Below are 57671 nucleotides of genomic sequence, written 5' to 3'. Positions count from 1 at the left end.
CGAGTGCTGATCACCGGGCGTACCAAGGAAACGCTGGACTCGGCCGCTGAACAGCTCGGCGAGAACGCAGTGGCAGTCCGCAGTGACGCCACCTCGCTCTCCGACATCGAAGCGCTGGCCGACCGGGTGAAGATCGAGTTCGGCACGGTCGACGCCCTGATCGGCAACGCAGGCAGCAACAACGGCTACGGCCCCTTCGAGACGATCACCGAAGAGATGTTCGACCAGGACCTGATGGTCAACACCAAAGGCCCCTACTTCACGATCCAGAAACTCGCCCCGCTCATGGCCGAGGGCAGCGGCATCGTGCTCACCACGACGATCGCCAACGCGCTGGGCCTGCCGATGTTCAGCACGTACGCGGCCGGCAAGGCGGCCCTGCGGTCGATGACCCGCAGCCTGGCCCGGGAACTGCTCCCGCGGAAGATCCGCGTCAACGCGGTCAGTCCGGGCGCCATCGACTCCGGCGCCCTGGAAAGGGCGCTGCCCCCGGAGATGGTCGATCAGGCGGTGGCGCAGTTCATCGCCACCACTCCCATGCAGCGCATGGGAACCCCGGCCGAGGTCGTCAAGGCCGTGCTGTTCCTCGCGTTCGACGCCACCTACACCACCGGCGCCGAGCTCGTCGTGGACGGTGGCACCACTCAGCTCTGAAGAAACCTTTGCGGTGCAACAGCGTCACTGCTCGCGGCCCAGCTGGCGAGGATGTCGATGGCTCGTCGTGAGGGTGATCCGGGTTCGGTGGTGTAGATGAACAGGGTGGTCTCGGGGTCGCCGGGCAGGGCGAGGGTTTCGTAGTCGACGGTGAGGTCTCCGACGAGGTTGTGGCGGAGGCGCTTGGAACCGTGGGTGCGTTGATGGACGCGGTGTTGCGCCCACCACTGGTCGAATTCGCGGCTGCGTTCGCGCAGTTCGGTGACGAGGTCGGTGGTGGCGCGGTCGTCGGGGTTGCGGCCGACTTCGAACCGGAGGCTCTCGACGGCGGCACGGGCTTGGTCGGGCCAGTCGACGAAGAGGGCCCGGGCGTGGTCGTCGAGGAACATCCAGCGGGCGTAGTTGCGGTGGGTGGCGGGGAACTGGTCGAAGTCGGTGAAGAGGGCTTTGGCCATGCGGTTGGCGGCGAGGATGTCGGTGCGGCGGCCGAGGACGAGGGCGGGTTCGCCGTCGAGGGCGTCGAGGAGCTGGTACAGGCCGGGGCGGACGCGTTGGACGTCGTGGCTTTGGCGGGCAGGTGTCGAGGTCAGGCCGATGAGGTCGTTGAGATGGGCGCGTCCGGCGGCGTCGAGGCCGAGGGCGCGGCCGATGGCTTCGACGACGGCGGCGGAGGGCGTGATGCGGCGGCCTTGTTCCAGGCGGGCGTAGTAGTCGGTGGACACGCCGGCGAGGCGAGCGACTTCTTCACGGCGGAGGCCGGGTACGCGGCGGACGCGTCCGTCCGGGGGCAGGCCGGCGCGGGCGGGGTCGACCTGGTTGCGGGCTCGCCGCAGGAAATCGGCGAGTTCCTGGTTGGTTCTGCTCACGGGTTCGAGTGTCCCTGAACCTGCGCGGTCCTGGGTGGACCGGAGAGTCCTAGGTTCCCCGGACCGCGCCTCCACAGGGCGTGATATGGGCCCGTCGAGGGGCTTGTGGCGGGTCACTCTTGAAGCACGCCACCACGGGAACAGCCCGGCGGCGCATTACCGAAAATCATGAGCGAAGGACGACCATGAGTTTCCCTGCGGATCGACCCGCGACCTGGTTCGTGACCGGTACTTCCCGCGGCCTGGGCCTGGAGCTGGTCACGCAGCTGCTCCAGCGCGGCGACCAGGTCGCCGCGACGACCCGTTCCACGGAGCGGCTGCTGGCAGCCCTCGGTGACACCGTCGACACTTCACGGCTGCTGCCGCTGACCGTCGACCTGCGTGATGACGAGCAGGTCCGGCTGGCCGTCCGCCAGGCCGCGGAGCGATTCGGCGGCCTCGACGTGGTCGTCAACAACGCCGGCTACGGCTACCTGGCCGCGGTGGAGGAGACGAGTGCCCGCGAGGTCCGCGGCATGCTCGACGTCCAGGTTTCCGGGGTGTGGAACGTGTTGCGTGCCACGCTGCCGCTCCTTCGTGAGCAGAAGAGCGGCCATGTGGTCAACGTGTCGTCGGTTCTCGGACTGACCGCGGTGGCGGGCTGGGGCCTCTACTGCGCGGGCAAGTTCGCGCTCGAGGGTCTCACCGAAGCGCTGGCCCAGGAGATGGCCGACTTCGGCGTCAGGGTCACCCTCGTCGAGCCCGGCTACTTCCGCACCGACTTCCTCACCACCGACTCGCTCGCGCTGCCCTCCTCGACGACGGAGGCGTACCCCGGTCTGCGTGAGATGACCGAGAACCACCTGAAGCTCCAGGGCAGCCAGCTGGGCGACCCGGTCAAGGGCGCGGAGGCGATCATCCGCCAGGTCGTCAGCGGCGAGGGCCCGCTGCGCCAGCTGCTCGGTTCGGACGCCCACGCCTACGCCACCGCCAAGGTCGATGCCCTGCGCGCGAACCTCGAGGCCACCGCGCAGACCGCCGGCGCCACTGACTTCGCCGACGCCTGAGAGTTCGCCGTCTGTCCAGAAAGGACGAAATCGTGCGCAAGATCCTGATCGTCATGTCCGCCGCCGACATCTGGGAACGCACCGACGGCTCGGAATACCCGACCGGGTACTGGGCCGAAGAGCTCGCCGCGCCCCACGAGAAGTTCGTGCAGGCCGGCTTCACGGTCGACTTCGCTTCCCCCGGCGGCGTTCTGCAGCCGCTCGACGCCCACAGCGCCGACCCGGACATCGCCGGTCCGGACTGTGCGCGCTACGTGGAGCACGCCGCGCAGGCCCTGAGCGAGTTCGGTCCACTGCTCAAGCTCAGCGAGATCGACATGAACGACTACGTCGCCGTGGTCATCCCCGGCGGGCACGGGCCTGTGGTCGACCTCTACCAGGACCGCGACCTCGGCCGCCTGCTCACCGAGGCGGACGCGGCCGGGAAGATCATCGGGGCCGTCTGCCACGGCCCGGCCGGCCTTCTGTCCGCTGTGGACGAGAACGGCAAGTGGCTGTTCGCAGGCCGGGAGATGACGGCCTTCACCGACGAGGAGGAGGAGAGCTTCGGCACTGCGCAAGGCGCTCCGTGGCTGCTGGCCAGCACGCTGCGTCAGAAGGGTGCGAAGCATTCCGGGGGACCGGCGTACCAGGCGCACAACGTGCAGGACCGGAACCTCTTCACCGGCCAGAACCCGGCCTCCAGCGCCCCCATGGCCGAAGCCATGATCGGCGCCCTCAAGTAGCAGTGCTCCCACCGAGTTCGTGCCGCCGCTTCCACGGGGAGCGGCGGCACCGGCCGACCCGTCGTGATCGCTCAGGAAGAAGCGTGGAATCCGTGCTCACACGTATGTCTCAACTCGATGCCGTTGAACGTGTCGAGAAGGGTTTGTTCATCGGCGGTCGATGGCGATCGGCATCCGGCGGCGGCAGCTTCTCGGTAGAGGATCCCGCCACCGGCCGCACGCTGTGCGAGGTGTCGGACGCGACTCCGGCGGATGCGCTGGCCGCCCTGGACGCTGCGAGTACCGCACAGGCGAAGTGGGCCGCGGTACCCCCGCGCCGGCGGGGCGAGATTCTTCGGCGCGCCCACGATCTGCTGATCGAGCGCAGGGACGAGTTCGCGTTGCTGATCACCCTGGAGATGGGCAAGGCACTGGCGGAGTCCAGGGCGGAGGTCGAGTACGGCGCGAACTACCTGCGCTGGTTCGGTGAGGAAGCCGTCCGGATCGACGGAAGCTGGAAGGTCAGCGAGGACGGCACCGCCCGAGTGCTGGTCACCCGTCAGCCGGTCGGGCCCTGCCTGCTGATCACGCCGTGGAACGCGCCGCTGGCCATGCCGGCCCGCAAGATCGGCCCGGCCGTGGCCGCCGGCTGCACCACGGTGGTCAAACCCGCGCAACAGACACCCCTGACGATGGCTGCGCTGGCAGCGCTGCTGACCGAAGCCGGCCTCCCCGACGGCGTGCTCAACATCGTTCCCACCACACGAGCCGCCGCGATCACCGAGGCCCTCCTGGGGGACGGCCGGCTGCGCAAGTTGTCGTTCACCGGCTCCACGCCCGTCGGCCGCACGTTGCTGTCCCAGGCGGCCGACACCGTCCTGCGGACCTCGATGGAGCTGGGGGGCAACGCTCCGTTCATCGTCTGCCGCGACGCCGACATCGACGCCGCGGTCGAGGGTGCGATGACCGCCAAGCTCCGCAACGTCGGTGAGGCCTGCATCGCCGCCAATCGCTTCCACGTCCACGCCGACGTCGTCGACGAGTTCAGCGAGAAGCTCGTCGCGCGCATGAGCACCATCACCGTCGGGCCCGGCACGGACCCCGCCTCCGACCTCGGGCCGATGATCGACGCGCGCCAGCGGCGCAGGGTCGCGGACCTGGTCGACGAAACAGTCGGCGCGGGCGCCCGAGTGCGCGCCGGCGCTCGGATCGCAGAGGGGCCGGGCTACTTCTACCCGCCCACCGTGCTCACCGACGTCCCCGCCGGAGCTCGCATCACCCGCGAGGAGATCTTCGGCCCGGTCGCGGCCATCCAGACTTTCAGCACCGAAGCCGAAGTCCTTCGCGACGCCAACGACACCGAGTTCGGTCTCGTGAGCTACCTCTACACCCGGGACCTGGGCCAGGCGCTCCGGATGAGCGAACAGCTCGAAACGGGCATGGTGGGCCTCAACCGCGGCTACGTCTCCGACCCGAGCGCTCCCTTCGGCGGCATGAAGCAGTCCGGCATCGGCAGGGAAGGTGGCAACACCGGGATCGACGAATACCTGGAGCAGAAGTACGTCGCCATCCACGTGGGTACTCCTCAGTCCGGGGACGACGGGCGATGACCGGCAGCACCGTTTTCGACTCGTTCCTGTACCGGGACTTGTTCGGGACAGCCGAGATGCGGGCTGTCTTCAGCGACCAGGCCTACGTGGATCAGGTTGTTCGCGTCGAGGTCGCCCTGGCACAGGCAGAGGCACGAGTCGGCGTCATACCGCGCCGCAGTGCGGACCTGATCGCGGCATCGTGCGACCCGGCGCGGCTCGACCGTGATCGGCTTCGCCGCGACACGGACACGGTCGGATACCCGATCCTGCCCATCGTCGAGCAACTCGCCGAGCAATGTGGTGACGCAGGCGGACATGTGCATTGGGGAGCCACCACCCAGGACATCATGGACACGGCGACGGTTCTCCAGTGCGCCAAGGGTTTGACCCTGATCTCGGAGGCGCTCGACCGCCTGCGCTCGCACTTGCGCCATCTGGCCGCGGAGCACATCGACACGGTCACCGCCGGCCGGACTCATCTCCAACACGCTCTGCCCGTCACCTTCGGCTACCGGGTGGCCGTCTGGTTGTCCGCGCTGGACCGCCATGCCGATCGGCTGGCGGCTGTGCGGGAGCGGGACCTGATGGTGCAGTTCGGAGGAGCAGCAGGAACCCTGGCTTCTCTCGGCCCTGGCCCGGCCGGCCTTCGAGTACGGGCCGAACTGGCCGCGGAACTCAATCTGCGCGATCCCGAGATCACGTGGCACGTCGCGCGGGACGGCCTTGCCGAGATCGTCGGCCTGCTGGCGGCGATCGGTGCTTCGGTCGGCAAGATCGGCACCGATGTCGCGTTGATGTGCTCGACGGAGTTCGGCGAACTCGCCGAACCGTTCGTGCCGGGCCGGGGGGCCAGTTCCACGATGCCCCAGAAACGCAACCCCGTCTCCAGCGAGCTCATGGTGGCGGCGGCGAAGCTGCTCCGTGACAAGTCCTCCGCCATGCTCGACGCGATGGTGCAGGACTTCGAGCGCGCCACCGGGCCCTGGCACGTCGAATGGGCCGTGGTCTCCGAGGCGTTCCTGCTGCTCGCCTCCTCGCTTTCCCAGGCTGAGCAGGCGATGGCCGGTCTGCACGTCGACGCGGAGCGAATGCGAGCCAACCTGGGCTTGACGGGCGGGCTCATCGCCGCGGAAGCGGTGATGATGGCTCTCGCACCCGAGATCGGCCGTCAGCGTGCCCACAAACTCGTCTACGCCGCCTGCAGTCGAGTACGAGACGCCGGCACCGAGCTGGCCGTCGAACTGCGACACGACCCGGAGGTCGCGGCGATCCTCGGCGACGACCGGATCGACGCGCTCTGCGACCCCGCCGGTTACCTGGGAAGCGCCCAGGCCATGGTCCGCAGCGCAGTGGGGATCGCCGCGGAGCGAACCGGTGCGTAGGACCGAGACAGCCCTGTCCTCCATTCTCCGATCGGAGGATGGAGGGGTCTACCGCCTCCGCGGTGATCCCCGCCCGTCAGGTCGATCCGGCGTACTCCCGCGGGCGGCAGGTTTGTGCGCATGGCCATCATCGAGGTACGCCGCCGCGTCAAGCGCCACGGCGATCACACGCTCACCTCTCGGTGGAGCAGATCGCGTGCCGGCCAGGCGTGCTGAACATGTTGTGCACCGAAGAGAAAGGCCAGTCAGTGTCCGAGCTGCTCGAGGCCCAGCTCGCCTTGGTGGCCTCACAGCTGCTGCAGCAGGCCGACGAACTGGTGGCCGCGCAGTTGCGGTTGACCGGCGCGATCGGCTCGTATCAGGTGGTTCCGCCGTTGGAGGTCCGGCCGTCCGCGCACCGCAACGTCGTCCGCGTGGTCGCCGCGCTCGGCGGCGGGGAGAACCTGACGGCCGGGCCGGCGGAGGATGAGCGGGAGACGGGGCGGCGGCGGGCGTTGCAGGGCATCCCCGTCGCCGACGTGCTGGCCGCCTATCGGGGTGGTGTCGCGTTGCTGCGCGACGAGTTTCTCCGGATCGCGCGGGAGGAGGGAATCCCGGCCGATGCCGTGCTGCTGGGCACGCAGCGGATCTGGCAGCTCGGCGATCACTACAGCAACGAGTTCCTCGCCGGTCACCGGGAAGCCGAGCTGGACCTCACGCGTCGCGAGGAGCAGCAACGGAAGACCCTGCTCGCCCGCCTGCTGGACGGCACGCTGACGACCGACCAGATGGTCGCCGCGGGGGTCGGGTTCGGGCTCGCCGGCGACGGGCACTACTGGGTCCTGCGGGCACGATCCGCGAGCACCGACCCGTTCGCGCTCGCCCGCGTGCTGGAACGCGCGGCCGGGCCGCAGGACACGGTCCTGGTCGGCACCTACGGCGGCGATGCGGCGGCCGTGCTCTCCCACCCCGTCACCGGCGGGCTGGCCGACGACGTCACGGTCGGCCTGGCCGGCCCGGCCGGACTGTCGGGGTTGCGCGCCGGATTCGTGGAAGCCACGCAACTGCTCGCGGCAGCCATCAGACTCGGCCACCGCGGAATCGTCGACCGCAGACGCATGGCGCTGCGGCTGGCGGTGGCGAACGAGCCGGAGCTGGGAAAGTACCTCCACACCCGTTACGTCGAACCGATTCAGGCGGAGAGTGCCATCGGCGAGGCCTTGCTCGCCACCGTCGAAACCTACTTGTCCCGGCGGCGGTCGATCCCCGAAGCCGCCGCCGCCTTGTCCATCCACGTCAACACATTGCGCTACCGGCTGGAACGGTACGCCGCGCTGACCGAAGCGGACCTCCAGGACACGGAAACCATGTTCGAGGTGTGGTGGGCCCTTCAGTACCGCAATTTGTACGGATCTCCAATTGGCGTCGGCTGACGTTGTAGTGCCGCACCTGGTTTCCCGACTGGATCGGTTGATACGTTTTTGTCGTTGACGCACGCAGTCATCGCCGGTTTCCGGCGTATCGTCATTCATTCTACGGAGAACTCAGTTGGCTCGAAAATTGAAGAAGTTGGCCGCGACCGCATTGGCCACTATCGCGATGACGGCCGCAATTCCCGTCAGTTCGGCGTTTGCAATCGACGAAGTCGGCTGCAACACCAGTGAATACATGCGGGTCTCGTATCACTCCACGACCGGCACCAGTTATACGCGATGCTTCGCGAACGCTGGATCCAGGCGTATTTACGACCAGTTCAGCCGGAGCGTCTGGGTCACCGAGATCTGGACGGGCAACAACCGCGTCCAGTGGAACGGCGACGGGCGGTGGCAGCCGGACAATCCGATCGACAGGTGGACCAGTTTCACCTGGCCGAACAACCCCGGCGGGGTCAGGATGGACGAGATCCGGATCCTCTGAGTGGTTTCGGGGCCAAGCCGGTCTTTCCGGCACGGCGCGGTTTTCTGCAGCTCAGCTTCCGGCGGTACTGAGTCAACGAATTGGGGTTATGGTGAAGAAGGGGATCCTGGCCGGCGCAGGCGCCGTCGTCGCAATGCTGGCGGCACTCCTGCAGCCGCCCGCGACCGCCTCCGCGGTGGAGGTCGACTGTGTTGATTCGAACTTCGTCCACGTCTGGTGGCACCCCAGCGGCGGGCCCATGTACGAGACGTGTTTCGCGGGCGCCGGCAGGAACTGGTTCAGGGGTGCAATCGGCTACTCCAGCTGGATGCAACATCTCCGCACCGGCAACAACGACATCACGTTCGTGGACTGCAACGGGACAACGCAGGATTTCCCGCGAGGCAGCGACATCTCGTTCAGCACCGACCGGTGTGTTGCCTGGATCAACATCAAGCCCTACTGATCGCTGAGAGGGCGGCGCTGGTTCGGGCCGCGGCAGACCCGCGGCCCGAACGTCCACAGTGGACTTTGCAAACAAGTGTGCCGGGAACGTCCTTGTTGGACAGACGGCTCGCGGCCGAGCGCTCCGGTTCGCAGGGGTGTCCATGAAATGCGCGCGCAACCCGGCAATGCACTCGGATAGCCTTCTGCGATGACCACGTCCGGCTCTGAGCCACACACCCGACTGCGGGTTCCTGCCAAGGCGGCACTGGACGCCGAAGTGGAGCGCCACTGGGGCCGGGTATGGGACGAGCGTGGCGTCTACGCGTTCGACCGCTCGCGCAGCCGCGGCGAGGTGTACTCGATCGACACCCCGCCGCCGACTGTCAGTGGTTCGCTGCACGTCGGGCACGTCTTTTCCTACACGCACATCGACTTGATCGCCCGGTACCAGAGGATGTCCGGACGGATGGTCTTCTTCCCGATGGGCTGGGACGACAACGGCCTGCCGACCGAGCGGCGCGTGCAGAACTACTACGGCGTCCGGTGCGACCCCACCCTGCCCTACGACCCGAACCTCGAGCCACCGGCAAAGCCAGGCAAGCAACAGGTGCCGGTGTCGCGTGCCAACTTCATCGAACTGTGCGAGCAGCTGACTCGGCAAGACGAACAAGTGTTTGAAGAGTTGTGGCGGCGGCTGGGGTTGTCGGTCGACTGGTCGATGAGCTATCGCACGATCGACGCCCGGTGCCGTGCTGCCGCGCAGCGGGCGTTCCTGCGCCGCCTGGATCAGGGCGACGCCTACCAGGCGTTGGCGCCCTCGTTGTGGGACACCACCTTTCAGACCGCGGTGGCACAGGCCGAGCTCGAGGATCGCACCATCGCCGGTGCTTTTCACCGACTTCGCTTTGCCGGCCCCGGTGGTGACGTGGTGATCGACACCACGCGGCCCGAACTGCTTCCCGCTTGCGTCGCGTTGGTGTGCCATCCAGACGACAACCGCTACCAGGCGCTGGTCGGTAAGACGGTTCGTACGCCGCTCTTTGACGTCGAGGTGCCGGTCGTGGCTCATCACCTGGCCGATCCCGAGAAGGGGACAGGCATCGCGATGGTGTGCACGTTCGGCGACGTGACTGACACCATCTGGTGGCGTGAACTGGGACTCACCACCCGGACGATCATCACCCCGTCCGGACGCATCGCCGCCGAGCCGCCGTTCGGCGTCGACTCTGTTGGTGCACGAGCGGTCTACGACCAGCTCGCCGGTTTGTCGGTGGAGAAGGCCAAGACCGAGATCGTCCGGTTGCTGGCCGACGCCGGCGCCTTGGACGGCGAGCCGCGCAAGCTCCACCACGCGGTCAAGTTCTACGAACGTGGTGACCGGCCGTTGCAGGTGATCACCACGAGGCAGTGGTACGTCCGCAACGGTGCCAAGGATGACGACCTCCGGGACCAGTTGAAGGTCCGCGGTGCGGAGCTGTCCTGGCACCCGCCGTTCATGGAGTCCCGCTACCAGCACTGGGTCGACGGGCTCAACAGCGACTGGCTCATCAGCCGGCAGCGCTTCTTCGGGGTGCCGATCCCCGTGTGGTACCCGCTGGACAGCAACGGTGATCCGCGCTACGACACTCCGATCGCAGCCTCGGAAGAACGGCTGCCCATCGACCCTGCCGCCGAGCCGCCGCCCGGTTACACCGCCGAACAGCGGGGAAAGCCTGGCGGGTTCATCGGGGACCCGGACGTCATGGACACCTGGGCCACCTCCGCGTTGACGCCGCTCATCGCAAGTGGGTGGGAGGAGGAGCCGGACCTGTTGGCTCGGGTCTATCCGATGGACCTCCGCCCGCAGGCCCACGAGATCATCCGCACCTGGTTGTTCGCCACGATTCTGCGCAACCAGCAGGAGACGGGGCAGTTGCCGTGGCGACATGCCCTGATTTCCGGCTGGATCCTGGATCCGGACCGCAAGAAGATGTCGAAGTCCAAGGGCAACGTCGTCACTCCGATGAGCCTGCTGGAGAAGTACGGATCCGACGGCGCTCGCTACTGGGCGGCCAACGGCCGGCCCGGTACGGACACCGCCTTCGACGAGGACCAGATGAAGGTCGGTCGCAGGCTGGCGCTCAAGCTGTTGAACGTGACCAAGTTCGTGTTGGGCATCCTCGGGCAGGAGGTCGCCGAGGTCGAACGCATGACTGCGGAGCAGGTGACCGAGCCGCTCGACCGGGCCCTGCTCGCACGCTTGGCGGACGTTGTCGGCGAGGTCGAACGCATGACTGCGGAGCAGGTGACCGAGCCGCTCGACCGGGCCCTGCTCGCACGCTTGGCGGACGTTGTCGGCGAGGCGACTGCCGCGTTCGAGAGCTATGACTACTCGCGTGCGCTGGCAGCGGCGGAGACCGTGTTCTGGCCGTTCTGCGACGACTACGTCGAACTCGTCAAGAACCGTGCCTACGGCGCCTCTGACACGGCCGACGTTCGTGCCACTCGGTCGGCCCGGATCGCGCTGGTCATCGCTTTGAGGACGTTCACCAAGCTTTTCGCTCCAGTGCTCGTGTACGCGACGGAGGAGGCGTGGTCGTGGTGGCACGGCGCCGAGGTGGGCGACGAGTCCGTTCACTTGTCGGCCTGGCCCGACGCCGCCTCTTTGACGCCGGTCGACGCCGATCCGGGTGTCTGGGACGCCGCGGGTGAGGTCTTGCGACGTGCGCGGAAAGCCAAGACCGACGCTCAGGTGTCGATGCGTGCTGAACTGGCATGTCTGCGGGTGGCCGGGCCAGCGCCGTGGCTTGACCGCGTACGGGCTGTCGCGGACGATGTGGCCGACGCCAGCCGGGCCGCTGATCTCCGGTTCGACGAAGCTGTTGAGGTTGTTGTAGAGGCCGAGTTCGCGTCCACCACGACCGCTTGAGGCTCGACAGCGCGCGCCTGACCGTTTCCGTCAGGCGCGTTGTCAGCCCAACGCCGTGTCGTACCGGCTACCGGGTCTGGCTCTCGGCGTACCGGATCGTCCAGGAAGCGTTGAGCAACAGCGGGAGGCACGCGCCCGGCAGCCACAGCTCGTACTCCGGCACCGCGTTCAGACGGTTGCCGGGGGATGCAGCGGCTCCACGGCACACATGGCGTCGGCGATCCAGACATGGGGGATGCTGTCGAGGTCCTCGTCGATCGCGGTCCCGTTGATCAACGCCACCAGGGACAGGTACCGGCCGTGGGTGTCGTCGTAGCCGGGGCTTTCGGAGCTGGCTTCCTCTTCGGCGATCTGGCGCAGGATGTCGGGCATCTGCCGGTATCCGTCGGCTGTCCGGTTTCGGACTTCGGGGGTGAGAGGTGTGCCGGACAGCGCGGCGGCCGCGCCCATGAAGCGTGTGACGGCCTGTTGGGCCCGAGGCGACCGCGGGGACTCGCCGGCCCGGTAGGCGGCAAGGAGTTCCTGCATCAGCGGGGCACCGGTCACGTGGATGAATTCCTGGAACGGCTCGGTCGCCACGGCCCTGGCCTCGGGTGCGGAGTACGTGTCGTGCAGGTAGGTGCGGACCGCGTGGCGGAACGCCGGGTCCGTCACCAGGTCGGCCAGCTCGATCCAGGCCTCGAGCTGGGCGGCGGTGGGGTCCGCGGGCAGGACGGGGCGCATCGTCCGCAACCGGTCGACGAAACCGTCGGGGACGTCCAGGCCCTCGCCGATGTCGTTCCAGAAGTCGTCGATGGTCTGTTCGCGTTGCTCGTCGGTCATCGAGACGAGCTTGTGCATCAGGTCGGCCTGGACGGTCGTGCCGCCCTGTTTGACGAGGGTCCTGAGCACCGCCCGCCTGGCCCGCAGGGTGCGCTCCTGGCGCTCGACGATCTCCAGGTGGGTGGTGAGCAGGTCGTGCAGGGTCGTGCCGCCGTCGAGCAGGCGGCGGATCTCGTTCAGGTCGGTGTCCAGCTCGCGCAGGGTGCGGACGAGTTCCAGCCGGGCGATGGCGTGGATGTCGTACATCCGATGGCCCGCCTCGTTCAGGCCTGTGGGCGCGATGAGCCCGGTGTCGGCGTAGAACCGGACGGCGCTCACGCTCAGGCCGCTGCGGCGCGCGGCGTCTCCGATGGGGTACAGCTCGTGATCGTCGTTCATGGAGGCCACTGTGATGCCTCAAGCCGCTTGAGGCGCAAGTCGATTACCGCTGTGACGGCCAACCGCATCCGCCGTCAGCGACTCCGCCGGCGTCGGCGCCTCGGTGCACCGGTGAAGGTCCTGACCAGGGCGTTGGCGTCGGCCTGGAGACCGCGATATCCGTTTTCCTGGATGAGAGTGAGAGCCCTCCCCGCCGTGGCCGTCGTTTCGTCGGCTCGGTCGAGTGCCCGCAGCGCCGCTGCCATGCCGACGAGTACCGCTGCCTGCACGTAACGGCTGTCAGTCGCGACTGCCAGCCGGTAGGCGTGCTGGTGTTGCTCGAGCGCGCGCTGCGGGTGCCCGCGCTGGAGGTAGACGCTGCCGAGGGTGTTGGCTGCGATCGCTTCGGTCCGTCGGTCGGCGATGTCCACGGCGACCGTGAGGGCGGTGCGGGCGAAGTCCAACGCCTCGTCGCACCGGCCGGCGACGCGGTGCACGTTCGCCAGGCCGTACAGGCAGATCGCTTGGCGGTCTCGGTTACCGGACTGGCGGTGCAACGTCAGGGCATCGGTGTACAGCGTCATGGCGTCGTCGAGTCGCCCCAGGTCGTGGTAGGCGTCGGCGAGGTTGGTCAGTGCCGTCGCGTGACCAAGTCGGGCGCCACTCGCCTGGTGCAGCTCGACTGCTCGCTTGTGGAGGGTGACGGCGGACTCGGGGTCTCCCAGTTCGCGGCGCACTCTGCCCAGGTTGTCGAGGCTGACCGCCTGGCCTGCCAGACAACCGGCCCGTTCGTGGGAAGCGGCCGCGCGGACGTAACGTTCGGCGGCGTGGCGGTGCCGACCGGCCTGCGAGTGCACGGTGCCGAGGTTGTTGAGCGCTGCGGCTTGTCCTTCATGCCATCCGGCCCGCTCGGCAAGGCGCAACGCCGTTGTGAAGTGGGTGATGGCAGCTTCGCCGTCGTTTCGGGCGTTGTGGGCAGTGCCCAGGTTGAGGTGCGCGGCTGCTTGCGGGCCCGGTTCATCGCCCGCGGCGCGTAGCGCGTCCGTGGCAACGGCCAACCAGTCGCCGATGTGGCGGCGCAGGTAGAAGTAACCCCGCAAGGCGTCCGCCAGCCGGCACGCAGCCCAGTGCGGACCGCGTCCCGCCGCCTCGTGCACCAGCGCGAGCAAGTTGACGCGTTCACGGTCCAGCCAGTCGGAGGCCGACGCCGGGTCGGTGAACGGCACGTCGCCTGGGCCTCTCGATGGCGAGAACGTCGTCGTCAACCGCGTCGTCTCGGGGTAGAGCAGCTTCGCGGCGGCGTCCGTCGCGGTCACGTAGAACGCGCACAGCCGGTCCATGGCGGACGTGATCTGACCTTGGCCGTCCTCAGCGTCGGCGAGCGTACGCGCGTACAGCCGCAGGAGGTCGTGCAACAGGAAACGGCCGGAGGTCGTCTCGGTCACGAGGTGGGCGTCGACGATCCGTCCGAGCATCCGTCGGGCGTGTGCCGGCTCGGAGTCGGTGAGGGCCGCGGTGGCCGACAGGTCGATGTCGGTGCCGGGCACCAGCCCCAGCATCCGGAACATGCGGCGTTCGTCCGGCTTCAGCGCTGCGTAGGACAGGTCGAACGCCGCTCGGACCGCCGACTGTTCGTCGCCGTCGACCTGCAACGAGTCCAGCCGGTTGCCGTCGCGCAGATCGGCGACGTACCGCGCGATGCTGTCGTGCGGCCGCATGACCAGATTCGCGGCGGCGATGCGCAGCGCGAGCGGCAGGTAGCCGCAGACCTCGGCCAACTCGGCCGTCGCCTGCCGTTCGGCGTCAACCCGCCGCCGGCCGAGCATCCCGGTCAGCAGGGCCTCCGCCTCGTCCGCCTCGAGGATGTCGAGCGTCAACAGACGGGCACCATCGCTCACGAGCAGACCGCCGAGACGGACTCGGCTGGTGACCACCACCAGACACCGCGGACCGCCCGGCAGGAGGGGACGCACCTGCTCGGGGCTGCAGGCGTTGTCCAGCAGGATCAGCACCTGCCGGTCGGCCAGCAGACTCCGGTACGTCCCGGCGGCCTCGTCCACGTCGACCGGGATGCGTTCAGGTGGCACGCCGAGCCCGCGCAGCAGCTGCCCGAGCGCGTGCGCGGGCTGCATCGGCGGGCTGTTCGCGTAGCCGCGGAGGTTCACGTACAGCTGGCCGTCCGGGAACCGTGCCCGGACGCGGTGGCCCCAGTGCAACGCCAGCGCGGTCTTGCCGATGCCGCCGACGCCGCCGATCGCGGCGATGAGCAGTGTCGACCCTCCGCCGTTCTCCGTCGCGGCGAGGAACGAGTCCATCTGCGCAAGCTGCGCGGACCGTCCGACGAACCCGTCCACCGGCGCCGGGAACAGCGCGGGTCCCGGCGCCTCGTAGGGCCTCGCCGCCACCTGCGGCCGGTGCAGCTCGGGGTCCTGCCGCAAGATGGCCCCCTCCAGATCGCGCAGGTGCGGGCCCGGATCGATGCCGAGGTCGTCGTGGAGTACCCGTCGCAGACGCTGGTAGGCGCCGAGAGCGTCGGTCTGCCGGCCTGATCGGTACAACGCGAGCATGAGCTGTTCGTGGAAGCGTTCGTGGAACGGGTGTTGTCGGGTCAACTCCTCCAACTCGGGCACGAGCTCTCGGTGCTCGCCCACGGCCAGTCTGGCCTCGACCAGGGTTTGCACGGTCTCAAGGCGTAGAGCCTCCAGGCGCTCGGCTTGGCCGCGCAGCCATTCGAGCTCAGCGACGTCCATCAGCGGCTGTCCCCGCCAGAGGACGAGCGCCTCCCGCAGGAGCGCGATGCTCTGCGACGGGTTGCCGGCCTGCTTGCTCTGGCGGACAAGGCGTTGTGCGACCTGCAGATCTGTGCTCTCCGCGCCGAGGTCGAGCACGTACCCCGGCGACCGCGCCACGATCGCACGCCTGCTGCCCAACACCCGCCGCACCTGGGAAACATGGCTCTGCAACGTGTTCGCGGCCGTCGCCGGCGCCTGGTCACCCCAGACGACGTCGATGAGGCGGTCGACGCTCACGATCTCGCCGGCCGCCAACCCGAGCACCGCCAGCACGCTCTTGCGCCGCAGGCCCGAAAGCGACCGGACCACGCCGCCGACAACCACGTCGACCGAGCCGAGAAGCCGCACCTGCACGAGTCCGCCCGTTGTCCCACGAGATTCGATCAAGGCCACCGCCAATCCGAAGCCCTCGTCCGGCAGTAGAGATGAGCGAAAGTGCCGGTCCTGGATACGTCTTCGGCCAGCTGCCGCCCAGCGGCCGCCCAGCTGCCGCAGCAGCGTTCGGAGTTCGGCGGAGGCCTCGATGGTCTTGGCCGTCGTGGCGCGGGCATGTCCCGTTTCAGCGCGCTTTCAGCACGGGATCAGGCGGTGGCGCCACCGTTGACGAGCCGGGGAGATCGGGGCACTCGAGCAACGATCCTGTGTGAGGTCTGCAGGTGAAGGCCGCCGCAACCCGGGTAAGCGAGGCGCCGATTTGGGTACGCGGCTGCCCGCATCGCGGTCCCGTCAGCGGATACACCAGCTGAAGCAGGGACAACGGGGGGAAGGAAGTCAGGTGGATGACGGCGCGCTGTCACGTGGGCTGACCGTGTTCGTGTTGGGCGAGCTGGAGGTGCATCAGGCGGACCGGGTGCTCAAGAACGCCGCCGTGGGGAGCAGGAAGGCGCGCCTCGTGCTGGCGATGCTCGCGGTGCACAAGGGATACTTGCCGGTTGATCGCATTGCGTTCGAAGTGTGGGGTGGCCGCGCGCCGCGCGACTCCGGTGCCGGCGTGGCCACGCTGGTGAGCAGGCTGCGTTCCGTGCTCGGACCACGCACGATCACCGGTGGCCGCGGTGGTGGCTACCGGTTGGCGGAAGCGGTGCGCGTCGACCTCACCACGGCCGCGAACCTGGTGGGCGAGGCGGAGTCGCACCACAGCCAAGAGCGGCCGGCGACCGCGCTGGCGGCGGCTCGCCGGGCGATGACGCTGCTGGACGCCGGTGCCGTGCTCGCCGGGGAGCCGGAGGCAGGCTGGCTGGAACCGGCTCGCGCCTGGCAGGCACGGCTGCTGCGCCGGGTGCGGCAGGTGAGCGTCGAGGCTGCCCTGGCGACCGGGGACGTCCGTGCGGCGGTGCACGCGGCCGAGGAGGCGGCGGCAGCGGATTCGTTCGACGAGGCGGCTTGCCGGCTGTTGATGCGTTCCTACCGCGCCGCGGGTGAGCCGGTGCGCGCGCTGCTCGCCGCGGACCGGCTGCGCGGCGTCCTCGCCTCCGAGCTCGGGGTCGATCCGGCGCCGGCGACCCAGCAGCTGTACCTCGCGATATTGCGTGACACCGCAAGAGCCGCCGGTTAGCCGATATCTGGCGCCCGTCGACGCCCACCTTCGGGTGTGATGCTGGAGCGAGAGCACGAGATCGCCGAGCTGGCCGCCGCCGCCACTGCGGCCGCCAGCGGCTCCGGATCGGTGGTGCTGATTTTCGGAGAGGCGGGCATTGGCAAGTCCAGGCTGGTAGCGGCCGTGCGCGGCGTGCTCCCGCCACGTGGCCGGCTGCTCGTCGGCTACTGCGACGACCTGGTCACGGCGCGAACACTCGGCCCGTTCCGGGACTTGGCGGACGATGTCGGCCCCGAACTGGCCGGCGTCCTGCGTGACGGCGGTGACCGGGACGAGCTGCTCGACGCGCTGCGCCGGGAGCTGACCCGGCCGCGGCGGCCGACGGTGCTCGCCGTCGAGGATCTGCACTGGGCCGACGACGCGACTGTGGACGTGCTGTCCTACCTCGTGCGGCGGGCGGCGGAGCTGCCGGTCGTGTTGCTGCTGACCTACCGCGACGGCGAGTCGACCGCTGGTCGTCCGCTGGAGCGGTTGCTCGGGCAGGCGGCCAGGGCACCTCGGCTGCGGCGGCTCGAGCTGGCGCCGCTGTCCGAGGCGGCGGTCCGGCGACTGGCAACGCCCAGCCGCCTCGACCCGGACGAGGTGTACGCGGTGACCCGCGGAAACCCGTTCTTCGTCACGGAGGTCCTCGCCGCAGCGGACGTCGACGCGGTCCCGCCGACGGTCGTCGACGCCGTGCTGGCCACGGTCAGCCGGCTGGACCCGCAGACCCAGGAGGTGCTGGCCCAGGTCGCGGTCGTGCCATCTGCTGTGCACTCACACCTGCTGGACAGGTTGTTACCGAAGGGCATCGCTGCGGTCGCGATCGCGGAGCGGCATCGGCTGCTCGACGTGTCGCCGGACCGGGTCGTCTTCCGGCACGAGCTGATCCGCCGCGCGATCGCCGACGCGTTGCCGGTGGCGCGAAGGGTCTTGCTGCACCGTCGGGTGCTGGCCGCGCTGACCGCACGGGAGGGATCCGACCCGTCGGCGATCATGCACCACGCCGTGCAGGCGGGCGACGTCGCCGCGATCGTGAGGTTCGGCCCACGCGCCGCCCGTGACGCGGCGGATGCCGGCGCCCACCGCGAGGCCGCGAGCCACCTGCGTCAGGTACTGGAGCACCGGGACCGGTTCGAAGCCGGCGAGCTGGCCGATCTGCTCGGCCGGTACGCGGTCGAGTGCACCACGATCGGTGAGATCTCCGCGGCGCTGACCGCTCAGCGCGACGTGGTGGCGGTGTGCAGAGCCCTCGGCGACCCGCGGCAGCTCGGTGCCGCGTTGCGGTGGCTGTCCCGGATCTGCTGGATGGCGGGGGAGCACGAGCTCATGGAACGCACCGCGGACGAGGCGGTCACCGTGCTGGAGAAGGCGGGCGACGACAAGCTGCTGGCCCAGGCGCTGAGCAACAGGAGCTGGCAGCACCTGCTGGCCGGCCGGTGCGTCGACAGCGTCCGCACCGGCATGCCCGCGATCGAGCTCGCCGCCGAAGATCCGGTGACCCTCTCGCACGTGTTGAACACAGTCGGCACGGCGCAAAGTCAGCTGGGACTGCCGGGCGGCAGGCGGCTGCTGGAGCACAGCCTGCGGGTGGCGTTGTCGGCCGGGTCGGCCGACGCGGCCTGTCGTGCCTACAGCAACACCGTGTGGCTGGACATGCAAGAGCTGCGTTTCGCGCAGGCCGGGGCCGTGCTCACCGATGCGATCAAGCTCGCGGAGGGCACCGAGCACCTCACGTTCCTGCACCACTTCTGCACGTTGCGGGCAGAGGTTGCCCTGGCCACCGGCGCGTGGAACCAGGCCGTGGCGGATGCGGAGCTGGTCATCACCGTGCAACCGCATGTCCAGCCGCTGATCAGGCGCCCGGCGCTCACGGTGCTCGGCCTGGCCGTGATCCGCCGAGGCCGGCTGGGAGGCGACGCGTTGCTGACGGAGGCCTGGGAACTGGCGCAGCGGATGGCCGAGCCGCAGCACACCGCGCCCGTCGCCGCCGCCCGAGCCGAAGCGGCCTGGTTGCACGGCGACGTCGCCGAGGCGGTCGAATGGCTGGTGCCCGCCTACGCGGAGGCCCGTCGGCCGGGATACCCGGCGTTTCGCGCCGAACTGTCCTACTGGCTCGGGAAAGCCGGGGATCCTGTCCCGCCGGACGACTCGGACCACCCGTACGCGCTGCAGGCCGCCGGTCGGTGGCGGGACGCGGCGGCAGCCTGGCAGCGCGCGGGCTGCCCCTACCACCACGCCGCGGCCCTGGCCGAGAGCACCGAACCCGACGACCTGCTGGCCGCACTGTCCATTTTGGATGACCTGGACGCCCGGCCGTTGGCTCGGCGGGTCCGCCTCCGGCTGCGAGAGCTCGGTGTGCCGCGCATCCCACGTGGTCCTGCCACCGCCAGCCGGACCAACCCGGCGGGACTGACCGGCCGCCAGCTGGAGATCGCGCGCCTGCTCGCCGCCGGCCTCACCAACGCCGAGATCGCCGACCAGCTCGTGCTTTCCGTGCGCACCGTCGACAACCACGTCGCGACCGTCCTCGGCAAACTCGGTGTCAGCACACGACGTCAGATCGCCGCCCGTGCCGAGGCGCTGGGAATCTCGTTGCAGACCAACGCGCGTTGACCGCTTCCGCTGCAACGGCACTGCAATCCGGCTCGCCATCCTTGAACACGTCACGAACATGACGTCGTCGAGGAGGTGAATCGCATGAGCGTGCTCAAGCTCCAGACCATGGCCGCACAGGTGAAGTCGGGCCCGCAGGCCACCAGCTGCACCAGCAGCGGCGGCAACTGCTGCAACGGCCAGAAGACGAAGGCCGCCGGCCTCTGACAGTTCCGCCAGTTCTGACAGCGAGGTGGATCGGATGAGTGTGCTCAAACTTCAGCGCATGACGCCTCAGGTCAGATCGGGGGCCGCGGTCGCCACCATCGGCAGCAGCCACATGAACTGCTGCAACGAGCTGACCAGAGCTGTTCGGTTCTGAGGACGACCCGTGCGGGGGCGAGGCCCGCCCCCGCACGGCTTCCAACGCCAGGAGGAAGAAAGACATGCGTGACGAGAGATGGGTGGACCGGTTCTTCTTCGCCTGGCGGGACACGCTGTTCTTCGATCCGCTGGAGGTCTACTACGTGCCGAGGGAGGACCACTTCCTCGCTTCGCTCGACGAGCTGGCACGCGAGCGGTTCGTCCGCCACGGCATCTGGTGGATGCACCGGCACAACGAGCACCTGCCCGTGCAGGGCTGGAAGATTCACGTGTCGGCGAGCGGTCGCAACGTGTACGACGTCGCCGCCACCGCGATCGGGTACCTGACCGCCCACGAGATCGACTTCAAGATCGCGCTCGACCGCAACATCTTCGAGATGCTGAACACCAAGACGATGTCCCGCGGCAGCAGCGGGAAACTGGTGACCATCTACCCGCGCGACGACGACGAGTTCCGGTCGTGCCTCGCCGATCTCGCCGAGCTCCTGGCCGGTGAGGAAGGCGCGTACGTGCTCTCCGATCGGCGTTATCGGGATTGCAAGTCGCTCTACTTCCGGTACGGCCAGTTCCTCGACAACCACACTGTCGACGCGCTCGGCAGGCAGGTGCAGCACATCACCGGACCGGACGGGCTGATCGACGACGACCGGCGCCCGGAGTTCGTCCAGCCGTGGTGGCTGCCGTGGCCGTTCAACGACTGGAAGCCCGACGACGAGGACGAGGACGAGCTGCTCGGCGGCCGCTTCCGGGTGACCGAGGCCATCCAGTTCTCCAACAGCGGCGGGGTGTACAAGGCGGAGGACACCGCCGACGGCGATCGCATCGTGGTGATCAAGGAGGCGCGCCCGCACTCGAACATCAATCCCCGCGCGGGCTACGACGCCGTGGACGTCCTCGCTCGCGAGTGGACGTTCCTCAACCGGCTGGCCGACGTCGGCGCGTTCCCCGCGCCCGTTGCCGAGTTCCGCCACTGGGAACACCACTTCATCGCCGAGGAGTTCGTCGACCGGCAGGACATCCGTTCGGTGCTGCTCGAACGCAACCCGCTCGCCCGGCCGGGGTTCGACATCGAGCGGTCGCGGGAGTTCCTGCGGCTCTTCCTCGCCATCTTCCGCGGGCTGGCGCACGCCGTGCGGGCCGTCCACGACCGCGGCGTGATCCTCGGTGACCTGAGCGCGCCGAACGTGCTGATCGACCCGGAGACCTTCGAGGTCACCATCGTCGACCTGGAGGCGTGCCGGCTGGACAGGGCCGACGACGCCGAGGCGCACCTGGAGAGCGCGATCGAACTGTTCACGCCGGGATTCAGCCACTCACGGCGCGAGTTCGTCGCGCAGGGCACCGCGGACGACGTCTTCGGCCTGGCGAACATCATGGCGTACTTCATCTTCCCGATCGCGGCGATGTCGTACCTGCGCGAGGACGTGCTCGACCTCTACCGGATCTTCGTCGACGCCCTCGGCTGGCCGGCCGGGATCCACGACCTGATCAAGGACCTCGCTCAGGGGCGGATCACCCTCACGGACGTCCTGGCAGCGCTGGAAGACGAGGCGGATCTCGTTGGCCAGGTAGAGGCGCCACCACCGCGACCTGCCGACGAGGAACGGCTCAGGTCGGCGGAAGCGGGCGTGGCCGCCTTCGTCGAGGCAGCCGCCGATCCGGACCGGAGCACGCTGTTCCCCACGGATCCGTTCGCGCACCTCACCAATCCGCTGAGCCTGGGCTTCGGGGCAAGCGGCGTGCTGTGGGCGCTCCGCGCGTCCGGGGCGTCCTGCCGGCCGGAGTGGATCGCGTGGCTGCGGGAGCGGCTGCACGACATGGACGTGGGGGAGTACCCGGACGGTCTGATGAACGGCCTCGCCGGCATCGCGTGGGCGGCGGACTCGCTCGGGCTCGTGGCACCGGCCAGGCAACTCCTGCGGCAGGCCAACGAGCGGGCGGCGGAGGCCGGCGACTACACGTTCTACTACGGCCTCGCCGGTCTGGGCATGACGAACCTGCACTTCTACCTTCGCGACCACGCCGAACGCGACCTGGCCGCGGCCAGAGAGTGCGCGGAAGCGTTGCGCGCCAACGCACACCACGATGGTGACCACATCTATTGGATGAACGAGTTCGCCCAGGACGGGCCGCTGACCGGTCTCGGCTTCGGTCAGGCCGGCGCCGCGATGTTCCTGTTGCGGATGTACCAGGTCACTGGTGACGAGGACTACCTGCGGCTTGGGCGAGGTGCGTTGTCCTGGGAGATGGCGAACGTCGAGCCGTTCGACGACATCGTCATGTTCAAGCACCAGGGCACTTTCGAACCGTATGTCGAGGTGGGGAACGCGGGTGTCGTGCAGGTGCTGCTGCGCTACGGCGACCTGGAATCCGCCCGAAAACTCCTGCCCGGGCTGGACATCGGTTGTTCGGTGATGCCGGGATACGCGTTCGGCATCACCGGGGTTGCCGACGCGCTGCTCGACGCGGCCGCGTTCACCGGCGACACCTCCTACCGGCGCACCGCGCTGCGGCAGCTCGACTTCGTCAGGAACGTGTTCCTGTTCGAGCCCGCCGAGCGGTTCGAGGTGCTCAGCCGGGACGGGACGGTGCCGCTCGGTCTGCCGGGTGAAGGGCTGTTGCGCTGCGCCTGCGACTACCTGACCGGCTCGGCCGGGGTGCTGCGGGTGCTGCACCGCCTGAACCACGGTGGTACGGCCGATTTCCTGCTCGACGAGGTGTCGCGATGACCGAGCTGTGGCATGCCCTGAGAGGACACCGGACCCCGTTCGTGCTGATCGCCGCGAGCGTCGCGATCATCGGCGGTGTCGAGGCCGTGGTGCACCCGTTGCTGATCCAGGCGTTGTTCGACCAGGCGATCATCGCGGGCGACTACCGCACGTTCCTCGCGCTCGGCGTCTTCTACCTGCTGCTCGGTTTCACCGTCAACATCGCGAGCTACTGGATCCTCTGCTGGCGCAAGCGGTTCGAGAACTCGTTCACGTTGTCGGTGGAGATGGAACTGCTGGACCGGACGCTCGCCCTCGACCTGCGACCGGTGTCGGCGGCGGGCAACGCGTCCTACGTGAGCCGGGTCCACAACGACGTCCACGAGGGTGTCCTGCCGGCCATCGACGTCTGGATCCGCATCGCGAGGACGACGGTCGCGTCCACGGCGTTCGTCGGAGTGCTGTTGTACCTGTCCTGGCAGGCCAGTCTCATACTGCTGGTGATCGTGCCGCCGCTGGTGTTCGTCAGCAACCGCCTGGCCAGGCGGATCGCGGACAACACCGAACCCGAACGCGAGGCGGAGGCCAGGTACATCAACGTGCTGGCCAGGACACTCGAAGCGTTCCGGGCACTGCGTGGTCTCCGGTTGCTGCTGCCCGGCACCCGTGAGGCGAACAGAAAGGCGCTGAGCGGGTTTCTCGACATCACGTTCGTCAACTACCGGCTCGCCCTGAAGCAGAGCACGCTGAGCGACCTGGTGATGAACCTGTCGGACACGGCCTCCATGATCGTCGGCGCGTACTTCGTGTTCGTCGGCAGGATGACCTTCGGCAGCTTCCTCGCGTTCGTGAACTCGCTGTGGCGAGCCGTGACCGGGATCTTCGACCTCATCAACATGATCCCGGAGACGCGCCGCAACACCGCGGTGCTCAAACGCATCGACCGCCTGCGCGGCTCCCAGCTCGCGCGGAACCACGACGAAGGACCCGTGGTGCTGGTCGACGGTGCCGAAGTCACCTACGACGACGGCTCGACGGTCCGGCTCGACGACTTCGAACTGCGCGCGGGTGAGCGCGTCCTGCTCCGAGGCCCGAACGGTTGCGGGAAAACGACACTGCTGCACGTCATCTCCGGCACGCTCGCCCCCGAGACCGGCTTGGTGGCCGCGCCCGCGCGAGTGGCGAGCCTGACCGCACCGGTGAACCTGCCGCCTTTGCCCGTCCGCTCACTGGTCCCCGACGCCGAACTTCGCGCGTCGCTGGACCTGGACGGGCTCACCGACCAACTGCCGACGGACCTGTCGTCCGGCCAGCGCCAACGGGTCGGGATCGCCGCGCTCGTCGGTGAGGACGCAGACGTGTACCTGGTCGACGAACCGTTCGCGAACCTCGACGAAGACGCGAGGCAACTCGTTCTCCTCGCACTGATGCGGCGGACCAGCGGTCGCGGCTTGCTCGTCGTCCACCACGGCGACGAGAACCTCGACTGCCACTTCGACCGCGTGGTGACGTGGTCGGGCGCGCTCACATCCGGGTGAAGGACCGATCGGCGTCACCGTGGGCCCCGGCGAGGATGCGCCGGATCCAGTGGCGCTCGCGACTGGGCTGCTATCTGATCCCGGCCGAGTACGAAGTCGCGTATTGCTCTCAACACCCACCACGCCGACCGGCGCTGGTCTGAAACCGAAGCCGGTCTCGAACTCGTGACGGTTCACCTGCACGGTCGTAGGAGAGGCGGCACAAGGCATGTGCGACCAGGAACGCCTCGAGCGCGTTCGGTAGGGACAACGCTCGACAGCTCGCGTCGTTGAAGACGCGAATCAAGCAGACAGCACCGCAGGCGCCCATCGCGTCGAGAGGCTGACACCCGTGCGTTGAACGCGATCACAACTCACGCATCATCCCGGGCCACGTTCCTCGACGCATCGCGCCATCCCGTGTGCCCGTATCAGGCAGTGGCGCGACAAATGGGAGCTACTTGAACCGAACTGACCGGCGTGATCCGTGGCGGGGAAAGGGTCGCGGCAGCATCAGTGGCCGTCCTCAGCTGTCGTTCGCGCGTAACTGTCCTGTGTGGAGCGTTGATCCTCGGCAGTGGGAGCCATCTGGGAGGACTCAATGTGCAGCAACGGTTCCGGACTGCGTCGAACAGCAGTCAACGGTACCGGCGCGACCTGCGGTTTCAGTGTTTCCGCTGCTGGCGCACGTGTTCGGGCGGCCCTGAGGGCAAGGGGCCGCAGGTTCTAATCCTGTTGTCCCGACGGCGAATGAACAGCGGGTTCACCTTTCGAGCTAGATCTGCTGGCGTCGTCTTTGCCGGATTGTGGTCGCAAAGTGGTCGCGCCACGCCGCTTCGGCTTCTTTCAATGCCGTCTCGATCGCTTTCACCGCGTCGAATGCGGCGTGGCGGAGCAGGCGGCCGTTGATCTCGGTCGCGGTCGACAAGGTCGAAAGGCGCGGCGTCTTGGACGTCATGGCCAGCGGAACCTGCGAGCGGCGGACCGGTCGGAGGCGGACTTGACGTGAGTGACGGGCGATGCGTCCGGCCGCGGAGGGCATGCGTAGCCGCAGGCGTTCGGATTTCCGGCGGCGGGCTTCGTGGTCGGTGAGGTCGAGCATCTGGGTCCAGGCGGTCAGGTCCTTGCGAGGACGGAACCGATCGAGTCGCAGAAGGACGTCGACCGCGCCCGCCTGCGTTGTCCCGGCGAAGGCATCACCGCTGGGTTATGTTCCATTTTGTTTGAAGTTGGCGTCTCGGGTTCGGTGTCGGTGGTGACCGCCGCGTGATCCGCTGCCCAGGCATGTGCCGGGTTCGGTCTGGATTTTGCCTGGTGGTAATGCGGATGCTGGCGGCTTTGTCGTGATGCCTGATTGCCACCGCTTGCGCGTCAGGGTTGTCGAACACTGTCGACGCGGATCGTCGAATGTGTCGAATGCGAGGCTGTTTCGCGAAATTTCCCGGCAGGTGAGTTTCTTTGTGCATGTGGTGCGAGGTGGTATAAGGGTTTCCCCGGGATCTTTGCAGTGTGGCGTGATTGTTCCTTTTTCGATGGATCACCTCCGGTGATGCTCTTGGCTGTACTTGCTCTTTGGTGGGAATCCGCCAATTGAGATGCTCGCCGAGTGGGACGAAGGTGCGTGATTGTGACCGCAGAGGCGTTGATCGGCAGAGATCGGGAATTGGTTCTCTTCGCTGACGTGGTGGTTGCGGCGCGCGCCGGCACCCCACGGGTCGTACTCGTGCGCGGTCCGCGGGGGATCGGCAAGTCGGCCTTGGTCGACGCAGCGCTGGCCGATCCGTCGGCCGGGCCGGGCACGGTGCTGCGGACGACCTGTCTCCCCGGCACGGCCGCCTTCGGCACGGCGTGTGCGCTGCTCGCCTCCGTGTCCGGCGGAGACCTGTTCCGTCGGGAGTTGCTGGCATTGCGGTCGCTCGGCGACCACTGCGCCGGAGAGGATCGGTCTCTCGTCCGTTCGATCATGCACCGGCTGCACCAGGTCGTGGTGAACACCACCGGTCGTGCTGGTGGGCTCGTGCTGGTGCTCGACGACGTGCAGCACTGCGACGCCTCGTCGCTGCGCTGGCTGGACTTCACCTTGCGCAGGGCGGCGGAACTGCCGTTGCTCGTCGTGCTCGCGCTGCGCACGGAGGCCTTGACGTCGGTGCGCTCGCTGCCGGCCGGTCTGCTGGAACTGCACAGCGGACTGGTCCTCGATCTCGGGCCGCTCGCTCACGACGACGCGGTGGTGCTGGCGGCCGATGCGCTGGGATCGGGGACCGAGACCGGTTTCGCCGAGCAGTGCGTTCGCGTTGCCGACGGAAACCCCGGCGTGTTGTTGCGCCTGATCGAAGTGCTGAACGGCCGGCGCGTGCGGCCGGTGAACGGTGAGGCGTCGCGGGTGGCCGCGTTCGGCAGGCTGGCCGCGCTGCGGGACATGCTCGCGGTGCTCAGCCACACCGAACACGCACTGGCCGTGGCGAGGGCGGTGGGTGCGTTGGGCACGACGGACGCCGAGCTCGTCGCCACGCTGGCCGGGGTGCCGGTGGCTCATGTGCAGGTGGTCGTGGAGCTGTTGCGGAGCAACGACTTCCTGGACGAGAGCGGGCTGGCGGTCCAGGTCGTCGCGCCGGTGCTGGACGGGCTGTCCGCACGGCAGCGCGAGGAACTCAGGGGGCGCGCCGCGTGGTTGCTGAGCGTCGCCGGATATCCGGCGGGCCAGGTCGCGGAGCAGTTGCTCCCGCTGCCGGAGCAGCCTGAGCCGTGGATGCTCGACATCCTGCGTGAAGCCGCGAGGAACGCTTCGTTCTCGGCTCGGCGGCGCTATCTGTTCGCGTTGTACAGATCGGATCCGCACGACCCGCAGATCCGGGTCGACCTCGCTGCCGCGGTGGGGCGGGAAGATCCGGAACGCGCACTGGAGCTGTTGAGGGAGGCGCTGGCGCTCACCGGCAACGTCCGGGAGCGCGCGTCTGTCGTGGTCAAGCTCGCCGCCGCCGGGCTCGCCACCGGCCGGGCGCCCGAGGTGCTGGAACTGGTCGACGCCGCGCTGGCCGAGCTGGGGTCGGCGGGCGGGGCCGACCACGCCGCCCACAAGGACCTCGTGCGCGGTCTCACCGCCTCTCGGATCATCGGCGGTCTCGCCGACGTCAGCACGATCGGCGCCACGCTGAAAAGCGCCGGAGTCGCGACGTTCACCGATCTCGGCACCGCTGGCGAGACCGTGGCCGAGCGACTGCTCGCCGCGGCGCGGGCCGCGCTCGTCACCGCCCGTGGCGAGCAGGCTCACCTCGCGCTGGAGTACGCGAGCACGGCGGCGGGACCTGTCACGTCGCGGCAGTCCGTGATCAGCTCCTTCGTCTCGGCTCTCGTGTGCCACCTCGCCGGCGAGCGGATCACCGCGCTCTCGATCCTCGGCCGCCTGGTCGAGGAGAGAAGCACGGAGAACGATCACCGTGGCGAGAGCACGGCACTGTCCCTGCGGGCCCTGATCCGGGCGGAGTCCGACGAACTCTCCGGCGCCTACGCGGACGCCCGCCGGGCGGTGGAGCTCTCCGGTGGCACGGGGCGGCCGGACTCCGTCGCACCACGGGTGGCGCTGGCCACGGTGCTGGCCTTGCGCGACGAAGTGGACATGGCGGCGCTCGTGCTGGGTGAGCCGACGACCTGCGGGGTCTGGGAGCATCACGAGTACCTCATGACCAGGGGCCAGATCCGCTGGGCGCAGGCAGACATCCCGGGCGCGATCGACGACCTGACCGCCTGTGGCGACAGCCTCCGCGAGGCAGGCATCGCCAACCCCTCCTTCGCACCGTGGTGGCTGGACCTCGCCCGCCTGCTCGTCGAGGTCGGCCGGGCGGACGAGGCCGTGGAACTGGTCGAGCACGGTGCGAAGCTCGCCCGGCGCTGGCGCACGCGGCACGCGCTGGGACTGGTCCGGCTCGCGCAGGGTTCGATCGCGCACGGCGACCAGGCGTCCGCGCTGTTGTGCGAGGCCGTCGAACTGCTGGCCGCCACCGCGGATCGGGTGCGCCAGGTGGAGGCCGAGCACCTTCTCGGACTCGCGCTGGCCCGCGGCGGTGACCTGAGGGGCGGACGTGCACGCCTTCGGCACGCGGTCGATCTCGCGGTGCGATGGGGCCAGCGGGCGCACGCGTCGTGGGCTCGTGCCGACCTCGAAGGCCTCGGTGGCCGGATGGGCCGTCGGGACGCGGTGCTGACGGGCTCGCTCACTCCGAGCGAGCGGAGGGTCGTGGCCATGGCGGCGTCCGGGGCGAACAACCGGGAGATCGCCGAGGCGCTGGTGGTCTCACTGCGCACTGTCGAGATCCACCTCACCAGCGCCTACCGCAAGCTCGGGGTGAGAGGGAGGCGGCAGCTCGCCGAGGCACTGACCGCGCACACCGGTTCGCAGGCCTGAGGATGACGGCGGAAGGGAGCCGGCGATGACGGACGCCCGCGGGGAACGCGCCTCGTCCCCCAGCAGCGATCCGGGCAGTGGGCACGTCCTGGTCGAACGCGAACAGGAGCTCGACCTGTTGCGCGGGGTGGTGGCCGATCTGCTGTCCGGCACGCCGCGCACGGTGTTGTTGCGGGGGCCCGGGGGATCGGGGCGCAGCGCCCTGCTGCGCTGGACCCGCGCCCACGCCGAGACATCCGCCTGCCGGGTGCTCGTCGGCCGGTGTTCACGCAGCGACGTGACCACCAGGTTCGGGCTGGTGTCGCAGCTCGACCCGGCGTACTGCGAGGAGAGCGGGGCACTGGCCGGCGCGATCCGGTCCGCTCTGCTCGAAGAGGCCGGGAGGTGGCCGGTCCTGGTCCTGCTCGACGACGTGCAGTGGATCGACCCGGACTCGGAGCACTGGCTCCGCGTGATGATCACGAGATCCGCCCACCGGCCGCTGGCGGTCGTTTTCGCGGTCACGGATCCGTTCGCACAGGAGTGGCAGGAGTACAACGTGCAGAGCCTGCCCGCGGCGATGACGACCCGGCGGCTGAGACCGCTGAGCGAGCCGGCTGTGCTCTCGGTGCTGCGGGCACGCACGGGAGGAACGATCGATCCCCAGATCGCTCGCGTCGTCGCCGGCTCGACGAACGGACGTCCCGCACTGGTCCACGACGCCGCTGCTCTCGTCGGCACCGACCCGAGCCCGCACCGGGCGGCCGAGCTGGTCCGGCGTCACGTGGACGCCGACCGGGCCGCGGCGCTGGTGACCGGACTGCCGCTCGAGCTCGCCGATCTCGTCCGCGTGCTCGCGCTGGAACCGGGGAAGCTGGACTTCGAACTGGTCTGCGCACTGGCCGAGGTGCGGACCATGTCACCGGCCAGGGTGCGGGAGCTGGTGCGGGGCCTGGAACTCGGTGACGGTGCCACGCCGCTGGAGCACGACGCGCCCGCCGCCGAGCGGATCCTCGCCGGGATGGACGCACAGCGCAGGGAGGAGCTCTACGCCAGGGCCGCGGAAATCGCTCACCGCAGCGCGCTCGCGGACCCGGAGGTCGCCCGGTTGCTGTTGCGAGCCCGGCCGATCGGGGAGTGCTGGGTGGTCGAGACGCTGTGCAGGGAAGCGGCGCACGCCCGCACCGCCGGTGAGTTCGGCGTCGCCGTCAAGCTGCTGACCAGGGCACTGAGGGAACCGCTCGACGCCGTGCAGAGGGGCAGGCTGGAGATCGACCTCGCGATGGCCTGCGCACCGGACTCTCCCGTCGCGGGAGAACGGCTGCTGCGGCGGGTGCTGCTGCGCGACAGCGGGCCGGAAGTGTCGCAGGTCCGGCTGGACGCGGCCGACCTGCTGGTGGCCGGCGGCGATGACACCCAGGTCCGGCCGACGCTCGGGATGGTCTGTGACAGGGCCGATCTCGCCCCGCACGAACGGGCCGCGCTCTCGGCACTGTGCTGGATCGCCGACGATGCTCCGCACGAGGGACCCGAGCTCAGTCTGCCCGTGTCGGCGGAACCGCCCGGCCGTCCGGACGGTCCGGTCCAGGCCGGTGTGGTGGCGTGGCGGCTCGCGGTGCGGGGCGTCGACCTGTCCGCGGCCCGCGCGCTGGCAGTGACGGCGCTGGAGGACGACGAGACCCGGCTGATCACTCCCAAGGTGCTGGTGTGCCGCACGCTGATGTTGACCGATGACGTGGGCGCGGCCTTGGCGGGTCTGGACAGGGCTGTCGCCCTCGCGCAGGAGCGCGGCGCGGGTGTGCTCTGCGCCGTGGCACATCTGGCTCGCGGCAGGTTGCACACCCGCGACGGCAGGTTCGAGGAAGCGGCCGCGGACATCGAGGCCGCCCTGGTCCACATGCCACGGCGGTGCTGGCACCCCGTGGCGTTGCCGAGCGTGGTGGCGGTGGAGGCGGCACTCGCGCTCGAGCGAGGACATCTCTCGCAGGCGGAGTCACTGCTCGACGTCGACTGGGAGCCGAGGGTCCGGCGCGGCTTCGGCTGGGTGCAGGTGCTGCTGGTCAAAGGTCTGATAGACCTGCACCGCGGCCGGCCCGCGGACGCGTTGACGAACCTGCGCGAGTGCGGACGGCGGCTGCTGGCACGGGAGTGGACGAATCCGGCCCTGCTCGCGTGGCGGACGCTCGCGGGGATCGCGCTGCGGGCACTCGGCAGACAGGAGGAGGCCGCGCAGCTGGTCGCCGAGGAGCTCAGGCTGGCCAGGCGATGGGGAGCGCGGACGACGGTCGGGGGTGCACACCTGGGCGCGTCGCTGGTGCTCACCGGAGCCGAGGCTGAACAGCACTGCGCCGAGGCGGTCCGGTTGCTCCGCGGCTCGGGGTGGCGGTTCCGGTACGGGCAGGCGCTCGTCGCGCTCGCCGGCCACCGGGTGTCGTCGGGCGCGGTCGGCGACGCGCTCGACCTGTTGCTCGAGTCCGACCAGCTGGCCTCCGAGTTCGGGTCGCACCAGCTCACCGAGAGCATCCGCGGCACCGCGGCACAGATCGGGGACCTGTTGTCCCCCACCGAACGCAGGATCACCGCGCTGGCTGCCTGCGGTCTGTCCAACGCGGACATCGCCCTGCGGCTCGCGGTCACCCGCAGCACGGTCGAAGGGCATCTCAGTGGTGTCTACCGCAAGACCGGCGTGATGCGTCGGCACCAGCTCAGAGCCCTGCTCGAGCTGGCTGTCGTCGAGGAGCGTGACCGCGATGATGCTGGAGCGTGACGAGGAGCTCGCCCAGCTCGAGGCGGTGCTCGACCGGGCGCGGGCGGGCGCGGGGGCGTCCGTTGTGATCAGTGGCCCGCTCGGTGTAGGCAGATCCGCACTTCTGCTCGCCGCCGGGGAACAGGCCAGGCGACGCGGGTATCGCGTCCGGTGGGCCGCCGCGTCACCACTGGAGCGGGACTTCGTGCTCGGGGTGGTGTCTCAGCTGTTCCACTCCGGCTCAGGTGAGCGCGCGACCGGAGAGTCCACAGTGGACTCCGTTGTCCGTGCGCTGAGCGCGGAGGCACCGCTCGCGTTGCTCGTCGACGACCTGCAGTGGGGCGACGAGGCCTCGTTGCGGACGCTGGGGCGGCTGGCCTGTCAGGTCGACCGGCTGCCCGTGGTGCTGGTCGTGACGGTGCGCGATGGTGACCCCGGTACCGAGGCGGCATCGGTTCGGGACGTGCTCGACTCGGCGTCAGTGGTGCTGCGGCCGCGGGCGCTGTCGGCGGCCGCGACCGGTGAACTGGTCAAGAGCACGTTCGGCGAGCCGGGCGACGACGAGTTCGTGCTGCTCTGTCACGAGATCACCGCTGGGAGCCCGATAGCGTTGAACGGCCTCCTCGTGGAGCTGGCCGGCGATGGGATCAGCCCGCTGGTGACGGCCACCGACGGCCTGCGGGCCCTGCGGCCGGAGTCACTGCGCGCGAGGCTCGTCTCGTACGTCCGCGGGCTGTCCGCACCCGCGCGGACCGTCGTCCAGGCCGTCGCGACGCTGGGGCACGACGCGGACGAGGAGACGGCGGGGCCGCTGGCCGGGCTTGATCCGGTCCTCTGGAGCGACACCGTGCGGCAGCTGACCCGGCTGGGCCTGCTCGTCACAGACCCGGAGCTGCGGTTCACCCACGTGTTCGCCGCCGACGCGGTGGCGCACGTCGTGTCGGCGCACGAACGGGAAGTGCTTCATCTGAGGGCGGCGGAACTGCGGCACGACCGGGGCTTTCCGGCTGAGCGGGTCGCCGCGCACCTGCTCGCCGTCACCTCCGCGCTCGACGAGTGGGCGATCTCGTCGCTGCAGGAAGCGGCCATGCTGGCGCTCGGCCGGGGTGAACGGGAGACGGCCACGTGTTACCTCCGCCGGGCGGTGTTCGCGGTACCGGAGGACGGCGTGCGCCGGGCGCGGTTGCTGGTGGATCTCGCCTTGGTCGTCCGCGGTACCGATCCCGTGGTCGCCACCCGCCACATCGCCCAGGCCCTGCCCCTCCTCGGCTCCGCGAGGGAACGCGGCGCGGCGCTGATGCGCCTCGCGCCCTCCCTGCTCGACACGGCGCGTCAGCCGGTAGCCGGCCTGATCCGCGGTGTCGCCGCGGAGCTGGGCGACACCGCCGAGCTCACCGGAGTCGACCGCGACCTGGCGTTGCGGCTGGAGGCGAGGACCCGCTACCTCGGCAGCCGGGATCCGAACACGCTCGCGTCCTCCGCCCGGCGGCTGGCCGCGCTCGGCAGCGAGCTGGGTGTCACGAGCGGCGCGGAGCGGGAACTGCTCATCGTGCTGTTGCACTCGAGCATGCTCTCGGTGCGCATCTCCGCCCCGGACGCCGCCAGGCTGGCCAGGAGCATCCTCGACCGGGAGCCGGCTTCTCCCGCGCACGTCCACACCACGATCCCTCTGCTGGTCGAGGTGCTCGTCGCCGTCGAATCGCTGGACGAGGCGTCGTCGTGGCTGGACACCGCGTCCGGTCTGGTCAGTCCTCTCGATCGAGGTGCGGAACTCGCGCTGATCGACGCTGCTCGCGCTCTGGTGCGGGCGAACGAGGGAGCCACAGCCGAGGCGGTGGCGCTGGCGGTCACCGCGGCGCAGGCGTCGGTGCCGGACTGGGCGGTGCCGGAGTCTCCGTTCGTGCGGTCCATGGCTTCGGTCGCGATCGAGTGTCAGGACCGGGATCTCGTCCGTCTGGTGCTGGCGCGCTGTGAGACCCGCGCTGCCGAGGGCGGACGGGTTTCGGCTGCCTTGGGGATGCTGCGGGCGGCGTTGCTCGACGGACAGAACGACGCGGAGGCGCTCTCGCACGTGCTGGAGTTCGGGCGCATGCTCGACCGGTTCGGCTGGCGGAACCCCGTCCTGATGCCCTGGCGGGTCTGGGCGGTGCGGTTGAACAGAGGGCTCGGCGACCTCTCCGAGGCACGGCGGCTCGCGGACGAACAGCGGCGCCTGGCAGCGGCATGGGGTGCGCCACGGGCACATGGACGGGCCTTGCGCCTGCTCGGTGAGGTGACCGAGGGCGCGCGTGGAGTGGCGCTGCTGCAGGACGCCGTCGACGTGCTGGAGTCGTTCGGCCGTCCCCAGGAACTGGCCAGGGCACTGTGGTCACTCGCGAACAGGCTGAGGGACGCGGGCCTGCCCGGCCACGAGGGCGCGTCCGCGCAGGCTCGCCGCCTTGCGCTGACCGGCCATCGGGAGTTCGAGAGCCAGCCCGCCCGCGCCGTCTCCACCCCGGGCATTCCGGAGCTGACCGGCGGCGAGCGCCAGGTCGCCGAACTCGTCGCGGAGGGCCGCACCAACTCCGAGATCGCCGAGGTGCTCGAGATCAGCAGGCGTGCCGTGGAGAAGCGGTTGACCGGTTGCTACCGCAAGCTCGGGGTCGCCGGCAGGTCCGGGTTGCTCGAGGTGCTCGGCTCCGCGGCGCACCGGCTCGCCGATTGAGCCGGATGATCCGGGCGGACAGGTCCCCGGTGCGGGAGTGCGGAGTCCGTACCGTGAGAGAGCGCTCCCACAGAGTTGCCGCGCACTTCTCGTGATTGATTGACCACGTGGAGTGGCATTCCTAGCCTTCTCACATCGGAACGTCCTCCTACGAAAGGTCAGGTCATCGTGAAAGTGGCCACCGGATTGTCAGAGGGATGGGCCGCCGCTGCCGCAGCCGACGACGCGCCGCCGGCACACGACACCACCAGCCACCCGGACGCCTGGGTCGACCTGTTCCGGTGGTTGTCGGGCGAACCCGCGGTCGGGGTCGCCCGGCTCGACAGCGGAATGCGGATCACCGAAGCGAACGCCGAGTTCCTGAGGCAGTTCCGCAGAACGCCCGGCGATCTCTACGGATGCCCGTTCCTGGACCTGTTGCACCCCGGTGCCGGGGTGCGAGCGCGCAGGAAGTTCGCCCGCCTCTCCGACAGCCGGCGACCACAGATGCTCGATCGGATGGCCGCCGCCGGTGCCGCGCCGGGCGAGCCGGCGTTTCGCTGTCAGGTGGCCGCGGTGCCGATCAGGGATGTGCTCGAGCGCCTGGTGTGCGCCGTCGTGCTGGTGAAACCCGAACACGCCGGCGACGGCAGCGTGGCCCACCGCATCTCGTTCGGTGAGGTCGACGCGCGGATCCTGGAGGGGATCGCGGCCGGTGAGTCCGGTGCGCAGCTGGCCCGCAGCCTGCACCTGAGCCAGCAGGGGGTCGAGTACCGGGTCGGTGCCATGATCCGCAGGCTGGGTGTGCACAACAGGGCGTCGCTGGTGTCCAAGGCGTACTCGCTGGGCCTCATGGACCTCGGCGCGTGGCCGCCCAGGGCACGGCGGGCGCAGGCCGGCTGAGCCGTCCGGAACGCCGTCGGCGATCAGGACAGCACGTTGCCGTCCGCCTCCCGGTAGGGCCTGGTGCGCCGGGGATCCAGGTGCACGTAGGTGCGTTGCAGCCAGCGGTCCCTGCCGTCGTAGCGGGGACGGAACGCGGTGCGGCCGTGCAGTGCCAGCCGGTTATCGACGATCGCCAGGTCGCCGGTGCGCAGGACGAAGGTGCGCCGCACCCGGTCGAGCGCCTCCCCGAGTGCGCGGAACGCGGCCGCGGCGGCTTCGTCCTGCGGCTGGGTGGCGTGGAAGTCCACCACGATGTCCGGGTCGTCCGGGCAGCCGTTCAGCACGGCGGACGGTTTGGCGGAGGGCATGCTGTCCCCGAACGACGGCGGTGCGTCCGTGACGAACCGGGGTTCGCTCAGAACTCGCCGCGTTTCCGGCGATAGCAGGGCCAGCGCGGTCCGGATGCTCGCAGTGCGCAGTCCCGCGACGTTTTCGTGGTCGTTGCGCAGGCACAGCAAGGCGACGTAGTCCGGCCGGTGCGTGTGGAAGGCGTTTTCCACGTGCATGGTCAGCGTGGTGGAGCCCGCGTTGCCCTGGAAGTCCTCCTGACCCGGCACCGGGACCACGTTCTGCACCAGGGCGCCGCCCTTCTCCTGGCGGAACGCGGTGACGTCACCCAGCTGGAGGCTGGTGAGTGCCAACGCCGCGGCGGGCGTGGTCGGGTGCCGCTCCACCGAGCCCGGCACGCTCGGAGTGGGCGGCAGATCGTCCTCGTCGACGGGCAGGCCGCGTACGAGCAGCACCGCCTCGGCGCCGGGGTGCCGGCGGAACCGCCGCAGCGCCTCGCGCAGACGCAACGGGAGTTCACAGGACAGCTCCATCGCCTGCTGCGCCCACTCGATGCTGTCGATCAGCGCCAGCGGGTTCGTGGTCAGGGCGGTGGTGAGCCGCCGAACCGCGTGCCGGTCGTTCTCCGTGAGCTCCAGCGAGATCACGCCGTCCGCGTTCACGGGTGAGTTCATCTGCGTCGTCATCGGTGGCTTCCCCTTTCGGGAGTCGGGACGGCGCCAGCTTCACCCGCCCGCGGGCTCGGTCACATCGCCCAACCTGCCAGTCCGTCACGCGAAATCCGGTGCGCTGTCGTGCCGTTCACCGTGCCAACTCGGGGGATGTGCTCGTCCTTCACGGGCAGCAGGCTCTTGGCACGGGCCGGCTGTCGGCCTGCTGATTGCCTTTCGAACACGAGGTGGTGGCTGCGATGAACAACAACCGCAATGCGAACAACCTGAACAACAACGCGAACAACATCAACAGCTGACCGGACTGCAAACCGGTCGTGCCGGGGTCGGGCGAGTCGCGCCGGCCCCGGTTTTCGCATGTCCGGATACCGGGGTGTGGTCGGCCTGAGGCACCGAACCTGAGCTGTCTCAAACCACAGTCTTTCGGCTCGGCGCAGTTCGGCCGACCGTCGAGAGATTGTGAATGGTATGTTTCCGGTGGCGATCATCTGTATTTGTTGAATCAGTGTTCTCGCATTGTCTTTACCCGAAATTCGGAAGCCTGCTCACTTTCGCGGATGGTGACGGCTCGGCCAGGAGAAGGGGTTGTGTTGAACAACTGGGACGACCGTGCCGACATTCGGGCATGCCTGCGTACGGCGGTGTCCGCGCTGATGGCGGGCTCCGGCGGCGTCGTACTGGTGGAAGGCGAAGTGGGTATGGGGTGCGGCCGCGAGCTCGCCTTCGCGCGAGCTCTGGCGGTCTCCCGCAACGCGTCCACGTACCTGGCGCGGGCCGATGAGCTGGCCCGGTGGACCCCGCTCGCGGTGCTCTGCCAAGCGCTCGGGGAGACCGTGTGGGGGTCGAGGCCACCGGATCTGCTGCGGTCGATCGGTGACCGCAGCGGTGAGGGTCCCGTGCTCATCGCACTCGACCACCTGCAGTGGGCCGATCCGATGACGTTGTTCGCGCTGAAATCCTTCCCGTCGGCACTGCGCGACCGCCCGGTGTTGTGGCTGCTGGCGCGCCGCGACGGCATCGGTGCCGCAACGGAGGTGGAAAGGTTGTTCGACCACCTCGAGTCCGAAGGTGCCACACGGCTGCGACTGCGGCCCCTGTCAGCGGCGGCCGTCGAGCGGATGCTGACCGGCTTCGCCGGTCGTGCACCCGATGGTGACCTGGTCGTGCTCGCGGCCGGTGCGGGTGGCAACCCCACCCTGCTGACCGCGCTGCTGGACGGCTTGCGCGAGGAGCACGGTGCCGCGCGCGGCGACAGCGCCGCGGCCTGGTCGTCGCGGCCGTTGCCGGGCAGGGTCGTCACCGTCGTGCAACGGATGCTGTCCGGATGCGAGGCAGAGACGATCTCCGTGCTGGAGGTCGCGGCGATCTTCGGTACGACGTTCCGGGTGGCCGACGTCGCCGACGTGCTCGGCCGCACCGCGGGGGACATCCTGCGGGCGGTGCGTGAGGCTTTGCGGGCGCGCCTGGTCGTACCCGGCGACGCACCGGACAGCCTGTCGTTCCGGTACGACCTCGTCCGCAGGGTGTTGGAGGAGTCGGCGACGCCGTCGGTCGCCGCGGCGCTGCACCGGCAGGTCGGCCTGTTGTTGTTGCGCCGCAGCGGTTCCGCCGCCGATGCCGCCGATCATCTCGTGCGAGGCGCACTGCCGGGGGACACCAAAGCGATCCGGGCGCTCGCCGACGCGGCGGCGCAGGCACTGGACACCGCACCGACCGAGGCCGCGGAGATCTCACTGAGAGCGCTGCGGCTCACCCGGCCGGGGAGTGCGGACCACCACCGGCTCCTCGACGTCCGGGTGACCGCGCTGCTGCGGCTGGGCAGGCTCGTCGAAGCCGAGGAACTCGCCTCGGCCGGGCTGGCGGTCGCTCCGCCGGAAGAACAGGGGGTGCGGCTGGGTGCGGCACTCGCGACCGTGCGGGTGCTGAACGGTCGCTACCGCTCCGCGGTCACGGTGGCCGAGCAGATGCTGGTCGGCGACGCCAGCTCCTCCGACCACGAGCGGGTGCAGGCCACGCGGATCTGGGCGCTCATCGCGAACGGCGACCACCAGGAGGCGTGCCGGCTCGCCGAGATGGCGGTCACGGGCGGGGAGAACCGGGCGGTGCTCACCGGGACGGCGAGGCTCGTGCTCGCCACCCAGCGCTGGGCCGAGGGTGACGTGACGGCCTCGTTCGAGCTGATGAAGGAGGCAATGCGCTGCGGGCCGGGCGGGTGGCGGGACGTGCCGACGCCGCATCCGCAGGTGGCGTTCGCCGCCGCGTTGGCCACCGTCGGCGACATCCGTGCGGCCGAGGAGGCGTTCGCCGAGGCGGAGAGCCTCGTCCAGCACGCCGCCGACGTGGGCAGTGACCTCGCGCTGCGGGTGGTGGGAGCGTGGGTGAAGGCGAGGTCCGGACGGGTCGAGGAAGCGGCCGAGGTGGTGGAGGCCGCCTTCGAGCTCTCCGAGGAGCTCGGGGTGACCTGGTGGACCTCGTTGATGACGACGGTGCTGGCCACGGCCGCGTTGCGCCGCGGGGACCCCACGGCCGCCAGGCTGCACCTGGGCATGGCGCCCGAGTCGCGGCTGCCGTTCTTCCGCGCCTATCACGTGTGGACCGCCCTGCAGGTCGAGGCCGCGCGGACGAGCCAGGGCGCGGCGCTGTCGGTGCTCGCCGCGAGCCACCCCGAACTGCTGGAACAGCCGGCACCGTTGCTGCTGGAGCCGGGTGCGGCCGCGTGGCTGGTCCGCGCGGCCCGATCGGCCGACGACAGGGACCTGGTGCGGATGGTCGTCGCCGCGTCGGCTGAGCTGGCCCGGCGCAATCCCGGCTTCCCGTCGCTGGCCGCCGGTTCGGCCCACGCTCGCGGTGTGGCCAGGGGAGATGCCGCCGCTCTCACCGCGGCGATGGACCAGTACACCGACCCGTGGGCGAAGGCGTCGGCCGCGGAGGACCTGGCCGCGGCGGACGGCGCCGGTGCCGTTGCGGCGCTGGAGGCGGCGATGGCCGGGTACACGGCGGTGGACTCCACCAGGGACGTGGCGCGGATCAGGAGCAAGTTGCGGGAAGCGGGGGTCCGGCGCAGGCACTGGACCTACACCGACCGTCCGGCCACGGGCTGGGAAAGTCTCACCGACACCGAACGCGAGGTCGCCGAGCTGGTCGCCGGAGGACTCACCAACCGTCAGGTCGCCGCACGGATGTTCTTGTCACCCCACACCGTGCACGCCCACCTCGGCCGGATCTTCCGCAAGCTCGGCATCGCCTCCCGTGTCGAGCTGACCGGACTGCGTCATCGAACCGCCTGAGCAGGCGGCAACGATCAAGATCGTTTCGCGAGCGCACGGAACCCCTGCACCACCAGGAGTGGGAAATGACTGATCGCGCACGAAGGGCCGTCGTCACCGGGCTCGGTGTCGTGTCGAGCATCGGCAACGGCCGCAACGAGTTCGGCACCGGATTGCGGGAAGGCCGCAGCGGCGCGGGGCCGATCTCGTTCTTCGACACCACCGGTTTCGCTCACGACAGGATGTGCGAGGTGCCCGATTTCCCCGCCGGGAATCCGGAGCACGGGCTGGCCACCCGGATGACGGTGGCGGCGGCTCGGATGGCGGTCGACGACGCCGAGGTCGAGCCGGCGGTGTTGCGCGGCGCACCAGGGCTCATCGCCATCGGCAGCACCGACGGCGACGCGCGAGACGTCGACGAACTGACCGAGCTGGAGTTGTCGCGGGGCCTGCCGCACCTCGACCCGTTGCTCGCCCGGCGGTTCCGGCTGAGCCGGATGCCGGTGGCGGTGGCCGCCGACCTGGGCCTGTCCGACGTCGAGGCGATCACCCTGCCCAACGTCTGCGCGGCCGGGAACTACGCCGTGGGGTACGGGATCGACGCGATCCGCTCGGGTGACGTGGACTTCGCCCTGTGCGGCGGTGGTGACACGCCCAACCGCAAGGTCTTCTCGAACATGTACCGCCTGGGCGCGCTCGCACCGGACGCGTGCCGGCCGTTCGACGCCGACCGGCAGGGCGTGATCTTCGGTGAGGGCGCGGCCGTGCTCGTCGTGGAGGCGCTGGACTTCGCGCTGGCACGAGGGGCGACGATCCACGCCGAGCTGCTCGGCTACAGCCTCACCTGCGACGCGTACCACCCCACCCGGCCGCTGCAGGAGATGGTGACCGCGTGCATGCGCGGTGCCCTGGCCGACGCGGGTGTCGCGCCGCACGAGGTCGGTCTCGTGCTGGCCCACGGCACCGGCACCAAGGCGAACGACCCCATGGAATGCGCTGCGCTGGCGGAGGTTTTCGGGCCGGGCGCCGTCCCGCCCGTCTCCGCGATCAAATCGATGATCGGCCACACGATGGGGGCTGCGGCCGCGCACGCGTGCACCGCCGCGGTGCTCGCGGTGCGGGAGGGCTTTCTGCCGCCGACGATCAACCACCGCATGCTCGACCCGGAGTGCCCGATCGACTGCGTGCCCAACACGTCCCGGGCCGCTCAGCCGGACGTCGTGCTGGTGAACGCCCTCGGGTTCGGCGGCGCGAACGCCGCGGTGGTGCTGGGCCGTTACGCCGCGTGACCGCCCCGAGAGTACGCGGGGAGCTTTCGTACTCTCCTGCAGTACGAGAGGGCCCCGCGTGTGGTCTAAGGAGGCGAGGGTGAGCGCCGCGGTCGTGCTGGGTTGTTGCGCTGCGTAGCCGTTGCGGAGTGCACGCGGGGCGCTTTCGTTCGCTTGGAGTGCACGTCAGGGCCCCGCGTGCGGTCAGCGGCCGAGGACGTAGGCCGCGCGCAGGCCCTCCTCGAAGGCGCGGGTGGCGTTGAGGCCGGTTGCCCCGGAGGAGCCGCCGATCACCTGGTGGGGGACGCCGGTTCGGGCGAGCAGTGGCAGCAGGTCGGCGCGAGGTTCCTGGCCGATCGCCACGACGACCGAGTCGGCCGGGATCTCACGGCGGGTCCCGGCGTTGTCGGTGATTTGGACCCCGCAGGGCGTGATGGCCTCGTACTGCACGCCGCTGAGCAGCACTGTGCCCTGGCGGCGCAGCGCGTCGACCGCCGCCCACCGCGTGCTGCGTCCCATCCCCGCCCCGATGCGGCCCCGCCGGCGCAGGATCGTCAGCGACCGCGGTGATGGCGCGGGCGGCGGTCCCTCGGCCAGGCCGTGCTCGGCCAGGAACCGTGTTCGCGCGTCGAGCGGGCTCGGTCCGTGACCGAGCAGGTGTGCGAGATCCACCGCGATGCCTCCGCCGCCGATGATCACCACCCGCCTGCCGAGCGACTCCGGTTCGAGGAACGCTCGCTGGTAGTGCACGACGTGCGGCAGGTTCGCGCCCGGCAGGTCGAGCTCGCGCGGCGTCACGCCGGTCGCCAGCACCACGCCGTCGGCCTGCCGGATCAACTCCAGGTTGTCCGCGGTGATCGGGGTGGTCAGGCGTACCCGGACGCCGAGCCGGGCGAGTTCGTCGGTGAAGTAGCCGATCGTCGCGCCGAAGTCCGCCTTGCCCGGCACGAGGCGGGCCAGCCGGAACTGGCCGCCGAGCTCACCGGAGGCTTCGAACAGGTCGACGTCGTGACCGAGCGACCGCAGTGCCCGTGCGGCCTCCATACCGGCCGGGCCGCCGCCGATGACCGCGTACTGCCGGGCTTTCCGCACCCTCACCTGGCGGAAGACGAGCTCCCGGCCGGCACGGGGGTTCACCACGCAGGACACAGGTTCCTCTCCGAGCGACCTGTCGATGCACGCCTCGTTGCACGCGATGCAGATGTTGACCGGCGCGCCCGTCCTGGTCTTCGTCACGATCGCGGGATCGGCCAGCAGCGGACGGGCCATCGACACGAAGTCCGCCTGTCCGTCGGCCAGCGCCTGCTCGGCCTGGGCGAGCCGGGTGAACCTGTTCGCCGTGATCACCGGCACGGTCAGGCGTTCGGCCGCGAGTGCGAGCTTCACCCCGGCCGCGTAGTGGCTCCACGCTCCGTGCGGCACCAGCGACTGGACAGTCGGTATCCGGGACTCGTGCCACCCGACACCCACGTTGAGGGCGTGCACACCGGCCAGCGCGAGCTCGACCGCCAACGACCTCTGCTCGTCCACTGTGGACGATCCGGGCATCAGGTCGTCCCCGGACATCCGGAACAGCACCGGCAGGGCGGGCGCGCTGTCCCTGATCGCCGACACGACGGCCACGGCGAACCGGTTCCTGCGGCGTGCGTCGCCGCCCCACTCGTCGGTGCGCGTGTTGGTCAGCGGAGAGCCGAACTGGTTGACGAGGTACCCCTCCGACCCCATCACCTCGACCGCGTCGAAGCCGAGTTCGCCGGCGACCACCGCGGCGCGGGCGAAGTCGGCGATGGTGTCCTCGATCTGCCCGGCCGTCATCGCGATCGGTGGCTCGTCCGGGAACATCCGGCTGGCCACTGTGGACGGACCTGCCGGTGGCAGACCGGTGTACCGGCTGGAGGTGAGCCGACCGGCGTGGAACAGCTGGAGCGCGATCCGGCCGCCTTCCGCGTGCACGGCGTCGGCCCACCGCGCGAGGGCGTCGTGCCGGGCGCGATCGGTCAGCACGACGTACCCCCGGCCTCCCGAGCCCTGCCGGTTCACCGCGCAACCGCCGGTGACGATGAGCCCGGCGCCACCTCGCGCGCGTTCCGCGTAGAACGCCGCAACGGCCGCGCCTCCGTCGTCACACGTCTCGAGGTTGAGGTGCATCGACCCCATCACGATGCGGTTGGGCAACCGCATCCGCCCGATCGTGCCGGGCTGGAACACTCGCGGCAGCAACGGATCAGTCCGTTCGCGCGGGACGGGGCGGCAGGCTCAGCGGTGGTGTGGCGTCGGCGAAGAACGGTGGTGCGACCACGCTCAGCCCGCCGTCGACCACGATGGTCTGACCGGTGATGTACTCGGCCTGCGGCGACAGCAGGAACTCCACGGTCGCCGCCACCTCCCGCAGCGTGCCCGGCCGTCCCTTGGGCACGCGGTCGAGCACCGTGCCGATCTTCGGCATGCCTGGTACGCCGTAGAAGTAGTCGAGCGAGTCGGACTGGATCAGCCCGCCGTTCACCGCGTTGACGTTGATGCCGTACGGCGCGAACTCGACGGCCATGTACCGCACCCACGCCTCGATGGCGGCCTTCATCGCCCCGAGTGCGGCGTAGGTCGGATAGGCCCGGATGCTGCCGTAACTGGACAACGCGACGATGCGGCCGCCGTTGTCCATCAGCCGCACCGCGTGCTGTGCACCCAGTACGAACGGACGCAGGTTCATCGCGTACGACCGGTCGATGTGGTGGGGCTTGAGATCCATGATGTTCTTGAACGCGCTGGCCGCGGCGTTCGAGACGAAGTAGTCGAGCCTGCCGAACTCCTCGTGCACAGCGTCGAAGAGGGAATCCGTGCCTTCCTGCGTCTCGACGTCGGCCTGGACGGTCACCGCGCGGCAGCCGAGCGCCTCCGCCTCTGCCGCCGTTTTCTCCGCCAGCTCCGCATTCTTCTTGTAGTTGATCACCAGGTCGGTCCCGGAACCGGCCAGCAGCAACGCGAGTTCCCTGCCGATGCCCCGGGAGGCCCCGGTGATCACCGCGACCCGTCCGCTCATCGCGCGCCCTCCCACCGAGCCTGCATCTCCCGGAACACCACGGACTTCTGCGCCTCGTTGGTGCCTTCCTCGAACCGTTGCGCCCGCGCGTCGCGGTACACCCGCTCGATCGGGCTGGTCTTCCAGTAGCCCGAACCACCGTGGATCTGCAGTGCCTTGTCGGTCACCCGGCCGAGCACGTCGACGGCGATCATCTTCGCCATCGACGACAGCATCGCCGCGGCCGGATCGTCGTCTTCCCAGGCTCGCGCACCGTGCAGCACCAGCTGCTTCGCGGCCTCGATCTCCGCCTCGTTCTCCGCGAGCATGAACTGGATCGCCTGCCGGGAGGTCAGCGGTTTGCCGAACGTCGTGCGTTCCCTCGCGTAGTTCACCGCGAGCTCCTGTGCGCGCCGGGCGAGTCCGACGCAGCTCATCGCGACCGAGATCCGCGACGGGGTGAGGAAACCGCCGAGCGCCACGGCCAGACCCCGGCCCTCCTCGCCGAGCCGGTTGGCCACAGGTACCGGTGTGCGGTCGAACGTGAGGTGCGCGTGGTCGGTGCCCGTCACTCCCATCGTGTCGGAGGTGTCCACCACCGTCACGCCGGCGCTGTCACGCGGCACCATCAGCGCAACCGTGCCCTCGTGACCGCTGCTCCCGGCCAGCCGCGCGGTCACGAGCCAGTGGTCGCACCGCACGCCGAAGGTGATCAGGTGTTTGACGCCGGAGAGCAGGTACTGGTCACCGGACCGTTGCACGGTCGCCCTGATGTCCGCGCCGGAGCCCGCGCCGGGCTCGGTGAGGGTGAACGCCACCTTGATCCTGCCCTCGATCGAGGGCAGCACGAACCTGGCGCGCTGCTCGGGAGTGGCGAACTCGTCCATCGCCCGCCACGTGCCGTTCACGACGTGCACGATCATCCGGAGGGAACCGTGCGACTGGGCGAAGATCTCCATGAGCTGCATCCACTGCGGGAACGAGACCCCGCGGCCCCCGTACTCCACGGGAGCGGCGAGCGACAGGTAGCCCCGCTCGCGCAGTTCCGTCCACAGCTCCTCCGGCACCTCGCCTGTGCGCTCGATCCGTTCGGCCCAGCGTTCGCCGGGACCCGCGACGTAGGCCGAGACGTCGGCGAGCAGGTCGGTCAGCTCGGCCGTGCCGATGCCCGCGGACCGCGCGGTCCGCTCGATGATGTCGACTGTCATGCGCTCTGCGCCTCCGGAGTCGTCAGTGGTTGTGGACGCAGGGACTTCGCCTGCTCGCGGAGGAGGAACTTCTGCACCTTGCCGCTGGGGTTGCGGGGGAGCGCCGCGATGATCTCGAGCCGTTCCGGCCAGTAGTACTTGGACACCGAGTGCCGGTCGAGGTGTTTGCGCACGTCCTCCAGGTCGAGGCGGGTGTCCGGTGTCAGCACGACGAACGCGCACGCTCGTTCGCCGAGCCGTTCGTCGGGCATGCCGACGATCGCGACGTCCGCCACCGCGGGATGGGTGTGCAGCAGGTCCTCGATCTCGGCCGCCGGCACCTTCTCGCCGCCGCGGTTGATGACGTCGCGGACGCGTCCGGTGATCTGGACGTAGCCGTCGGGGTCGATGACGGCCAGGTCACCGGTGCGGTACCAGCCGTCCGGTGTGTAGGCGTCGGCGGTGAGGTCGGGCCTGTCGTGGTATCCCTCGAAACAGGTCTTCGACCGCAGTTCGAAGTTCCCCTCCCGGCCGGGCGGCAGTGGTCTGCCGAAGTCGTCGGTGACCCTCAGCCTGGTGCCGTCCATCGCCCGGCCGTCGGTGGACCACACCTTGCCTGGCGGGTCGTGCGGGCCGGAAAGCGATCCGAGGCACGTCTCGGTCGTGCCGAACGCACCGCACACCGTGACGCCGAGCCGGTTCACGGCGCGGGCCGCCAGAGTGCGCGGCACCGTCGTGCCGGTCGCGACGAAGATCCGCAGTGACGGCGCGGGCCGCTCGCCTTCCTCGACCGCGTTGGTGAGATCGGCCAGGAACGGCGTCGCCGCCTGGACGAACGTGCCGCCGTGCTCGCTCAACGCGCGCAATCCCGTTGCCGCGTCCCACACCGCCTGCAGCAGTGACGTGGTGCCCAGCGTCAGGGCCAGCCACATGCCGTAGAGGAAACCGGTCTGGTGGGCCAGTGGTGAGGGGATGTAGACGACGTCGTCCCCGGTGAGCCTGAGCCGCTCGGCCTGGGCGAGGACCGCACGGCCCAGGGTGTCGTGCCGGTGCCGCACGCCTTTGGGCTCACCGGTGGTGCCGGAGGTGAACAGCAGCTGTGCGGTGGCGTCCGGTGCCGGGCGGCGGGACTCGATCAACTCCATGTCCACAGTGGACTCGCGGAGGATGGTTCGCCAGTCGTGCCACCGCGAGTGGCCGAGTCGCAGCGGCAGTGAGGCCACACCGCCGTCCGTGCCGACGACGACCACGTGGTCCAGGCCGGCCAGCTCGTCGCCGTTCTCCACGAGCGCCGCCGCGATCTCGGTCGCGTGGGCCCGGCCGCGGAACTCGTCCGCGGTCACCAGCACCCGAGCTCCCGCCTTGCGGAGCATGAACCCGACTTCACGGTTGCGGAAGATGGGCATGAGCGGGCAGCACACCGCGCCGATCCGCAGGGTGGCCAGGGCGACCTCGACGAACTCCGTCCAGTTGGGCAGCTGGCACGCGACGGGCTCGCCGGGACGCACGCCCAGCGCCAGCAGCGCGGCCGCGGCCTTGTCCACTCGGGCGTCGAGCTCCTGCCAGGTCGTGCACCTGGTGCCGTCCGGCCGCACGTCCACGACCGCGGTGTCGCCCGGTCGTTCGGCGGCCCACCGCCGCAGCAGGTCCGGCAGCAGTCCCGCGGGTGAGCGGAAACCACCGTCGCGCCGGAAGATCCGCAGGCCGATGCCGGTCATGTCGCGCAGGAAGTCCGGGTAGGAGATGCGGTAGGCGTTGGGGTAGCTGAGCCTGGTCTGCCCGTCGGCGACCGATCCGGCCAGCGCCAGCGACATCAGCACGCGGTGGTCGTTGAACGACGACAGCGCCGCACCGGTCAGCCCGCGGACACCTCGCACGAGCAGCCGGTCGGCGCCGTCCTCGCGGAGGTGCCCGCCCATCCGGTTGAGCTGCGTCATCGCGGCCACCCGGTCGGACTCCTTCAGCCGCACGTGGCTCACGTTCTCGAACACCGTCTCGCCGTCGGCCAGACAGGCCAGGGTGCTCAGCACCGGGAGCATGTCGGGGACCTCGCGACAGTCGATCGTCGTCGCCCGCAACGGCACGCCGTCGTGGCGGATGCGCAGCCCGTCGCGTTCGAGCGCGAGCGGCACACCCATCTCGCGGGCGATGCGCAGGAACGCCGACTCCGGGTGGTCCGCCGCGTCGCCGTCCAGCGCCGTGATGCCGCGCAACAGGACGTCGGCGGGCTGGATGGCGGCGGCGACGACACCGAACGCCGCCGAGCCGAGATCGGGCGGCAGTGTCACCTCTGCCGCCGTCGCGCGCTGACCCGGCTCGATCTCGAAGCGCCTCCAGTCGGGTGCCACGTCGACCTCGAGCCCGAACCGGCGCATCATCGCCACCGTCAGCTCGACGTACGGGCGTTCGTTGAGCTCACCCTCGACCTCGACCTCGACGACCGTGCGGCCGGTGGCGAACGGCGCGAGCAGGACGAGCCCGGAGATCCACTGGGACAACGTGCCGGGGATCCGGACCCGCCCGCCCGCCGGACGTCCCGGCCGCACCAGCACGGGTGGCCGGTCCGCGGTGCAGCCCACCTCGACGCCCAGGGTGCGCAACGCCGTGAGCAACGGGCCGATGGGTCTGCGCTGGAAGTACTTCTGACCCTCTACCGTCACCGGCCGGTCGGCGAGCGCGGCGAGACCGAGCATGAAGTACAGCGTGGTGCCGGAACTCCCGACCGAGACGGTGTCGCGCCGGGGCCGGTACGGGCCGCCGGTGACCGTGTAGCCGGAGTCGCCGCGTTCCACAGTGGTGCCGAGATCTCGCAGCAGTGTCTCGGTGTAGCGCACGTGCCGGGCGTCGCACAGGCCGTTGATCCGGCTCGTGCCCTCGGCGAGCGAGGCCAGGATGAGCGCCCTGTGTGCGTGGTACTTCGACGGAGGGACGACGATTTCGCCTGTCAGCGGGCGCCGGCTGCGTTCGAGCAGAAGGTGCATGATGACTTCCGTTGGTAGTCGTTGGCCGGCCTGGACAGCCGGTCAGGACAGGACGTTGCCGTCGGCCTCGCGGACGGGCCGGGTGCGGCGGGCGTCGAGATACATGAAGGAGCGCTGCAGCCACCGGTCCGCGCCGTCGTAGCGGGGACGGAACGACGTCCGGCCGTGCAGCGTCAGGCGGTTGTCGAGCACGGCGAGGTCACCCGGCTGGAGCACGAACGTGCAGGCGACCTCGTCGAGTGCGCGGGACAGCTCGGCCATCGCCGCTTCCGCCTCTGCCCCCAGCGGTTCGGTGCAGGCGAAGTCGACCTGGATGTCCGGGTCGCCGGGATCGCCCTCGAGCAGCGGCAGCGCGGACGCGGGCGGCAGCCCGGCACCGAACGAGGCCGGCGCGTGCGTGACGAAACGCGGCTCGCGCAGGATCATGCGGGTCTTCTCCGGCAGCAACGGCAACGCGCGGCGGATGCTGGCGGTGCGCAGTCCCGCGATGTTGTCGTGGTCGTTGCGCAGACACAGCAGGCCGACGTAGTCCGGGCGATGTGTGTGGAAGCCGTCCTCGATGTGCATCTTCAGGCTCTCGGAGCCCTCGTTGCCCTGGAACGACTCGTTGCCCGCGATCGGCACGATGTTCTGCACCAGGGCACCGCTCTTCTCCTGCCGGAACGCGCCCATCTCGCCGAACTGCGCGCTGACCAGCATGAGTGAGGCCGCGGACGGTGTGGCACGGCGTTCCACCGACCCCGAGTCCTTCGGCGTCGGGGGCAGGTCGTCCCCTCCGACCGGCAGACCACGGATCAGCAGCACGCCTTCCGTGCCGGGATCACGGCGGAACTGCCTGATGATCCTGCGCAGGCGCACCGGCAGCCGGTTCGACGTGGTACGGGCGGTGTCCGCCCAGTCGTCCTCGTCGACTCGGGCGTCCGGGTCCGCGGTCAGTCTGGCGACCAGGTCGTCCAGCAGCTGTCGGTCCGGCTCGTCGAGTGCGAACGCCATCGGTTGATCCAGACGTTCGGCGAGTGCCGTCTGGTCGCTGTCGAGCCGCGTCGTCATGGAACCGCTTCCTTTCTCACCGGGACTTGGGATCAGCCTGGAGACGTGCCGGTTCGGCCCACATCACCCATGTGGACATGCCGCACAACCGGTGAGTCCGAAAAGGACCAGAGGGCGGGGAATTGCGAGTCCGCATAGCCACATGGGTGATGTGACCGCGCTCCCACGCGGCGATCGTTCTCCGTGCTCGGAGGTTGTCGCCCACGTCGGCTGGGGAGATCGATCGCAATGGAACGCATGTTGTCCGTCGGTCAGGAAGCGTTGTGGCTCCTGTACCGCATGGCTCCGCAGTCCGCCGCGTACAACGTCGCCTGGGCGATGCGGGTGCGTGGCTCGCTCGACGTGACCGCGCTCTGCCAGGCGTTCGGTCTGGTGGCAGGCCGCCACGACCTGTTGCGCTCGCGCTTCGCCGAACGTGAGGGAACACCACGCCGGATCGTGTGCGACGAACCGATCTCTCCCCTGGAGATCCGCTACGCGGCGAACGCCGACGACGAGCGGGTGCGGGAGCTCGTCCACGACGAGATCGCCAAGCCCTTCACGCTGGAGACCGACGGCGCGGCCCGGCTGGTGCTTCTCCAGGTGGGCGCCGGGGACGCGGCGCTGGTGCTCGTCACGCACCACATCGCCACGGACTTCGCGTCGCTCTCCCTGGTCGTGCGGGAACTCTTCCAGGCCTACCAAGCGGTACGAGCGGGCGCCGAACCGGACTGGCAGCCGCTGCGGCACACCTACGACGACTTCGTCACCGCTGAGCGGAGGATGCTCGGCTCCGCCAGGGGAGAGGAGATGGCCGCGTACTGGCGGTCCGTGCTCGCGGACGCTCCCACCGGACTCGAGCTCCCGCTCGACCGGCCACGCCCGGCGGAACGCCGCTACGCCGGGGCGGTGCACACCTTCCAGTTGCCCGCCGATGTCGTCGAGGGTCTCCAGCCCGCCGCACGCGCGGCACGGGTGACGCCGGTGCGGCACCTCATCGGCGTGTTCCAGGCACTGCTGCAGCGCTACACCGGTCAGGACGACTTCCTGGTCGGCTGCGACGCCGCGTCGGGAATGTCCCTGGCCCACCGGGGAGTTGTCGGCTACTACACGAACCGCGTGATGCTGCGGGCTCGCTGCGACGCGTTCACGACCTTCGCGGACCTGGTCGCCGGAGTGCACCGGCAGCTCACGGAAGGCGCGCCCCACACGGACTTCCCGTTCTCGATGCTGCACCGCGCGCTCGGCCTGCCCAGCCGTTCAGGGACCGCCGGGCTGGGACAGGCGGCGGTCAGCATGATCACGGTCAACCCGGCTGATCCGCTGGTGGCACTGGCGACCAGGTCGCACGGTTCCGAGGTGGACCACGCCGGCCTTTCCCTCACCGCACTGGACATGCCGCAGCAGGCGGGTCAGTCCGACCTGACTCTCGAAGTGATCAGGAGCAGGACCTCGGTGCACTGCGCGGTCAAGTACGACGCGGACCTGTTCCTGCCCGGCACGATCCGGCGGATGGGGGATCACTTCGTGCGGCTTCTGCGCGCCGCGGCCGACGATCCCGGCCGGAGGGTGTCCTCGGTCGAGCTGGTCGATCAGACAGAACGTGAGCGGCTGCTGGCGTTCGCCACGGGCCGTCCCCACCTCGCGGAAGGAGCGAGCCGTTGACAGCGCAACGTGAGAGCGGTCTCATGCACCGGGTCGTCGTCAACGACGAGGAGCAGTACTCGGTCTGGTGGCTCGACCGGGAACTACCGGAAGGCTGGCGGGCCGAAGGCACCGAGGGCACCCGCGACGAGTGCCTGGAGCACATCGGCCGGCTGTGGCACGACATCACGCCGCTGAGCGTCCGCAAGCGACTCTCCGGGGAGTCGGTGTGAACGCGCTGCTGCCAGAACTCTTCACGCGCCAGGTCGAACGGACTCCGGACGCGGTCGCCGTTGTCGACGACGACGGCGAGCTGACGTACGCCGAGCTCGACCGCGAGTCCGGCCGGCTGGCGGCCGCACTGCTCGCGGCAGGCCACGGCACGGGTGCGATGGTCGGCGTGCGCATGCGTCGCTGCACCGGTCTCGCGGTCGCCGTGTGGGGCATCTGGAAGGCGGGCGCCGCCTACGTGCCGCTCGACCCCAACCACCCGGCCAGCCGCGTCGAGGGCATCATCGCCGACACCGGTTGCCGTCTCGTGCTCACCGAGCAGGACGTCAGCGCGCTCACCGACGGCAGGCAGCCCGTGGGCCCGGTCGCCGTGACCGCGGACGACGCCGCTTACGTCACCTACACGTCCGGTTCGACCGGACGGCCCAAGGGGGCTGTGGTGACCCACGGCAACGTGGCGAACCGGGTGCGGACGACGATCGTGGGGCGCGACCTCGGGCCTGCCGATCGCTGGCTGCAGAAGAGCGCGCTGAGCTTCGACGCCTCGGTCACCGAGCTGTTCTGCCCACCGGTCAGCGGCGGCGTGGTGGTCATGGCTCCGGACGGGGCCGAACGCGACTCGGCCATGATGCTCGCCGCCGTCGTCCGGCACCGGGCCACCGTGTTGCAGCTGGTGCCGTCGGTGCTGCGGATGCTCGTGACCGACCCGTTGCTGCGCCGGTGCACGAGCCTGCGTTTCCTGACCACGGGCGGGGAACTGCTGCACTACGAGCTGTGCCGGCAGGTGTGGGACCAGCTGCCGGACGTCGAGATCTGGAACACCTACGGCCCCGCCGAATGCGCGGTCGAGCAGTCCGAGCACCTCTGCGACAGGACGCGGACCGAAGGGCCGGTACCGATCGGCCGCCCGATCGACGGCTGCCACCTGATCGTCGTCGACGACCGCGGCGAGCTGGCCCCCGTCGGCGTACCCGGCGAGCTGTGGGTCGGCGGTGTGCAGGTCGGCCGGGGCTACCTCGGCCGGCCGGAACTGACCGCCGACCGGTTCGTCCCCGACCCGGTCGGACCGCCCGGATCGCGCGTGTACCGCAGCGGTGACCGGGTCCGCTGGCGCGAGGACGGCCTGCTGGAGTGGCTGGGCCGGACGGACAACCAGCTCAAGATCAGCGGCGTCCGCATCGAACCCGCCGAGGTCGAGTCGGCGCTGCTCGGTCATCCCCGGGTGGCTTCCTGCGCCGTGCTCGCCGTGGTGTTCGGCGGGGAGAAACGACTCGTCGCCTACGCCGCCGGGAGCGACGTGCCCGGTCCTGCCGAGCTGCGCGCGTACCTGCGCGACCGGTTGCCGGACTACCTGATCCCCACGGTCTTCGTGCCGCTCTCCAGCATGCCGCTGACGGTCGGCGCCAAGATCGACCGAAGCGCACTGAGGGCCATCGACCTCGCCGTCCACACGACCGCCGCGTCGGACGCGCCGCTCGAGACCGACGCCGAACGGCTGGTGGCGGGACTCTGGCAGGAGCTGCTCGGTGTCGACGGCGTCGGTGCGGACGACGACTTCTTCCAGCTCGGTGGCCATTCGCTGCTCATCACCAGGCTCGCCGACGGGCTGAGGGCCGCGTCGGGAAGGCAGGTCGAGGTCCGGCAGCTGTTCACCGCGACGACGGTGAGGGCACAGGCGGAGCTGTTGTCGCGCGCCGGCGAGGAGAACCCGGCAGCACCGCGGGAACCGGGTGACCGGTCCCTGTTGTCGTTCGGTCAGCAGCGGCTGTGGGTACTGGACAAGCTGACGCCGGGGACGTGGGAGTACGTCGTCCCCGTGTTCCTGCGCGTGCCGCCCTCCGCGGCCACCGACACCGTCCGCCGGGCACTCGACGAGCTCGTCGCCCGGCACGAGGTGCTCAGGACCCGCTATCCGGCGCGGCTCGGCGAACCCCGTCAGGTCATCGATCCGCCGGGGCCGGTCGAGCTGAGGATCGCCGACGGTCCCGCGGCACAGGACGTCGAGGAGTTCCGCACTGAGCTCGGACGTGGCTTCGACCTCGAACACGGACCGGTACTGCGGGCCCTGTTGATCCGGCCGGGTGCGGAGGACACCCGGTTGTTGCTGACCGTGCACCACATCGCGGTCGACGGTCACTCCGTGACCGTGCTCTCCGACGAGTTCGCCAGGCTGTGCGCAGGGGAGGAACTCCCTCCCGTGCCGCTCCAGTACGCCGACCACGCCGCATGGCAACGCGCCGCGCTCACCGGTGAACTGGCGTCGGCCCAGCTGGAGCACTGGCGCGAGGATCTCGCCGACCTTCCCCCGCTGGAGCTGCCGACCGACCGGCCGCGCGCGGCCGGTCGCCGATCGGACGGGGCGGCGCTCGACTTCGTGCTGCCGCCAGAGGTCGCCGGCCCGCTGCTCGAAGCCGGACGCCGGCACGGGGCCACGGCGTTCATGACGCTGCTGACCGCGTACGGCGTGTTGCTGGGGCGCTACCAGCGCGGCTGGGACTTCGCGGTCGGCACGCCGGTCGCGGGCCGGACCCGCGAGGAGACCAGGGCGACCGTCGGCTTCTTCCTCAACTCACTGGTGCTGCGCAACAGGATCCGGCCACACCACACCTTCGCCGACGCCCTGGCGCGGACCCGCGAGGTCAGCACGGCGGCGTTCGCGAACTCGGACATCCCGTTCGAGCGGGTGCTGGAGGAGGTCCAGCCGGACCGCGACCTGTCCAGGACTCCGTTGTTCCAGGCCATCTTCGACCTGCACGAGGGCGATCTGGCCACGACGACCGCGGCCGACGACGAGGCGATGGGTGAGATCTGGCGGACGGCGAAGACGGACCTGACGCTCATCATGCGCCGGCACGCCGACGGCAGCCTGCAAGGCATCCTGGAGTACGCCACCGCGTTGTTCGACGAGGCGACGATCCGCGGGATCGCGGACAACTACACGCGGCTCGCGGCGGCACTGGTGAGCTCACCGGACACGCCGGTCGGGCTGCTGCCGATGATCGGTGAGACCGAGTTCGACCTCGTGGTGCGCAGGCACAACGACACCGCGGCCACCGGCCCGCTCGCGCCTGTCCACGCCGTGATCGCCGCGCGGACAGCAGACTGGCCGGACGCCACGGCCGTGACGGGTCCCGGGGGCAGCCTCACGTTCGCGGAGCTCGACCAGCGGGCGAACCGGATCGCGAACGTGCTGCGCGTCCGCGGTGTCGGGGTGGAGTCCGTGGTGGCGGTGCTGCTCGACCGAGACACCGACCTCCTGCCCTGCCTGCTGGGAATCTGGAAGGCAGGGGCGGCCTACGTGCCGATGGACCCCGCGTTCCCCGCCGAACGGGTCCGCGTGGTGCTCGCGGACTCCCGCGCGGAGGCGTTGATCAGCGACTCGCGGCTGGTGAAGCTCGCCGACGGGTTCACCGGCGACCGGGTGCTGCTCGACGCCGACCGCGCGGAGATCGCCACCGAGTCCGCGGCCGCGCCGGAGGTCGCCGACGACCTCGACCGGCTCGCCTACGTCATCTACACCTCCGGGTCCACCGGACGGCCGAAGGGCGTCGCGGTGTCCCACCGCGGGCTCGCCAACTATCTCATGTGGACGATCGACACCTACGCCGCGCACGGAAGCGGTGGCGCGCCGGTGGTGTCGTCCATCGCCTTCGACCTCGGGGTGCCGAACCTGTACACCCCGCTGCTCACCGGGCAGCCGGTGCACGTGTTCGGGCAGGACCTCGACCTGTCCAAGCTCGGCGCCGCGCTCGCCGACGCCGGGCCGTTCTCCTTCCTCAAGCTCGCGCCCGCACAGCTGGAGCTGATCATCGGTCAGCTGCGGGACCGTCCGCCGTCACCACTGGCCTCGGTGGTGTGTGCCGCGGGCGACTGGGTGCCCGCCACGATGCGCGACCGCTGGCGCGAGGTGACCGGCCAGCCGGAGACCAGGTTCATGGGCGAGTACGGCCCCACCGAGATCACCGTCGGCAACTCGGCGTTCGACGCGGACCAGCCGTGGGACGGCGAGCACCTGTCCATCGGCCGCGCCATCCCCGGCACGACGATGTACGTGCTCGACGAGTTCCTGCAGCCGGTGCCACGCGGTGTGCTCGGCGAAATCTGCGTCGGCGGGATCGGCGTGGCGCGTGGCTACCACGGCAACGCCGCGCTCACCGCCGACCGGTTCGTGCCCGATCCGTTCGGCGCTGCGGGCTCGCGGCTCTACCGCACCGGCGACCTGGGCCGGCTGACCGCGTCCGGTGACGTGGAGTTCCGCGGCCGCGCCGACAACCAGGTCAAGATCCGCGGCTACCGGGTCGAGCTGGGCGAGATCGAAGCCGCGTTGCTGCGGCATCCGGCCGTGCGGGAGGCGACGCTCGTGCTGGACGACCACGGTGGACGCGGGCAGCGGCTCGTCGCCTACTGCGTGGGCCGGGGTTCCGGCGAGGTCCGCGACTTCCTGGCCGAACGCCTGCCCGCGCACGAGGTGCCGGACGTGCTCGTCTGGCTGGACGAACTGCCGCTCACCGCCAACGGCAAGGTCGACCGCAGGGCGCTGCCCGTTCCGGAGCCCGGCCCCACCGGCCGGTCCGGCGACCGGGCGAACTGGACCGCGGCGCAACGGCGGGTGGCCGAGCTGTGGGCCGAGGTCCTGGGTGTCGAGACCGGTCTGCACGACGACTTCTTCGTGCTCGGCGGGCACTCGCTCAGCGCCGCGAAGCTGGCGGCACTGCTCAGGCAGGAGTTCGGCGCCGACGTCGGCGTCCGCACGTTGTTCGACAAACCGACGGTGGCCGAGCTGGCCGCTGCGCTCGAAGACGCGACCAGGGCCGAAGAAGGGCAACTTCCATGACCACGCAGCAGACCGGTGTGCTCCGGTCGGAGCAGGATCCACAACGGACAGTGGATCGCGCACGACCTCTGCCGCTGTCGGAAGGGCAACGGCAGCTCTGGTTCCTCAACCGCCTCGCACCCGACAGCACCGAGTACCTCGTTCCGCTGGTGCTGCGGCTGCGCGGCGCGCTGAACGAGGACGCGTTGCGTCGCGTGTGGACGGAACTGGTGGCACGGCACGAAATCCTGCGCACCCGGTACGAGCTGCGCGGCGACCAGCCCGTCCAGGTGATCGACCCGGCCACCCCGCCGCGGTGGGCCGTCGCCGACCTCACCCACCTGCCGGAAGACGAACGCGAGGGCGCCGCCTTCACGCTCGCCGGCCACGAGACGCGGACACCGTTCGACCTGGAGCACGACCACCCCCTGCGGCTCGTCCTGCTGCGGATCGCCGCCGATCACCACCTCCTGGTCGCGACGTTCCACCACGTCGCGTCCGACCAGGTGTCGCAGCAGGTGCTGCTCGGCGAGCTGGGTGCGCTGTACCACGCGTTCGACGCGGGCCTGCCCTCACCGCTGCCCCCTCCGGAGTTCCAGTACGCGGAGTTCGCGGTGTGGCAGCAGAAGTGGCTCTCCGACGACCGGGTCGAACGCGACCTGCGGTACTGGCGCGCCCAACTCGACGGGCTGCCCAGGCTCGAGCTGCCGACGGACCACCCGCGACCGCCCGTGCGGGGCTGGCACGGTGCGGCGGTCGAGACCGTCGTGCCCGCCGCGACCGCCAAGTCGTTGCGCGAGCTCGCCATCGCCGGCCGCGCGACACCGTTCATGGCGTTGCTCACGGCGTTCCAGGTGCTGCTGGCGCGCTACAGCGGCCAGGACGACATCACTGTGGGCACCGTCGTGTCCGGACGCCACGACCCGCGCCTCGCGGGCACGGTCGGCTACCTCATCAACAACCTGGTGCTGCGCACCAGGATCGAGGGCGCGCCGAGCTTCACCGAGCTGCTCACGGACGTGCGGAACACCGTGCTCGACGCGTTCGACCACCAGGACGTGCCGTTCGCCCGGCTGGTCGACGACCTGCAGCCGGAACGCGACATGTCGGTGACGCCGCTCTTCCAGGCCGCGATCACCCTGCACGACCTGCCACCCGAGGAGGTGGAGGTGGCCGGGCTGACGATCGGGCACGTCGACCTGGGCTGGCAGGTCGCGAAGGTCGACCTCGCCCTGCGGCTCGCCGAGCTGCCCGACGGCTCGATCGGCGCGGTGTTCGAGTACGCGACCGACCTCTTCACCGCGGACACGATCACGCGCATGGCGGACCACTTCGCGCGCCTGCTGGATGCGATCGCCGCGGAACCGGACCGGTCGGTGCGCTCGCTCGACCTGGTCGGCGAGGCCGAACGAGAGCTGCTGACCAGGGGGTCCGGCAGGCAGGTGCCGGTGCCGGACCGCTGTCTGCACGAGGTGTTCGCCGAGCAGGCCGCGAGAACCCCCGACGCACCGGCGGTCGCGTTCGAGGGCGAGACCCTGAACTACGCGGAGCTGAACGCCCGCGCGAACCGGCTCGCTCACCACCTCGTGGCGCTGGGCGCGGGTCCCGGCAAGCTCGTCGGTGTCTGCCTGGACCGCGACGGCGACCTGGTGCCGACCCTGCTCGGCGTCACCAAGTCCGGTGCGGGTTATCTGCCGCTCGACCCCGCGTACCCGGCCGACCGGCTCGGGTTCATGCTCGCCGACGCCGAGGTCGAGCTGGTCGTGACGACCTCGCGGCACCTGTCCGCGCTCGCCGCCGTCCACACCGGCGCCGTCGTGGTGCTCGACACCGAAGCAGAGGAGCTGGCCGCACGTCCCGCCACCGACCCCGAGGTGCGCAGCACCCCGGACGACCTCGCCTACGTCATCTACACGTCGGGCTCGACCGGGCGTCCCAAGGGCGTCTGCGTCACCCACGCCAACGTGCTGCGCCTCTTCACCTCGAGCGACAGGCACTTCGGCTTCGACGAGAACGACGCGTGGTCGATGTTCCACTCGTACTCGTTCGACGTGTCGGTGTGGGAGCTCTGGGGCGCGCTGTTGCACGGCGGGAAGCTCGTCGTCGTCTCGTTCGAGGTGTCCCGCTCTCCTGAGGACTTCTGCGCTCTGCTGGTGGACAACGGCGTCACGATCCTCTCGCAGACGCCGTCGGCGTTCCGCGGACTCGTCACGCTGGCCGAGAACGACCCGGCCCGATTCGTCGGGCTCCGGCTGCGGGCGGTGGTCTTCGCGGGCGAGAAGCTCGAACTCGCCGAC

The 57671-nt window shown here is 70.0% G+C and carries 35 protein-coding genes (2 of these 35 only partly in view); 25 read left to right on the top strand and 10 right to left on the bottom strand.

The window, feature by feature from the left end; all coding sequences use genetic code 11:
• Positions 1-654 carry the 3' portion of a glucose 1-dehydrogenase gene (locus AOM45_RS14665; RefSeq protein ID WP_030472234.1) on the top strand. Its footprint begins 93 nt before the window's first position, so the window shows 654 of its 747 coding nt (coding positions 94-747); the start codon falls outside the window, past its left edge; its stop codon occupies positions 652-654.
• Here the strand turns inward: AOM45_RS14665 and AOM45_RS14660 are convergent.
• Entirely contained in the window at positions 645-1520 is an 876-nt protein-coding gene (locus AOM45_RS14660) for a helix-turn-helix transcriptional regulator (RefSeq protein WP_030472233.1), read from the bottom strand. The two genes, AOM45_RS14665 and AOM45_RS14660, sit on opposite strands and share 10 nt — an antisense overlap.
• Before the next feature lie 185 nt (positions 1521-1705).
• Between AOM45_RS14660 and AOM45_RS14655 the strand changes: the two genes are divergently transcribed.
• The 8 genes from AOM45_RS14655 to valS all read left to right on the top strand — a co-directional run bounded on the left by AOM45_RS14655 (position 1706) and on the right by valS (position 11474).
• On the top strand, positions 1706-2566 hold the full coding sequence (locus AOM45_RS14655) for an SDR family NAD(P)-dependent oxidoreductase (protein WP_030472232.1): 861 nt from the start codon (positions 1706-1708) through the stop codon (positions 2564-2566).
• A gap of 32 nt (positions 2567-2598) precedes the next feature.
• Positions 2599-3291, top strand: a complete 693-nt coding sequence (locus AOM45_RS14650; protein WP_030472231.1) for a type 1 glutamine amidotransferase domain-containing protein — start codon at positions 2599-2601, stop codon at positions 3289-3291.
• 104 nt (positions 3292-3395) lie between these two features.
• Positions 3396-4880, top strand: coding sequence for an NAD-dependent succinate-semialdehyde dehydrogenase (locus AOM45_RS14645; protein WP_030472230.1), 1485 nt, complete (start codon positions 3396-3398; stop codon positions 4878-4880).
• Positions 4877-6244, top strand: a complete 1368-nt coding sequence (locus AOM45_RS14640) for a class-II fumarase/aspartase family protein (protein WP_030472229.1) — start codon at positions 4877-4879, stop codon at positions 6242-6244. The genes AOM45_RS14645 and AOM45_RS14640 overlap by 4 nt, the downstream gene beginning before the upstream one ends.
• 248 nt (positions 6245-6492) lie before the next feature.
• Positions 6493-7656 carry a PucR family transcriptional regulator gene (locus AOM45_RS14635; protein ID WP_162185743.1) on the top strand — a complete coding sequence of 388 codons (1164 nt, stop codon included), beginning with the start codon at positions 6493-6495 and terminating at the stop codon, positions 7654-7656.
• 127 nt (positions 7657-7783) lie between these two features.
• Positions 7784-8140 (top strand): beta/gamma crystallin domain-containing protein, encoded by a 357-nt coding sequence (locus tag AOM45_RS14630; protein ID WP_051784495.1) that lies wholly within the window; start codon positions 7784-7786, stop codon positions 8138-8140.
• Between the two features lie 91 nt (positions 8141-8231).
• Positions 8232-8585, top strand: a complete 354-nt coding sequence (locus AOM45_RS14625) for a beta/gamma crystallin domain-containing protein (RefSeq protein ID WP_162185742.1) — start codon at positions 8232-8234, stop codon at positions 8583-8585.
• Positions 8586-8774: 189 nt separating this feature from the next.
• A complete protein-coding gene (gene valS / locus AOM45_RS14620) occupies positions 8775-11474 on the top strand; it encodes a valine--tRNA ligase (RefSeq protein WP_030472225.1) in 2700 nt (899 codons plus the stop codon).
• A gap of 168 nt (positions 11475-11642) precedes the next feature.
• On the opposite strand, the gene AOM45_RS14615 is transcribed toward valS, so the two are convergent.
• Together AOM45_RS14615 and AOM45_RS14610 are read right to left on the bottom strand one after the other, a co-directional pair.
• Entirely contained in the window at positions 11643-12674 is a 1032-nt protein-coding gene (locus tag AOM45_RS14615; protein WP_035913074.1) for a helix-turn-helix domain-containing protein, read from the bottom strand.
• A gap of 74 nt (positions 12675-12748) precedes the next feature.
• Positions 12749-15838, bottom strand: a complete 3090-nt coding sequence (locus AOM45_RS14610) for an AfsR/SARP family transcriptional regulator (protein ID WP_081902626.1) — start codon at positions 15836-15838, stop codon at positions 12749-12751.
• 382 nt (positions 15839-16220) lie between these two features.
• Here AOM45_RS14610 and AOM45_RS14605 point away from each other — a divergent pair, with 382 nt between their 5' ends.
• The 6 genes from AOM45_RS14605 to AOM45_RS14590 all read left to right on the top strand — a co-directional run bounded on the left by AOM45_RS14605 (position 16221) and on the right by AOM45_RS14590 (position 24246).
• The gene (locus AOM45_RS14605) at positions 16221-17000 is read left to right on the top strand and encodes an AfsR/SARP family transcriptional regulator (RefSeq protein WP_030472222.1); all 780 of its coding nucleotides are present in this window, start codon (positions 16221-16223) and stop codon (positions 16998-17000) included.
• A 39-nt stretch (positions 17001-17039) separates the two neighbouring features.
• Positions 17040-19637 carry an ATP-binding protein gene (locus AOM45_RS14600; RefSeq protein WP_030472221.1) on the top strand — a complete coding sequence of 866 codons (2598 nt, stop codon included), beginning with the start codon at positions 17040-17042 and terminating at the stop codon, positions 19635-19637.
• A gap of 84 nt (positions 19638-19721) precedes the next feature.
• Positions 19722-19844 (top strand): class III lanthipeptide, encoded by a 123-nt coding sequence (locus tag AOM45_RS52320; protein WP_201779965.1) that lies wholly within the window; start codon positions 19722-19724, stop codon positions 19842-19844.
• Positions 19845-19878: 34 nt separating this feature from the next.
• Positions 19879-19998: a class III lanthipeptide gene (locus tag AOM45_RS52315; RefSeq protein WP_201779964.1), complete on the top strand. Its 120-nt coding sequence runs from the start codon at positions 19879-19881 to the stop codon at positions 19996-19998.
• Between the two features lie 64 nt (positions 19999-20062).
• On the top strand, positions 20063-22729 hold the full coding sequence (gene lanKC / locus AOM45_RS14595) for a class III lanthionine synthetase LanKC (protein ID WP_030472220.1): 2667 nt from the start codon (positions 20063-20065) through the stop codon (positions 22727-22729).
• Positions 22726-24246 (top strand): ATP-binding cassette domain-containing protein, encoded by a 1521-nt coding sequence (locus AOM45_RS14590; RefSeq protein WP_030472219.1) that lies wholly within the window; start codon positions 22726-22728, stop codon positions 24244-24246. Before lanKC ends, AOM45_RS14590 begins: the two co-directional genes overlap by 4 nt.
• 754 nt (positions 24247-25000) lie before the next feature.
• On the opposite strand, the gene AOM45_RS53640 is transcribed toward AOM45_RS14590, so the two are convergent.
• Complete coding sequence (locus AOM45_RS53640; RefSeq protein ID WP_035913071.1) at positions 25001-25327, bottom strand: hypothetical protein; 327 nt, start codon at positions 25325-25327, stop codon at positions 25001-25003.
• Between the two features lie 519 nt (positions 25328-25846).
• On the opposite strand from AOM45_RS53640, the gene AOM45_RS14580 reads away from it, so the two are divergent.
• The 4 genes from AOM45_RS14580 to AOM45_RS14565 all read left to right on the top strand — a co-directional run bounded on the left by AOM45_RS14580 (position 25847) and on the right by AOM45_RS14565 (position 34938).
• The gene (locus AOM45_RS14580) at positions 25847-28627 is read left to right on the top strand and encodes a helix-turn-helix transcriptional regulator (protein ID WP_162185741.1); all 2781 of its coding nucleotides are present in this window, start codon (positions 25847-25849) and stop codon (positions 28625-28627) included.
• A gap of 25 nt (positions 28628-28652) precedes the next feature.
• Positions 28653-31373 (top strand): AAA family ATPase, encoded by a 2721-nt coding sequence (locus AOM45_RS14575; protein WP_030472217.1) that lies wholly within the window; start codon positions 28653-28655, stop codon positions 31371-31373.
• Positions 31357-34056, top strand: a complete 2700-nt coding sequence (locus AOM45_RS14570; RefSeq protein ID WP_030472216.1) for an ATP-binding protein — start codon at positions 31357-31359, stop codon at positions 34054-34056. The genes AOM45_RS14575 and AOM45_RS14570 overlap by 17 nt, the downstream gene beginning before the upstream one ends.
• Before the next feature lie 168 nt (positions 34057-34224).
• Positions 34225-34938: a LuxR C-terminal-related transcriptional regulator gene (locus AOM45_RS14565; protein WP_156094279.1), complete on the top strand. Its 714-nt coding sequence runs from the start codon at positions 34225-34227 to the stop codon at positions 34936-34938.
• Between the two features lie 23 nt (positions 34939-34961).
• Here the strand turns inward: AOM45_RS14565 and AOM45_RS14560 are convergent, their stop codons facing one another.
• Positions 34962-35954 carry a TauD/TfdA family dioxygenase gene (locus AOM45_RS14560; RefSeq protein ID WP_030472214.1) on the bottom strand — a complete coding sequence of 331 codons (993 nt, stop codon included), beginning with the start codon at positions 35952-35954 and terminating at the stop codon, positions 34962-34964.
• A 572-nt stretch (positions 35955-36526) separates the two neighbouring features.
• Between AOM45_RS14560 and AOM45_RS14555 the strand changes: the two genes are divergently transcribed.
• Positions 36527-39226: a helix-turn-helix transcriptional regulator gene (locus AOM45_RS14555; RefSeq protein ID WP_035913069.1), complete on the top strand. Its 2700-nt coding sequence runs from the start codon at positions 36527-36529 to the stop codon at positions 39224-39226.
• Positions 39227-39291: 65 nt separating this feature from the next.
• Positions 39292-40494, top strand: coding sequence for a beta-ketoacyl-[acyl-carrier-protein] synthase family protein (locus AOM45_RS14550; protein ID WP_030472213.1), 1203 nt, complete (start codon positions 39292-39294; stop codon positions 40492-40494).
• 183 nt (positions 40495-40677) lie between these two features.
• Here the strand turns inward: AOM45_RS14550 and AOM45_RS14545 are convergent, their stop codons facing one another.
• Genes AOM45_RS14545 through AOM45_RS14525 form a run of 5 tightly spaced genes read right to left on the bottom strand, consistent with a single transcriptional unit; the run spans position 40678 to position 48707 of the window.
• Positions 40678-42693, bottom strand: a complete 2016-nt coding sequence (locus AOM45_RS14545; protein WP_030472212.1) for an oxidoreductase — start codon at positions 42691-42693, stop codon at positions 40678-40680.
• A 4-nt stretch (positions 42694-42697) separates the two neighbouring features.
• Positions 42698-43510 carry an SDR family oxidoreductase gene (locus AOM45_RS14540; protein ID WP_030472211.1) on the bottom strand — a complete coding sequence of 271 codons (813 nt, stop codon included), beginning with the start codon at positions 43508-43510 and terminating at the stop codon, positions 42698-42700.
• Positions 43507-44697: an acyl-CoA dehydrogenase family protein gene (locus AOM45_RS14535; protein WP_081902624.1), complete on the bottom strand. Its 1191-nt coding sequence runs from the start codon at positions 44695-44697 to the stop codon at positions 43507-43509. The genes AOM45_RS14540 and AOM45_RS14535 overlap by 4 nt, the downstream gene beginning before the upstream one ends.
• On the bottom strand, positions 44694-47657 hold the full coding sequence (gene aroA / locus AOM45_RS14530) for a 3-phosphoshikimate 1-carboxyvinyltransferase (protein WP_030472209.1): 2964 nt from the start codon (positions 47655-47657) through the stop codon (positions 44694-44696). The genes AOM45_RS14535 and aroA overlap by 4 nt, the downstream gene beginning before the upstream one ends.
• 42 nt (positions 47658-47699) lie before the next feature.
• Positions 47700-48707, bottom strand: a complete 1008-nt coding sequence (locus tag AOM45_RS14525) for a TauD/TfdA family dioxygenase (RefSeq protein ID WP_051784491.1) — start codon at positions 48705-48707, stop codon at positions 47700-47702.
• A gap of 228 nt (positions 48708-48935) precedes the next feature.
• Between AOM45_RS14525 and AOM45_RS14520 the strand changes: the two genes are divergently transcribed.
• The 4 genes in view from AOM45_RS14520 to AOM45_RS14505 are tightly spaced (each overlapping or abutting the next) and all read left to right on the top strand, a layout consistent with a single transcriptional unit that may run on beyond the window.
• Complete coding sequence (locus AOM45_RS14520) at positions 48936-50351, top strand: condensation domain-containing protein (RefSeq protein ID WP_030472207.1); 1416 nt, start codon at positions 48936-48938, stop codon at positions 50349-50351.
• Complete coding sequence (locus tag AOM45_RS51770; protein ID WP_030472206.1) at positions 50348-50563, top strand: MbtH family protein; 216 nt, start codon at positions 50348-50350, stop codon at positions 50561-50563. The genes AOM45_RS14520 and AOM45_RS51770 overlap by 4 nt, the downstream gene beginning before the upstream one ends.
• Positions 50560-55395 carry a non-ribosomal peptide synthetase gene (locus AOM45_RS14510; protein WP_051784490.1) on the top strand — a complete coding sequence of 1612 codons (4836 nt, stop codon included), beginning with the start codon at positions 50560-50562 and terminating at the stop codon, positions 55393-55395. The genes AOM45_RS51770 and AOM45_RS14510 overlap by 4 nt, the downstream gene beginning before the upstream one ends.
• Positions 55392-57671: the start of a non-ribosomal peptide synthetase gene (locus tag AOM45_RS14505; protein WP_051784489.1), read on the top strand. It continues 4890 nt past the right edge of the window; 2280 of the gene's 7170 nt are visible here — the first part of the coding sequence; its start codon is at positions 55392-55394; its stop codon lies off the right edge, out of view. The genes AOM45_RS14510 and AOM45_RS14505 overlap by 4 nt, the downstream gene beginning before the upstream one ends.

It is taken from the genome of Lentzea aerocolonigenes, from assembly GCF_000974445.1.
Lineage (GTDB): Bacteria > Actinomycetota > Actinomycetes > Mycobacteriales > Pseudonocardiaceae > Lentzea > Lentzea aerocolonigenes.
This window is presented reverse-complemented; position numbering and strand designations above follow the sequence as displayed.

Coding starts and splice junctions, on each gene's coding strand:
- AOM45_RS14655 (WP_030472232.1), top strand. CDS start 1,706: ATGAGTTTCCCTGCGGATCGACCCGCGACCTGGTTCGTGACCGGTACT.
- AOM45_RS14645 (WP_030472230.1), top strand. CDS start 3,396: ATGTCTCAACTCGATGCCGTTGAACGTGTCGAGAAGGGTTTGTTCATC.
- AOM45_RS14640 (WP_030472229.1), top strand. CDS start 4,877: ATGACCGGCAGCACCGTTTTCGACTCGTTCCTGTACCGGGACTTGTTC.
- valS (WP_030472225.1), top strand. CDS start 8,775: ATGACCACGTCCGGCTCTGAGCCACACACCCGACTGCGGGTTCCTGCC.
- AOM45_RS14615 (WP_035913074.1), bottom strand. CDS start 12,674: ATGAACGACGATCACGAGCTGTACCCCATCGGAGACGCCGCGCGCCGC.
- AOM45_RS14600 (WP_030472221.1), top strand. CDS start 17,040: ATGCTGGAGCGAGAGCACGAGATCGCCGAGCTGGCCGCCGCCGCCACT.
- AOM45_RS52320 (WP_201779965.1), top strand. CDS start 19,722: ATGAGCGTGCTCAAGCTCCAGACCATGGCCGCACAGGTGAAGTCGGGC.
- AOM45_RS52315 (WP_201779964.1), top strand. CDS start 19,879: ATGAGTGTGCTCAAACTTCAGCGCATGACGCCTCAGGTCAGATCGGGG.
- lanKC (WP_030472220.1), top strand. CDS start 20,063: ATGCGTGACGAGAGATGGGTGGACCGGTTCTTCTTCGCCTGGCGGGAC.
- AOM45_RS14590 (WP_030472219.1), top strand. CDS start 22,726: ATGACCGAGCTGTGGCATGCCCTGAGAGGACACCGGACCCCGTTCGTG.
- AOM45_RS53640 (WP_035913071.1), bottom strand. CDS start 25,327: ATGCTCGACCTCACCGACCACGAAGCCCGCCGCCGGAAATCCGAACGC.
- AOM45_RS14575 (WP_030472217.1), top strand. CDS start 28,653: ATGACGGACGCCCGCGGGGAACGCGCCTCGTCCCCCAGCAGCGATCCG.
- AOM45_RS14570 (WP_030472216.1), top strand. CDS start 31,357: ATGATGCTGGAGCGTGACGAGGAGCTCGCCCAGCTCGAGGCGGTGCTC.
- AOM45_RS14560 (WP_030472214.1), bottom strand. CDS start 35,954: ATGACGACGCAGATGAACTCACCCGTGAACGCGGACGGCGTGATCTCG.
- AOM45_RS14550 (WP_030472213.1), top strand. CDS start 39,292: ATGACTGATCGCGCACGAAGGGCCGTCGTCACCGGGCTCGGTGTCGTG.
- AOM45_RS14540 (WP_030472211.1), bottom strand. CDS start 43,510: ATGAGCGGACGGGTCGCGGTGATCACCGGGGCCTCCCGGGGCATCGGC.
- AOM45_RS14535 (WP_081902624.1), bottom strand. CDS start 44,697: ATGACAGTCGACATCATCGAGCGGACCGCGCGGTCCGCGGGCATCGGC.
- aroA (WP_030472209.1), bottom strand. CDS start 47,657: ATGCACCTTCTGCTCGAACGCAGCCGGCGCCCGCTGACAGGCGAAATC.
- AOM45_RS14525 (WP_051784491.1), bottom strand. CDS start 48,707: ATGACGACGCGGCTCGACAGCGACCAGACGGCACTCGCCGAACGTCTG.
- AOM45_RS14520 (WP_030472207.1), top strand. CDS start 48,936: ATGGAACGCATGTTGTCCGTCGGTCAGGAAGCGTTGTGGCTCCTGTAC.